At 63.4% G+C, this 57,671-nt stretch carries 52 protein-coding genes, 1 tRNA gene and 5 pseudogenes (1 of these 58 running past the window's edge); 30 read left to right on the forward strand and 28 right to left on the reverse strand.

The window, feature by feature from the left end; translation table 11 throughout:
- The coding region (gene dhaL, locus QM685_RS23265) for a dihydroxyacetone kinase subunit DhaL (protein ID WP_415119778.1) at window positions 1-671 on the forward strand (671 nt) is incomplete at its 5' end.
- A 55-nt stretch (window positions 672-726) separates the two neighbouring features.
- On the opposite strand, the gene QM685_RS23270 is transcribed toward dhaL, so the two are convergent.
- From QM685_RS23270 to selD, 4 genes are all read right to left on the reverse strand, one after another.
- Entirely contained in the window at window positions 727-861 is a 135-nt protein-coding gene (locus QM685_RS23270) for a hypothetical protein (RefSeq protein WP_415119780.1), read from the reverse strand.
- Window positions 862-921: 60 nt separating this feature from the next.
- The gene (locus QM685_RS23275; protein WP_415119782.1) at window positions 922-1,977 is read right to left on the reverse strand and encodes a permease; all 1,056 of its coding nucleotides are present in this window, start codon (window positions 1,975-1,977) and stop codon (window positions 922-924) included.
- A 22-nt stretch (window positions 1,978-1,999) separates the two neighbouring features.
- A complete protein-coding gene (mnmH, locus tag QM685_RS23280; RefSeq protein ID WP_415119784.1) occupies window positions 2,000-3,067 on the reverse strand; it encodes a tRNA 2-selenouridine(34) synthase MnmH in 1,068 nt (355 codons plus the stop codon).
- 201 nt (window positions 3,068-3,268) lie between these two features.
- Window positions 3,269-4,327 (reverse strand): selenide, water dikinase SelD, encoded by a 1,059-nt coding sequence (gene selD / locus QM685_RS23285; protein WP_415119786.1) that lies wholly within the window; start codon window positions 4,325-4,327, stop codon window positions 3,269-3,271.
- A gap of 440 nt (window positions 4,328-4,767) precedes the next feature.
- Here selD and fdnG point away from each other — a divergent pair, with 440 nt between their 5' ends.
- The 7 genes from fdnG (at window position 4,768) to QM685_RS23320 (ending at window position 14,102) form a co-directional block, all read left to right on the forward strand.
- On the forward strand, window positions 4,768-7,836 hold the full coding sequence (fdnG, locus tag QM685_RS23290) for a formate dehydrogenase-N subunit alpha (protein ID WP_415119788.1): 3,069 nt from the start codon (window positions 4,768-4,770) through the stop codon (window positions 7,834-7,836).
- Between the two features lie 9 nt (window positions 7,837-7,845).
- Window positions 7,846-8,766: a formate dehydrogenase subunit beta gene (fdxH, locus tag QM685_RS23295; RefSeq protein WP_415119790.1), complete on the forward strand. Its 921-nt coding sequence runs from the start codon at window positions 7,846-7,848 to the stop codon at window positions 8,764-8,766.
- Window positions 8,763-9,419, forward strand: a complete 657-nt coding sequence (locus QM685_RS23300; RefSeq protein ID WP_415119792.1) for a formate dehydrogenase subunit gamma — start codon at window positions 8,763-8,765, stop codon at window positions 9,417-9,419. Before fdxH ends, QM685_RS23300 begins: the two co-directional genes overlap by 4 nt.
- A 114-nt stretch (window positions 9,420-9,533) precedes the next feature.
- Window positions 9,534-10,529, forward strand: a complete 996-nt coding sequence (gene fdhE / locus QM685_RS23305) for a formate dehydrogenase accessory protein FdhE (protein WP_415119794.1) — start codon at window positions 9,534-9,536, stop codon at window positions 10,527-10,529.
- Between the two features lie 65 nt (window positions 10,530-10,594).
- Complete coding sequence (gene selA / locus QM685_RS23310) at window positions 10,595-12,037, forward strand: L-seryl-tRNA(Sec) selenium transferase (protein WP_415119796.1); 1,443 nt, start codon at window positions 10,595-10,597, stop codon at window positions 12,035-12,037.
- Window positions 12,034-13,947, forward strand: a complete 1,914-nt coding sequence (selB, locus tag QM685_RS23315; RefSeq protein WP_415119798.1) for a selenocysteine-specific translation elongation factor — start codon at window positions 12,034-12,036, stop codon at window positions 13,945-13,947. The genes selA and selB overlap by 4 nt, the downstream gene beginning before the upstream one ends.
- Before the next feature lie 59 nt (window positions 13,948-14,006).
- Window positions 14,007-14,102, forward strand: a tRNA-Sec gene (locus tag QM685_RS23320).
- 210 nt (window positions 14,103-14,312) lie between these two features.
- Here QM685_RS23320 and QM685_RS23325 read toward each other — a convergent pair.
- From QM685_RS23325 to QM685_RS23365, 9 genes are all read right to left on the reverse strand, one after another.
- A complete protein-coding gene (locus QM685_RS23325; protein WP_415119800.1) occupies window positions 14,313-14,666 on the reverse strand; it encodes a RidA family protein in 354 nt (117 codons plus the stop codon).
- A 60-nt stretch (window positions 14,667-14,726) separates the two neighbouring features.
- Window positions 14,727-15,908 carry an NAD(P)/FAD-dependent oxidoreductase gene (locus QM685_RS23330; RefSeq protein ID WP_415119802.1) on the reverse strand — a complete coding sequence of 394 codons (1,182 nt, stop codon included), beginning with the start codon at window positions 15,906-15,908 and terminating at the stop codon, window positions 14,727-14,729.
- Entirely contained in the window at window positions 15,901-17,331 is a 1,431-nt protein-coding gene (locus QM685_RS23335) for an FAD-dependent oxidoreductase (RefSeq protein ID WP_415119804.1), read from the reverse strand. Before QM685_RS23335 ends, QM685_RS23330 begins: the two co-directional genes overlap by 8 nt.
- Window positions 17,321-17,662 carry a (2Fe-2S)-binding protein gene (locus tag QM685_RS23340; RefSeq protein WP_415119806.1) on the reverse strand — a complete coding sequence of 114 codons (342 nt, stop codon included), beginning with the start codon at window positions 17,660-17,662 and terminating at the stop codon, window positions 17,321-17,323. The genes QM685_RS23335 and QM685_RS23340 overlap by 11 nt, the downstream gene beginning before the upstream one ends.
- Before the next feature lie 7 nt (window positions 17,663-17,669).
- Window positions 17,670-18,806, reverse strand: a complete 1,137-nt coding sequence (locus QM685_RS23345; protein ID WP_415119808.1) for an NAD(P)/FAD-dependent oxidoreductase — start codon at window positions 18,804-18,806, stop codon at window positions 17,670-17,672.
- Window positions 18,803-19,600 carry an ABC transporter permease gene (locus QM685_RS23350; protein ID WP_415119810.1) on the reverse strand — a complete coding sequence of 266 codons (798 nt, stop codon included), beginning with the start codon at window positions 19,598-19,600 and terminating at the stop codon, window positions 18,803-18,805. Before QM685_RS23350 ends, QM685_RS23345 begins: the two co-directional genes overlap by 4 nt.
- Window positions 19,601-19,604: 4 nt before the next feature.
- A complete protein-coding gene (locus QM685_RS23355; RefSeq protein WP_415119812.1) occupies window positions 19,605-20,477 on the reverse strand; it encodes an ABC transporter permease in 873 nt (290 codons plus the stop codon).
- Window positions 20,464-21,534 (reverse strand): ABC transporter ATP-binding protein, encoded by a 1,071-nt coding sequence (locus QM685_RS23360; RefSeq protein WP_415119814.1) that lies wholly within the window; start codon window positions 21,532-21,534, stop codon window positions 20,464-20,466. The genes QM685_RS23355 and QM685_RS23360 overlap by 14 nt, the downstream gene beginning before the upstream one ends.
- Before the next feature lie 64 nt (window positions 21,535-21,598).
- Window positions 21,599-22,663, reverse strand: a complete 1,065-nt coding sequence (locus QM685_RS23365) for an ABC transporter substrate-binding protein (RefSeq protein ID WP_415119816.1) — start codon at window positions 22,661-22,663, stop codon at window positions 21,599-21,601.
- A 135-nt stretch (window positions 22,664-22,798) separates the two neighbouring features.
- On the opposite strand from QM685_RS23365, the gene QM685_RS23370 reads away from it, so the two are divergent.
- The gene (locus QM685_RS23370) at window positions 22,799-23,761 is read left to right on the forward strand and encodes a LysR substrate-binding domain-containing protein (RefSeq protein ID WP_415119818.1); all 963 of its coding nucleotides are present in this window, start codon (window positions 22,799-22,801) and stop codon (window positions 23,759-23,761) included.
- A 49-nt stretch (window positions 23,762-23,810) separates the two neighbouring features.
- Here the strand turns inward: QM685_RS23370 and QM685_RS23375 are convergent.
- Both QM685_RS23375 and QM685_RS23380 read right to left on the reverse strand, forming a co-directional pair.
- A pseudogene (locus QM685_RS23375) lies at window positions 23,811-24,005 on the reverse strand (pyrimidine/purine nucleoside phosphorylase); the annotation flags it as partial.
- Between the two features lies 1 nt (window position 24,006).
- A pseudogene (locus tag QM685_RS23380) lies at window positions 24,007-24,131 on the reverse strand (IS5/IS1182 family transposase); the annotation flags it as partial.
- A 51-nt stretch (window positions 24,132-24,182) separates the two neighbouring features.
- Here QM685_RS23380 and QM685_RS23385 point away from each other — a divergent pair.
- Window positions 24,183-24,311, forward strand: coding sequence for a hypothetical protein (locus QM685_RS23385; RefSeq protein ID WP_415119820.1), 129 nt, complete (start codon window positions 24,183-24,185; stop codon window positions 24,309-24,311).
- 39 nt (window positions 24,312-24,350) lie between these two features.
- On the opposite strand, the gene hpxZ is transcribed toward QM685_RS23385, so the two are convergent.
- From hpxZ to QM685_RS23410, 5 genes are read right to left on the reverse strand one after another with little or no spacing between them, the layout of a single operon-like run.
- Entirely contained in the window at window positions 24,351-24,731 is a 381-nt protein-coding gene (gene hpxZ / locus QM685_RS23390) for an oxalurate catabolism protein HpxZ (protein WP_415119822.1), read from the reverse strand.
- Window positions 24,728-26,149, reverse strand: a complete 1,422-nt coding sequence (locus QM685_RS23395) for an AtzE family amidohydrolase (RefSeq protein WP_415119824.1) — start codon at window positions 26,147-26,149, stop codon at window positions 24,728-24,730. Before QM685_RS23395 ends, hpxZ begins: the two co-directional genes overlap by 4 nt.
- On the reverse strand, window positions 26,146-26,337 hold the full coding sequence (locus QM685_RS23400) for an AtzG-like protein (RefSeq protein ID WP_415119826.1): 192 nt from the start codon (window positions 26,335-26,337) through the stop codon (window positions 26,146-26,148). Before QM685_RS23400 ends, QM685_RS23395 begins: the two co-directional genes overlap by 4 nt.
- An 11-nt stretch (window positions 26,338-26,348) precedes the next feature.
- A complete protein-coding gene (locus tag QM685_RS23405; RefSeq protein WP_415119828.1) occupies window positions 26,349-27,500 on the reverse strand; it encodes an amidase in 1,152 nt (383 codons plus the stop codon).
- Entirely contained in the window at window positions 27,497-28,303 is an 807-nt protein-coding gene (locus tag QM685_RS23410) for a cysteine hydrolase family protein (protein ID WP_415119830.1), read from the reverse strand. Before QM685_RS23410 ends, QM685_RS23405 begins: the two co-directional genes overlap by 4 nt.
- 195 nt (window positions 28,304-28,498) lie before the next feature.
- Here QM685_RS23410 and QM685_RS23415 point away from each other — a divergent pair, with 195 nt between their 5' ends.
- The 5 genes from QM685_RS23415 to QM685_RS23435 all read left to right on the forward strand — a co-directional run bounded on the left by QM685_RS23415 (window position 28,499) and on the right by QM685_RS23435 (window position 33,922).
- Window positions 28,499-29,545 (forward strand): BMP family protein, encoded by a 1,047-nt coding sequence (locus QM685_RS23415; RefSeq protein ID WP_415119832.1) that lies wholly within the window; start codon window positions 28,499-28,501, stop codon window positions 29,543-29,545.
- The gene (locus QM685_RS23420) at window positions 29,542-31,113 is read left to right on the forward strand and encodes an ABC transporter ATP-binding protein (RefSeq protein ID WP_415119834.1); all 1,572 of its coding nucleotides are present in this window, start codon (window positions 29,542-29,544) and stop codon (window positions 31,111-31,113) included. Before QM685_RS23415 ends, QM685_RS23420 begins: the two co-directional genes overlap by 4 nt.
- Window positions 31,110-32,228: an ABC transporter permease gene (locus QM685_RS23425; protein ID WP_415119836.1), complete on the forward strand. Its 1,119-nt coding sequence runs from the start codon at window positions 31,110-31,112 to the stop codon at window positions 32,226-32,228. Before QM685_RS23420 ends, QM685_RS23425 begins: the two co-directional genes overlap by 4 nt.
- On the forward strand, window positions 32,225-33,142 hold the full coding sequence (locus tag QM685_RS23430) for an ABC transporter permease (protein ID WP_415119838.1): 918 nt from the start codon (window positions 32,225-32,227) through the stop codon (window positions 33,140-33,142). The genes QM685_RS23425 and QM685_RS23430 overlap by 4 nt, the downstream gene beginning before the upstream one ends.
- Window positions 33,143-33,232: 90 nt before the next feature.
- On the forward strand, window positions 33,233-33,922 hold the full coding sequence (locus QM685_RS23435) for a TetR family transcriptional regulator (RefSeq protein ID WP_415119840.1): 690 nt from the start codon (window positions 33,233-33,235) through the stop codon (window positions 33,920-33,922).
- A 1-nt stretch (window position 33,923) separates the two neighbouring features.
- Here QM685_RS23435 and QM685_RS23440 read toward each other — a convergent pair whose 3' ends face one another.
- The 4 genes from QM685_RS23440 to QM685_RS23455 are packed head-to-tail and all read right to left on the reverse strand — an operon-like array spanning window position 33,924 to window position 38,165.
- Window positions 33,924-34,820, reverse strand: coding sequence for an ABC transporter permease (locus QM685_RS23440; protein WP_415119842.1), 897 nt, complete (start codon window positions 34,818-34,820; stop codon window positions 33,924-33,926).
- Between the two features lies 1 nt (window position 34,821).
- Window positions 34,822-35,736, reverse strand: coding sequence for an ABC transporter permease (locus tag QM685_RS23445; protein ID WP_415119844.1), 915 nt, complete (start codon window positions 35,734-35,736; stop codon window positions 34,822-34,824).
- 46 nt (window positions 35,737-35,782) lie between these two features.
- Window positions 35,783-37,072, reverse strand: coding sequence for an ABC transporter substrate-binding protein (locus QM685_RS23450; RefSeq protein WP_415119846.1), 1,290 nt, complete (start codon window positions 37,070-37,072; stop codon window positions 35,783-35,785).
- Window positions 37,073-37,109: 37 nt separating this feature from the next.
- Entirely contained in the window at window positions 37,110-38,165 is a 1,056-nt protein-coding gene (locus QM685_RS23455) for an ABC transporter ATP-binding protein (RefSeq protein WP_415119848.1), read from the reverse strand.
- A gap of 259 nt (window positions 38,166-38,424) precedes the next feature.
- Between QM685_RS23455 and QM685_RS23460 the strand changes: the two genes are divergently transcribed.
- Genes QM685_RS23460 through QM685_RS23480 form a run of 5 tightly spaced genes read left to right on the forward strand, consistent with a single transcriptional unit; the run spans window position 38,425 to window position 43,209 of the window.
- Window positions 38,425-39,342 carry a polysaccharide deacetylase family protein gene (locus QM685_RS23460; protein WP_415119850.1) on the forward strand — a complete coding sequence of 306 codons (918 nt, stop codon included), beginning with the start codon at window positions 38,425-38,427 and terminating at the stop codon, window positions 39,340-39,342.
- Window positions 39,339-40,043: a GntR family transcriptional regulator gene (locus tag QM685_RS23465; RefSeq protein ID WP_415119852.1), complete on the forward strand. Its 705-nt coding sequence runs from the start codon at window positions 39,339-39,341 to the stop codon at window positions 40,041-40,043. Before QM685_RS23460 ends, QM685_RS23465 begins: the two co-directional genes overlap by 4 nt.
- Before the next feature lies 1 nt (window position 40,044).
- A complete protein-coding gene (locus QM685_RS23470; protein ID WP_415119854.1) occupies window positions 40,045-40,632 on the forward strand; it encodes a flavin reductase family protein in 588 nt (195 codons plus the stop codon).
- A 35-nt stretch (window positions 40,633-40,667) separates the two neighbouring features.
- On the forward strand, window positions 40,668-41,456 hold the full coding sequence (locus QM685_RS23475) for an ABC transporter ATP-binding protein (protein ID WP_415119856.1): 789 nt from the start codon (window positions 40,668-40,670) through the stop codon (window positions 41,454-41,456).
- 16 nt (window positions 41,457-41,472) lie between these two features.
- Complete coding sequence (locus QM685_RS23480; protein ID WP_415119858.1) at window positions 41,473-43,209, forward strand: cyclic peptide export ABC transporter; 1,737 nt, start codon at window positions 41,473-41,475, stop codon at window positions 43,207-43,209.
- Between the two features lie 503 nt (window positions 43,210-43,712).
- Here QM685_RS23480 and QM685_RS23485 read toward each other — a convergent pair.
- The gene (locus QM685_RS23485; RefSeq protein ID WP_415119860.1) at window positions 43,713-44,498 is read right to left on the reverse strand and encodes an AraC family transcriptional regulator; all 786 of its coding nucleotides are present in this window, start codon (window positions 44,496-44,498) and stop codon (window positions 43,713-43,715) included.
- Between the two features lie 261 nt (window positions 44,499-44,759).
- On the opposite strand from QM685_RS23485, the gene QM685_RS23490 reads away from it, so the two are divergent.
- The 9 genes and pseudogenes from QM685_RS23490 to QM685_RS23530 all read left to right on the forward strand — a co-directional run.
- Window positions 44,760-46,397, forward strand: coding sequence for a cyclic peptide export ABC transporter (locus QM685_RS23490; protein ID WP_415119862.1), 1,638 nt, complete (start codon window positions 44,760-44,762; stop codon window positions 46,395-46,397).
- The gene (locus tag QM685_RS23495) at window positions 46,394-47,230 is read left to right on the forward strand and encodes an ATP-binding cassette domain-containing protein (protein ID WP_415119864.1); all 837 of its coding nucleotides are present in this window, start codon (window positions 46,394-46,396) and stop codon (window positions 47,228-47,230) included. The genes QM685_RS23490 and QM685_RS23495 overlap by 4 nt, the downstream gene beginning before the upstream one ends.
- A gap of 152 nt (window positions 47,231-47,382) precedes the next feature.
- Window positions 47,383-48,207, forward strand: coding sequence for an ABC transporter substrate-binding protein (locus QM685_RS23500; RefSeq protein ID WP_415119866.1), 825 nt, complete (start codon window positions 47,383-47,385; stop codon window positions 48,205-48,207).
- On the forward strand, window positions 48,200-50,215 hold the full coding sequence (gene fhuB / locus QM685_RS23505) for a Fe(3+)-hydroxamate ABC transporter permease FhuB (RefSeq protein ID WP_415119868.1): 2,016 nt from the start codon (window positions 48,200-48,202) through the stop codon (window positions 50,213-50,215). The genes QM685_RS23500 and fhuB overlap by 8 nt, the downstream gene beginning before the upstream one ends.
- 181 nt (window positions 50,216-50,396) lie before the next feature.
- A complete protein-coding gene (locus QM685_RS23510; protein WP_415119870.1) occupies window positions 50,397-52,568 on the forward strand; it encodes a TonB-dependent siderophore receptor in 2,172 nt (723 codons plus the stop codon).
- Between the two features lie 111 nt (window positions 52,569-52,679).
- The gene (locus tag QM685_RS23515) at window positions 52,680-52,958 is read left to right on the forward strand and encodes a hypothetical protein (RefSeq protein ID WP_415119872.1); all 279 of its coding nucleotides are present in this window, start codon (window positions 52,680-52,682) and stop codon (window positions 52,956-52,958) included.
- Window positions 52,958-53,401, forward strand: coding sequence for an energy transducer TonB (locus QM685_RS23520; protein WP_415119874.1), 444 nt, complete (start codon window positions 52,958-52,960; stop codon window positions 53,399-53,401). The genes QM685_RS23515 and QM685_RS23520 overlap by 1 nt, the downstream gene beginning before the upstream one ends.
- Window positions 53,402-53,430: 29 nt before the next feature.
- Window positions 53,431-54,084, forward strand: a pseudogene (locus QM685_RS23525) (MotA/TolQ/ExbB proton channel family protein).
- Between the two features lie 53 nt (window positions 54,085-54,137).
- Window positions 54,138-54,487: pseudogene (locus tag QM685_RS23530) on the forward strand (alpha/beta hydrolase-fold protein); the annotation flags it as partial.
- Between the two features lie 76 nt (window positions 54,488-54,563).
- Here QM685_RS23530 and QM685_RS23535 read toward each other — a convergent pair.
- Window positions 54,564-55,466 carry an NAD(P)-dependent oxidoreductase gene (locus tag QM685_RS23535; protein ID WP_415119875.1) on the reverse strand — a complete coding sequence of 301 codons (903 nt, stop codon included), beginning with the start codon at window positions 55,464-55,466 and terminating at the stop codon, window positions 54,564-54,566.
- A gap of 104 nt (window positions 55,467-55,570) precedes the next feature.
- Window positions 55,571-56,338: pseudogene (locus tag QM685_RS23540) on the reverse strand (mandelate racemase/muconate lactonizing enzyme family protein); the annotation flags it as partial.
- 148 nt (window positions 56,339-56,486) lie between these two features.
- Between QM685_RS23540 and QM685_RS23545 the strand changes: the two are divergent.
- Window positions 56,487-56,852, forward strand: a complete 366-nt coding sequence (locus QM685_RS23545; RefSeq protein WP_415120103.1) for an enolase C-terminal domain-like protein — start codon at window positions 56,487-56,489, stop codon at window positions 56,850-56,852.
- A gap of 162 nt (window positions 56,853-57,014) precedes the next feature.
- Here the strand turns inward: QM685_RS23545 and QM685_RS23550 are convergent, their stop codons facing one another.
- Window positions 57,015-57,671: the 3' portion of an ATP-binding protein gene (locus tag QM685_RS23550; protein ID WP_415119877.1), read on the reverse strand. It continues 639 nt past the right edge of the window; only the last 657 of its 1,296 coding nucleotides appear in the window; its start codon lies off the right edge, out of view — the gene reads right to left on this strand; its stop codon occupies window positions 57,015-57,017.

Raw genomic sequence — 57,671 nt, forward strand, 5'->3', positions numbered from 1 at the left:
CCGCGCCCGCCGCGCCGCCGCGCGCGAGCCGCGCGACGCTCGCGCGTGAAGCGACGCTGCGGCGCGTGATCGAAGCCGTGTGCGCGTGTCTGCTGGAAGCGGAACCGACGCTGACCGCGATGGACCAGCGCGTCGGCGATGGCGATCTCGGCATCAGTCTGGCGCGCGGCGCGCGCGCCGTGTTGCACGAACTCGATACGTATGCAAGCGAGACGACGCCGGGTGCGGTCTTGCGCGGCATCTCGGCGACGCTGCGGCGCGTCGTGGGCGGCACCTCGGGGCCGTTGTACGCGGTGATGCTGCTGCGCGCGGGGGTCACGCTCGAACAATCGGGCGGCATCACCGCGCGGCAATGGGCGGCGGCATTCAGCGCGGGCGTCGATGCGTTGATGGAGCTCGGTGGCGCAAGGCCCGGCGATCGCACGATGGTCGATGCGCTGAAGCCGGCCGCCGACGCGTTGCAGGACGCGCTCGCTCAATCGGCGACGCCGGCTGCCGCGTTGCAAGCAGCCGTCGATGCGGCGAGCGAAGGCGCGTCGCGTACCGCGTCGATGCATCCGCGCCGCGGACGCTCGAGCTATGTGGGCGACCGCGCGCTCGGTCACGCGGACCCGGGCGCGCACGCGGTGGCATTGTGGCTCGCGGCGATTCGCGAGGCGCTGGCAGGTTAGAGCCTGGGGGGCAGACCATCGTCGGTCCGCAACGCCAGCGCCGGCACTGCCGCCTTCAAGGCCGGAACAGATCGAAACCGGCGAGCGCGACGACTCCGCTCAACGCGATCAGCGCAACCGAGTGCTGGCCGACATACAGCAACCCGGCAGCGGACCAGCACGTCACGGCGAATGCGGCGATACGTTTCATGCTTCTTCTACAACTCGAACTCAAAAACCGATCAGAACCCGGAAACGCGGCGATCCGGTTTCAGAACCCCAGCGCAACCGCGAGCAAACCACTGACGACACCGCATACCGCCACGGCCAGCGCCACCATCGTCAGCACGCGCCGCGGGAACGAGCGCGCGAGCATCGCGAGCGACGGCACGCTGACGAGCGGCAGCGTCATCAGCAGCGCGCCGGCGGGGCCCGCTGCCATGCCGAACGACAGCATCGCCTGGATAATCGGCACTTCGCCCGCGGTCGGAATCACGAACAGCGTGCCTGCAATCGACAACGCGATGATCCACAGCAGGCTGTTGTCGATGTCCGGACCGATGTGCGGAAACAGCCACGCGCGCGCCGCGCCGAGAATCAGCACGAGCACGATGTATTCCGGCACAAGCCGCAGCGTCATGCGGCCGAGAATCTTGACCCAGCGCGAGAACGCGGTGCCCGGATCGTCGGCGCTGATCAGCTGCGCGACGGCCGCGCGCGACGCTTCGGCTTCCTTCGGCGTGACCATGCGGTTCACCAGATAGCCGAGGCCGAACACCATCACGATGCCGAGCGCGAGCCGCAGGCCCATCCACTGCCAGCCGAGCACGAAGCCCATAAAGATCAGCGTGGCCGGATTCAGCGCGGTGTTACCCAGCCAGAAAGCAATCGCCGCGCCCGGCGCCGCCTCGCGTGCCCGCAGACCGGCGACGACCGGCGCCGCGCAGCAGGTGCACATCATGCCCGGCAGCGACATCAGGCCGCCCTTCACGACGCTGCTGAAATCGCTCTTGCCGAGCGCGCGCGCGACCCACTGCGGCGGAATCAGCGCCTGTACCGCGGAGCCGAGCAGCAAGCCGAGCACCATCGCCTGCCAGATCGCCTTGCCGTAGGCGATGGCGTAATCGACGGCGGCTTGCCAGGAGGCCGCCGGCGCGCTCGCGGACGTGCCCATCAGGATCGACTTGCCGATCGAATGCTGGCTCGCGGCGACGAACGCGCGGTTGTAATACGGAAACCACTTCACATAGAAAAGGCCGACGACGGCGATCAGCAAAAAGACAATCCAGCCAAGCGTGACGCGGGGTTGCCGAAGGGTTGATTGCATGATGGTCCTGAAGTTGTTTTTGTTAGCCGGCGACGAGCATCCGGCTGTCGAGCCGCGCGAGCAGCATCTTCGCCTGTTCGACGACATCGGCGTCGTTCGGGCGGAAATCGAGTTGCAGCGCGCCCGGCAACTGCTCGAAATGCTGGCCGCTGCTGCGCGCGTAGGCGGGGTCGTAATGCCGTTCGATCAGCTCGCCCGCGAGTTCGGCGCGCCGGTTTTCATCGACGAGCCGTTGCCAGCCCGTGACCCGCTCGCGGCTATGCAGGCCGATCAGCTTCTGCAGTTGCCCCTTCAGGTATTCGGGATGGTCGAACAGATGCGTGTAATCCTGCAGCAGGAAGGCCGCGCGATCCTCGCGGGTCGAGCGCACCTCGACGCAGGCACCGCGATGGAACGTTTCCAGCAGCGCGAGCGGCAGCGAGATCGAGCCGATGCGCCGGCTTTCCGCCTCGATGAATACCGGCCGTTGCCGGTCGAAGCCGCGCAGCGCGCTCACGAGCAGCGTGTCGAAACGCTTCTGCGACGGCTGTGGCACGCCTGCCCATGCACCGAGCAGCGAGCCGCGATGCGCGGCGAGCGCTTCGAGGTCGAGCGTCTGCGCGCCGGCCTCGTTCAGCGCCGACAGCAGGCGCGTCTTGCCGCTGCCGGTCGGACCGATGAGCACGATGTAGTTGAATATGCGCGGCAGGGTTTCGAGCGTATCGAGCGTCGCGCGCCGGTAGCTCTTGTAGCCGCCGTCCAGTTGCCGCGCCGGCCAGCCGATCATGTTGAACAGCGTCGTGACCGAGCCCGAGCGTTTGCCGCCGCGCCAGCAGTAGATCAGCGGGCGCCAGTTGCGCGGCCGGTCAGCAAACGTGGTTTCCAGGTGATGCGCGATGTTGCGCGCGACGAACGCCGCGCCGATCCGCGTGCCCTCGAACGGCGACACCTGCTTGTAGGTCGTGCCGACCAGCGCGCGCTCCTCGTTGCTCAGCACGGGAGCGTTGATCGCGCCTGGAATATGGTCTTCCGCAAACTCGAGCGGTGTGCGTACATCGACGATTTCATCGAAATCGCCGGCTTTGTCGAGGCTGACCAGAAGACTTTTCAAGGAAGTAAGGACGAAAAGAACGGCGGAAGGGTGAAATTATCGCATGGGCGGCCGGCACGGGCCGGTTGCGCGGTCCGGGTCCTTATGGGCGCGCGTCGGTGGCGGCCCATCCCGCGCGCGGCTACCGCCGCCTCGGCCTTCGCGCGAGCTTTTCTGCCGCGGTTCGGGTCAGGCTTCGCGCCGGCTTCTCTCGCCGCCGCCTCAGACCACCTCGAGGCGCGCGTCCCCGCTAACCATTTCCCCGATCACACACGCATCGTCGAACCCGTCGGCACGGAATAGCGCGAGCACGTCATCGACCGCTTCCGGCGCGCACGACACCAGCAGCCCGCCGGACGTCTGCGGATCGGTCAGCAGCGTGCGAGCGACCCGCGGCAGCGTCGCGGGCAGCACGACGTCGTGCCCGTACGCATCCCAGTTACGGCCCGATGCGCCGGTAAAGATGCCGGCTTCCGCAAGGCTCGCGACGTTCGGCAGCCACGGCAGATCCGCATAGCGCACGCGCGCGGTCAGCTTAGAGCCGCGCGCCAGCTCGAGCGTATGGCCGAGCAGGCCGAAGCCGGTGATATCGGTGAGCGCATGTACCCCGTCGAGCCGCGCGAGCCCGGTGCCCGGACTGTTCAGTCGGGTGGTCGCGCCGATCATCGCGGCGTAGCCGGCGGCGTCGAGGCGGTCTTTCTTCAGCGCCGCGGACAGAATGCCGACGCCGAGCGGCTTGCCGAGAATCAGCACGTCGCCGGCCCGGCCGCCCGCATTGCGCTTCACGTGCCTCGGGTCGACGACGCCGAGCGCGACGAGACCGTAGATCGGCTCGACCGAATCGATCGAATGGCCGCCCGCGATCGGAATGCCGGCTTCGGCGCAGATCGATTCGCCGCCCTTGAGCACCGCCGCGATCACGTCGTGCGGCAGCACGTTGATCGGCATGCCGACAAGCGCGAGCGCCATGATCGGCTTGCCGCCCATCGCGTAGACGTCCGACAGCGCGTTGGTCGCGGCGATGCGGCCGAAGTCGAACGGATCGTCGACGATCGGCATGAAGAAATCGGTGGTCGCGACGATCGCCTGCTCGTCGTTGAGCCTGTAGACGGCGGCATCGTCGGCGGTATCGTTGCCGACCAGCAGATCGGGGAAGAACGGCAGCGGCGCGCTGCGCTCGAGCAGGTCGGCGAGCAGGCCGGGTGCGATCTTGCAGCCGCAGCCCCCGCCGTGCGACAGGCTCGTGAGGCGGGGCGGCTGGCTTGCTTGGGCTTGGGTCATGAGAGCGGGAGGTCTGGTTCGTCGAATGACCGCATTATGAAGCTTGTTGTCATACCGCGCAGGGTCGGCGCACGGGGAATGCCGCGGGAAGTCTCGTCTGAGCAAAGAGCGCCTTACGCCCGGAGCGGATGCAAATCGGCTTTATCCGAAAATTACCGACTTCGAAAATAGCGGTAAAAAATGAGATGACGAATGAATGCATTCGCCCGATAAAACGCAGTCCGGCGTGATCGGAAATTCACATGCGTCAACGTTTATTCCGCACTATTTAGTGCTGCGCCAGCTTCAGAAACAAGCAGGCGATTACGCCGCCGTTTTTTTCCAGATCGGTTGTCGCATTTCATATTTACGTGTGCAGTCGATGTACTACGATCTCGCTGCATGCCGCGAAATCGGCATCTATAATCAATTGTGTCCCCCAATACAGCCGAGGCCATTCAATGACCCAAATGTCCCGGCGACAATTCCTGAAGGTCTCCGCCACCACGCTCGCCGGATCGAGTCTTGCCCTGATGGGCTTCTCACCGACACCCGCGCTGGCCGAAGTCCGTCAGTACAAGTTGTCGCGCACAACCGAAACCCGCAACACCTGTCCGTACTGCTCGGTCGGTTGCGGCATCCTCATGTACGGGCTTGGCGACGGCGCCAAGAACGCGAAAGCGAGCATCATCCACATCGAAGGCGACCCCGACCATCCGGTCAATCGCGGCACGTTGTGCCCGAAGGGGGCGAGCCTGATCGACTTCATTCATAGCGAAAGCCGTCTGAAGTATCCCGAATATCGCGCCGCCGGGTCGAACGAATGGAAGCGCATTTCGTGGGACGACGCGCTCGACCGTATCGCGAAGCTGATGAAGGAAGACCGCGACGCGAACTTCGTCGAGACCACCGCGGACGGCAAGAAGGTCAACCGCTGGCTGACCACCGGCATGCTCGCGGCGTCGGCCGGCAGCAACGAAGTCGGTTATCTGACGCACAAGGCTGTCCGCAGCCTTGGGATGCTCGCATTCGACAATCAGGCGCGTGTCTGACATGGCCCGACGGTGGCAGGTCTTGCCCCGACGTTTGGCCGTGGAGCGATGACGAACCATTGGGTCGACATCAGAAACGCGGACGTGATTCTCGTGATGGGCGGCAATGCGGCCGAGGCGCACCCATGCGGTTTCAAGTGGGTCACCGAAGCCAAGGCGCACCGCAAGGCGCGCCTGATCGTGGTCGACCCGCGCTTTACGCGCACGGCCTCGGTCGCGGACTACTACGCGCAGATCCGCACCGGCTCGGACATTGCCTTCCTCGGCGGGGTGATCAATTACCTGCTGACGAACGACAAGATCCAGCACGAGTACGTGAAGAACTACACGGACATGTCGTTCATCGTCCGGGAGGACTTTGCATTCAACGACGGCCTCTATTCCGGCTACAACCCTGATAAGCGCAGCTACGACAAGACCTCGTGGGACTACGAACGCGGCGACGACGGCTTCGTCAAGGTCGACCCGACGCTGCAGAACCCGCGCTGCGTCTATCAACTGCTGAAACTGCACTACTCGCGCTACACGCCCGAGCAGGTCGAGAAAATCTGCGGCACGCCGAAGGAGAAGTTCCTGCACGTGTGCGAGATGCTCGCGTCGACGGCGGTGCCCGGACGCGCGGGCACGATCATGTACGCGCTCGGCTGGACCCATCACTCGATCGGCTCGCAGATCATCCGCACCGGCGCGATGGTGCAATTGCTGCTGGGCAACATCGGCATCGCGGGCGGCGGCATGAACGCGCTGCGCGGGCACTCGAACATCCAGGGGCTGACGGACCTCGGCCTGATGTCGAACCTGCTGCCGGGCTACATGACGCTGCCGATGGAAGCGGAGCAGGACTTCGACGCCTACATCGCGAAGCGCGCAACGCAGCCGCTGCGGCCGAACCAGTTGAGCTACTGGCGCAACTACCGCGCGTTCCACGTGAGCTTCATGAAGTCGTGGTGGGGCGACAACGCGAATGCCGGGAACAACTTCGGTTTCGACTATCTGCCGAAGCTCGACAAGTCGTACGACATGCTGCAGGTCTTCGAGCTGATGAACCAGGGCAAGATGACCGGCTATATCGCGCAGGGCTTCAACCCGCTCGCCGCGGCGCCGTTCAAGGCGAAGATCGGCGCGAGCCTCGCCAGGCTGAAGTGGCTCGTCATCATGGATCCGCTCGCGACCGAAACGTCCGAGTTCTGGAAGAACCACGGCCCGTTCAACGACGTCGATCCAGCTTCGATCCAGACCGAGGTGTTCCGTCTGCCGACCACCTGCTTCGCGGAAGAGCGTGGTTCGCTGGTCAGCTCGAGCCGGGTGCTGCAGTGGCACTGGCAGGGCGCGGACGGCCCGGGCGAAGCGAGGAGCGACCTCGAGATCATGTCGGCACTGTGGCTGCGTATCCGCGCGGCGTATCGCAAGGACGGCGGCAAGTATCCCGATCCGATCCTGAACATGAGCTGGCCGTACGCGAACCCGGAAAGCCCGACGCCCGAAGAGATCGCGATGGAGTTCAACGGCAAGGCGCTCGCCGACGTCACCGATCCGAAAGACTCGACCAAGGTGCTCGCGAAGAAGGGCGAGCAGCTCGCGGGCTTCGCGCTGCTGCGCGACGACGGCAGTACCGCGAGCGGCTGCTGGATCTTCTGCGGCTCGTGGACCCAGGCGGGCAACCAGATGGGCCGCCGCGACAACTCCGACCCGACCGGCATCGGCAATACGCTGAACTGGGCGTGGGCGTGGCCCGCGAACCGGCGCGTGCTGTACAACCGCGCGTCGTGCGACGTGAGCGGCAAGCCGTTCGATCCGACCCGCAAGCTGATCGCATGGAACGGCAGCACGTGGTCGGGCGCCGACGTGCCGGACTTCAAGATCGACGAGCCGCCTGAAAACGGCATGAATCCGTTCATCATGAATCCGGAAGGCGTCGCGCGGTTCTTCGCGCGCGACGGGTTGGTCGAAGGGCCGTTCCCCGAGCACTACGAGCCGTTCGAAACGCCGCTCGGCTACAACCCGCTGCATCCGGACAACAAGGCGGTCGTCAGCAATCCGGCGGCGCGCGTGTTCCTGGACGACAAGGCCGCGTTCGGCACGCACGAGAACTTCCCGCATACGGCGACCACCTATCGTCTGACCGAGCATTTCCACTACTGGACCAAGCACGCGCGTCTGAACGCGATCATCCAGCCGGAGCAGTTCGTGGAAATCGGCGAGGACCTCGCGAAGGAAGTCGGCGTGGTGGCCGGCGACCGCATCAAGGTGAGCTCCAACCGCGGGCATGTGATTGCGGTGGCGCTCGTCACGAAGCGGATCAAACCGTTGATGATCGAGGGGAAAAAGGTACAGACAGTCGGGCTGCCGCTGCATTGGGGCTTCAAGGGGCTCACCAGGCCGGGCTATCTCGTCAATACGCTGACGCCCTCCGTGGGCGACGGGAATTCGCAGACACCGGAATTCAAGTCGTTCCTCGTCAAGGTCGAAAAGGCATAAGGAATAGAGATGGCACTGCAATCACTGGACATCAGACGTATCTCGGCCACGACCGTGCCCGCGCCGCAGGTGCGCGAGCCGGTCACGGGCTCGGTCGCCAAGCTCATCGACGTGTCGAAGTGCATCGGCTGCAAGGCGTGTCAGACGGCCTGCATGGAGTGGAACGACCTGCGCGACGAAATCGGCCACAACACCGGCGTCTACGACAATCCGCACGACCTGACCGAGCATTCGTGGACCGTCATGCGCTTTTCTGAGTACGAGAATTCCGCCGGCGATCTCGAATGGCTGATCCGCAAGGACGGCTGCATGCACTGCGAGGATCCGGGCTGTCTGAAGGCCTGCCCGTCGCCGGGCGCGATCGTGCAGTACACGAACGGCATCGTGGATTTCCACGAGGAAAACTGCATCGGCTGCGGGTATTGCATCACCGGCTGTCCGTTCAACGTGCCGCGTCTGTCGCAGAAGGATCACCGCGTGTACAAGTGCACGCTGTGCTCGGATCGCGTGGCGGTCGGCCAGGAGCCGGCCTGCGTGAAGACCTGCCCGACCGGCGCGATCATGTTCGGCACCAAGGAGGACATGAAGCAGCAGGCCGAGGACCGCATCGTCGATCTGAAGGACCGCGGGTTCCAGAACGCCGGTTTGTACAACCCGGAAGGCGTCGGCGGCACGCATGTGATGTACGTGCTGCACCATGCCGACCGGCCGTCGCTGTATCACGGTCTGCCGGACAATCCGCGTATCAGTCCGCTGGTTGCGCTGTGGAAGGGGGTGGCCAAGCCGCTTGCGCTGGCGGGTATGGCGCTCGCGGCCGTGGCCGGTTTCTTCCACTACACGCGCGTGGGCCCGAACGAGGTGACCGAGGCCGACGAGGCCGCGGCCCTGCAGGAAGCCGAGGAAGCACGCCGCTCGCGGGAGGCATCATGAATCACACTGAGCATACCGGCCTCACCGACGTGAAGGGCAACCGCCTGATCGTGCGCTATACGGCGAATGAGCGCACGAATCACTGGATTACCGCGATCAGCTTCGTGCTGCTCGCGCTGTCCGGTCTCGCGATGTTTCATCCGGCGATGGCGTTCCTGTACTTCGTGCTCGGCGGCGGCCAGTGGACGCGGATCCTGCATCCGTTCATCGGCTGCGTGATGTTCATTTCGTTTTTGATACTTGCGCTGCGCTTCTGGCATCACAACTATCTGGACCGCGCCGACATCCAGTGGATGAGGCAGATCGACGACGTGCTGAACAATCGCGAGGAAAAGCTCCCCGCGATCGGCAAGTACAACGCCGGCCAGAAGCTGCTGTTCTTCACGATGGTGATCTGTCTGCTGCTGTTGCTGTTGAGCGGCATCGTGATCTGGCGGCGCTACTTCTCGTTCTATTTCCCGATCGGAGTGATCCGGCTCGCGGCGGTCGTGCATGCGGCGGCCGCGTTCGTGCTGATCGTCGGTATCATCGTGCATATCTATGCGGCGCTGTGGATCAAGGGCTCGATCGGCGCGATGACGCGCGGCACCGTGACGTATGGCTGGGCGCGCAAGCATCATCCGAACTGGTTCAGGGAAATCATCGGCAAGTAGAGTACGCTTTGCTGGCGCGGTTTCATCGCGTCATTCGCCGCGCGCACCGCGCACCGGGCCGCCGCTCCCCGTCGATGACGGGCGGCGGCTCTTCAGTTTTCAGAGGTCGATACCTTGATTCAACGCATTCTCGACGCCGCCGACATCGAATCGCTCGATCCCTCGGCGATCCCCCGCATCCGCACGCCGGAACGGCTCGCGGTGTTCGCGCCGCGCGCCGCGCGTCTGCGCCAACTGGCGTCCCTCAACAATCCGATCGCCGGCTATCTGCGTTTGATGGCGGCGCTCGCCGACGCGCAGCAGGCGGTGATCGCGAACTTCAAAGCGCAGCCGCCGAGCCCCGAGCTGATCGCGAGCGCGCAGCAATATTCGATGCCGCTGATTCCGGCGCTCTCCGGCGCGCGCGATCCGGCATGGCACGACGTGCTGCTGCAACTGCTCGACAAGGTCGCGGCCGCGGGGCCGCTTTCGCCGCCGCTCGCGGCGCTGTTCACGCGTCTGCGCGCGTTCGATATCGCTACGCTCGAAGCTCAGGCCGACGCGATCTTCGCGCAGCGTTTCGACGAAGTCGATCCGGCGAGCGCGCCGTTCATCATGGCCGCGCTGCAAGTCGTGTGGACCGACCTCGCCGCCGATGTCGACAAGCGCGATGTGCCGTATCTCGACACACCCGGCCTGTGCCCGGTGTGCGGTTCGCATCCGGTCGCGAGCATCGTGCGGGTGGGCGGCGCGTACGACAATTACCGCTATCTGCAATGCGGGCTGTGCGCGACCGAGTGGCATATGGTCCGCAGCAAATGCTCGAACTGCGATTCGACGAAGGGCATCGCGTATCACGTGGCCGGCTCGCCGGATGCCGACGCGGCCGCGCGCGAAGCCGAATCGAAAAATGCCGCGCTGAAGGCGGAGTCGTGCGACGAATGCCATACTTACCGCAAGATCGGCATTCAGGCGAAAGACTTCGACTTCGAGCCGTTCGCGGACGACCTCGCGAGCCTCACGCTCGACCTGCTGATGGGCGAGGAAGGTTACCGGCGCGCGTCGCCGCATCCGTGGCTGTGGCCGGAGCAGACGAGCGGCGCGGCGCAAGCGGACGACGAACCCGCATAACGGCGGCCGGACGCGGGTTCGAAACAGGGTTGGCCTGACAGGAATAGCCCCAGGGGGATGCTTTCGTGAGCGATGTGAGCGGCTCGGAATTGCGCGCGTTGATGACGCGCGTGCCGTCGGTGGAAAAGGTCATGGCGTCGGCGGAGTTCGCGGCGCTCGTGAACGACTACGGACGCACCCAGGTGCTGAACGCGGTGCGCGAGGCGCTCGACGCGTGGCGAGTCAGCGCGCAATCGGGCGATGCGTCGGTCAGCGCGCTCGACAACGCGCGGCTGCGCGCGACGGTCGAAGCAGCGCTGCACAAACGCAACGAGTCGCGCCTGCGCAGCGTCTTCAATCTGACCGGCACCGTGCTGCATACGAACCTCGGCCGCGCGTTGTTGCCCGACGAGGCGGTGCGGGCCGTGATGACGGCGCTGAAGCAACCGGCGAACCTCGAGTTCGATCTCGCTACCGGCAAGCGCGGCGACCGCGACGATCTGATCGACGATCTGATTTGCGAACTGACCGGCGCGGAAGCCGCGACCGTCGTCAACAACAATGCCGCCGCGGTGCTGCTCACGCTGTCGGCGCTGGCGGCGAAAAAGGAAGTCGTGGTGTCGCGCGGCGAACTCGTCGAAATCGGCGGCGCGTTTCGCATTCCGGACATCATGAGCCGCGCGGGCGCCAAACTGCGCGAAGTCGGCACGACGAACCGCACGCATTTGAAGGATTACGACGAAGCGATCAACGCGCGCACCGCGCTGCTGATGAAGGTCCACGCGAGCAACTACGCGATCAACGGCTTCACGAAGGAAATCGGCATCGGTGAGATCGCGCCGCTCGCGCATGCGCGTGGGCTCGCGGTCGCCGTCGATCTCGGCAGCGGCACGCTCGTCGATCTGAGCCAATGGGGCTTGCCGCGCGAGCCGACCGTGCGCGAGACCGTCGAGGCCGGCGCCGATCTCGTCACTTTCAGCGGCGACAAGCTGCTCGGCGGCCCGCAGGCGGGCTTGATCGTCGGGCGGCGCGACCTGATCGCGAAGATCAAGAAGCATCCGTTGAAGCGCGCGCTGCGCGTCGGCAAGCTGACGCTCGCGGCGCTCGAGCCGGTGTTGCAGTTGTATCGCGCGCCGGAAAAGCTGACGGAACGGCTAACCACGCTGCGTCTGTTGACGCGGGGCGCCGATGAGATTCACGGCGCCGCACAGCGCGTGCAGCCGGTGCTGCAGCAGGCGATCGGCGAGCGTTACACGGTCGCGGCGGAGCCGATGTTCAGCCAGATCGGCAGCGGCGCATTGCCGGTCGACGTGCTGCCGAGCTACGGTCTCGCCGTCAGGATGGCCGACGGCAAGCGCGGCGGCCGTCATCTGCTCGCGCTCGAAAAGCGGTTGCGCGAGATGGCGCGGCCGGTGATCGGCCGGATCGCGGACGACGCGCTGCGCCTCGACCTGCGCTGCCTCGAAGCCGCCGACGAAGCGCAGCTGATCGCGCAGTTGACGGCGCAAGTGAAGGACACGCGCGCATGATCGTCGGTACAGCCGGGCATATCGACCACGGCAAAACGAGCCTGGTGAAAGCGCTGACCGGCGTCGACACGGACCGGCTCAAGGAAGAGAAAGCGCGCGGCATTTCGATCGAACTCGGCTACGCGTACGTGCCCCTCGAGAACGGCGACGTGCTCGGCCTGATCGACGTGCCGGGCCACGAAAAGCTCGTGCACACGATGACCGCGGGCGCGAGCGGCATCGACTTCGCGTTGCTCGTGATTGCCGCCGACGACGGCGTGATGCCGCAAACGCGCGAGCATCTGGCGATTGTCGAACTGCTCGGCATCCGGCGCGGCGCGATTGCATTGACGAAGATCGATCGCGTCGATGCGCAGCGTCTGCGCGAGGTGCGCGACGAAGTGGCCGCACTCGTCGCCGACGGCGTGCTGCGCGATGCACCGGTGTTCGACACCTGCGCGACGCGCGCCGACGATCCGGGCGTTGCCGCGTTGAACGCGCATCTGCGCGAGCAGGCCGGGGCGTGGCGAATGAGGCGCGACGACGGCCTGTTTCGTCTCGCGGTCGACCGCGTTTTCACGCTCGCCGGGCAGGGCACGATCGTCACAGGGACCGTGGTCGCGGGCAGCGTGAGTGTCGGCGACACGATGCTGCTCGCGCCGAAAAATCAGTCCGTGCGCGTGCGCAGCATCCATGCGCAGAACCGTCCCGTCGAAACCGGCCGTGCTGGTCAGCGTTGCGCGCTGAATCTGGCCGGTATCGAGAAGGACGCGATCGAGCGCGGCGACTGGATCGTCGATCCGCGTCTATCCCAAGCGAGCGAGCGGATCGACGTAGAGCTGACGCTGCTTGCCGACGCGCCGCATGCGATCGAGCATTGGACGCCGCTGCACGTGCATCTCGGCACGCAGCATCAGGTCGCGCACGTCGCATTGCTCGAAGGCGATACGCTCGGGCCGGGTCAGTGCGCGCGCGTGCAGCTCGTCTTCGAACGGCCGCTGTGCGCGGTGCCGGGCGACCGCTTCGTCGTGCGCAACGCGCAGGCCACGCGCACGGTCGGCGGTGGCCATGTGCTCGATCCGTTTGCGCCCGCGCGCAGGCGTCGCTCGCCGGAACGGCTCGCGTGGCTCGACGCGATTCAAACGATGCTCGATAGCGGTGCGCTCGACGCGATGTTCGCGCGCGCGCCGCACGGTTTGTCGCGCGCGTTGCTGGAGCGGCTGACGGGCTTGCCGGCGACCGCGCTCACGTTGCCGCCGGATACGCGCGTAATCGAGTTGTCGCGCCACGATGCGCTGCTGGTTGCGGGCGCAGCATGGCAGGCGCTTGCCGAACGGTTGATGACTGCGCTCGCGCAATATCACGAGCGCTCGCCGGATGAGCTCGGCCCCGATGTCTCGCGCTTGCGGCGGATCGCGGCGCCGCTCGTCGACGATGCGCTGTGGCGTGCGTTGGTCGACGATGCCGCCGCGCGCGGCGAGATCGTCAGGCGCGGCCCGTGGCTGCATCTGCCCGGCCACAGCGTGACGCTCGACGCCGCCGACCAGGCGCTAGCCGCGACGCTGCTGCCGGAGATCGAAGCGAGGCGTTTCGATCCGCCGTGGGTTCGCGATCTCGCGAACGCGCACGGTGTGGCCGAGGAGCGGGTGCGTCAATTGCTGCGCAAACTCGCGCGCCGGGGTGAGTTGTTTCAGGTCGTGCACGATCTCTTCTATCACCCGCGCGCGATTCGCGAACTCGCGTCGATCGCGGCGGTGGAAGCGCAGAAAAACGCCGGCACCGTGGCGGCCGCGCCGTTTCGCGATGCCACCGGACTCGGCAGAAAACGCGCGATCCAGCTTTTGGAGTTCTTCGACCGGGTTGGGTATACTCGCTTCCACCGTGGCCTGCACCTCGTGCGCACGGATAGCCGTTGGCTCGATCTGCTTTGATCTGCTGTCAGTCCGTTTTGATCGGACTCGCGTTATTCAATCGTCATTCAATCACCGTAGGAAGGCATTCGTATCCGGTGGTGCGGCTGGGCTTCAAACCCAGTTGAGGGCGTCAGACGCTCTCAGGTAGGTTCGACTCCTGCTGCCTTCCGCCACATGGGGCTTCCGGCCTGTTCCGACCTCTTCCGCTGACGTCCCCCAGATCGCTGATTTCAAAGTGGTTTGTGGGTAGGGAGGGCGACATGGCGGGACGACAGTTGCATCGACTCAGCGCGCTGCGGGTCGCGAAAGAGGTGACGGGCCGCGGCACGTACCGCGTGGTGAACGCGTAAGCGCAGCGGCTTCTGCCTGCCGCGAAGCTGCCGTTACGCCAGCGCGACGACGGCAATCTCGACCAGCAGTTCCGGCGCGGCGAGCTTCGCCTCGACGGTCGCGCGAGTGGGCGCGCAGCCCGGCGCAAGCCACGCGTCCCACACGCTGTTCATGCCCGCAAAATCGCGCTCGATATTCGCGAGCCACACCTGGGCCGACACGAGACGCGTCTTGTCGATGCCCGCCTTTTCCAGAAAGCCGTCGATCTTCGCCAGCACGCTCGCGGTCTGGGTTTTCACATCGGGCGCACGATCATTCGACGTCTGGCCGCCGATGAACACGAGTCCCGCTGCCTTCACGACGCGGCTCATACGCTGGTTCGTTTCGATTCTCACAATGTCGGACATACCTTGTTTTGCTCCTTGGTTTGAGTACAGGAAAGCGCGCCGGGCGGCGCGCGGGCGTGATCAGTGCGCGGCGGCGCTGGCCATCTGCTGCGGCGCGGGCTGGCGCGTGAAGCGGTCGATTGCGAAGTCGTCGAGCGGCAGCGAAGCGTTGCCGTCGAGCACGAGTTCGGACACGAGCCGCCCGCAGGCCGGTCCGAGCTGGAAACCGCTGCCGCAATAGCCGAACGAATAGACGAGATTCGACGCGCGGCGGCTTGGCGAGATCACGGGCAGTGCATCGTCGGTGAACGCTTCGACGCCCGCCCACGCGCGGTTCACGCCGAGATGCCGCAAATGCGGGAAGAGATCGACGACGGTATTGGCGCTGCGCACGAGCCGCGCGAAATCGACCTCGCCATGCCGGCCGTGCAGATCGGCGATACCGATCAGCTTGCCGCCGATCACGACGGTGCCGTTGTCGAACTGCTTGAACGACAACGGACGCCCCGTTGCACCCAGCGTCGCGCGGCAGAACGGCGCGACGCGATGCGTGACCATCAGCATCAGCCCTTCGGGATGCACGGGCACGCGTTCGCCCGCCTGTTCGGCCAGTTGTCCCGCCCACGCGCCCGCCGTGACGACGAGTTTTTCCGCGCTGAATTCGCCGCGCGGCGTCTGCGCGAACCAGCGCGCGCCGCGCTGCTCGATGCGGGTGACGGGCGTGTCTTCGAAAAACGCCGCACCATGCCGCTGCGCGGCGAGCCGGAAGGCGGTGGTGGTCCGGAACGGCAGCGCATAGCCGTCGCGCTCGGCCCAGATGCCGCCCGTCACGTGTCGCGCGAGCGCCGGCTCGAGTTCGAGCACGCTCGCGCGGTCGATCAGTTTTTCGTGCGTGAAGCCGTGCGCTTCGAGTTGCGCGACGCGGGCGCGGCACTCATCGAGTTCGGCGTTCGTCTCCGCGATCTTCAGTTGGCCGGACGGCACGAAGCCGCCGTCGTCGCCGATCGTTTCGCTCAGGCTGTGCCAGATTTCGCGCGACATCAGCGCGAGCGGAATCTCGGGCAGCGGCCGGCCGAGCGTGCGCACGCCGCCCGCATTGACGCCCGACGAATGTCGCGCGACGTAGTCGGCTTCGAGCACGATCACGCTCGCGCCGCGCGCGGCCAGATGGAACGCGCTGCTCGATCCGTGCAGCCCGCCGCCGATCACGAGCACGTCGGCTTCGCGCACGGCGCTGGAAGAGGACAGGGCAGCGTCATTCACCGGCGAGTTCTCCGAGCGTCAGCGGCTTGATGGGCGGACGGATGCGGTAATAGCCGACTTCGCACGGCGGCACCTTGCGCGCGTCGGCGATGATTTCGGTGACGGTCAGCCCGCACATGCGCCCCTGACACGGCCCCATCCCGCAGCGTCCGAACGACTTCGCCTGGTTCGGGCCGAGGCAGCCCAGTTCGACGAACCCGCGCACGTCGCCCGCCGTCACTTCCTCGCAGCGGCACACGACCACGTCGTCGCGCGGAATGCGGTTCGCGTCGCGCGGGCGGTACAGGCTGTCCAGAAACGGACGGATGCGCATCACGTTCTCCAGCGCGCGGCGGTGCGGGGCGGCTTCGCGCTCGCAGGTGGCAGCATCGATTGCACCGAGTTGACTGGCCGCCTGCAGCGCGGCGAGCGCGCCCTGTTCGGCCGCCGCCAGCGCACCGCCGATACCGCCGCCGTCGCCTGCGACGAAGATGCCCGGCACGTCGAGTTCGCCCCATGCGTCAGTGGTGGGTGCGAAGCATAGCTGCGCGGCGTCCCAATGGTGTTGCGCGCGCAACGACAGCGAGAACTGCGTATTCGGCACGACGCCCTGATGCAGCAGGATCACGTTCGCGTCGATCCGGTGCGCATGGCCTTGCGTCGTGAAGCTCAGCGCGGCGGCGCGCTCGACGCCTTGCGCGTCTTGCTTCGACTCGACGCGCAGATCGTCGGCGGCTTCGTAGATGGGCACGCCCGCGGCGCGCAGCGTGCGGATCAGTTGCAGGCCCTTGCTCAGGAACGGCCAGGCGCGCAACGCCGACAGCAGATGTTTCTTCGCGCGCCAGCGGTCTTCGTGACGCGTAGTGTCGACCAGTGCGCGGATCGGCACGCCGGCACGCACGTATTGCCAACCGAGCAGATAGAGCAGTGGGCCGCAGCCCGCCAGCACGGGCGGCTCGGCGGGTACCTCGCCCGCGCTTTTCAGCAGGATCTGCGCGGCGCCCGCGGTCAGTACGCCGGGCAGCGTCCAGCCGGGAATGGGGAACGGCCTTTCCAGCGCGCCGGTGGCCAGAATGACGCGGCGTGCGTCGAAGCTGCCGACCTTGCCGTCCTTCAGATAGTGCACGGCATGCTCGCGCGTCACCTGCCACACGGACGCATGCGCGACATGCCGTGCGCCGGAGCGCGCGAAGCCGTCGGCGAGCGATGCGCCCGCTGCATAGTCGAGGCCGAGAATCTCCTTGCGGCGCGCGTCGGCGCGGCTGATCGCGCGATAGATCTGCCCGCCGACGGCGTCCTGTTCGTCCAGCAGCACCACGGACAGACCCGCGCGCGCGGCGCGCGTCGCCGCGCTCATGCCGGCGGGACCAGCACCGACCACGACGACATCGACGGCTACCGAAGGGAAACTCGACACGGTTTCTGCTGCGTAATCAGCGGGCATGAGCATCCTCCAGTGAAACATCGACGGGCGGCAGATCGCGCGCGCCTTCCTGCGAGCGGATGCGCATGCCGGCGCGCACCGTCACCATGCAGCTTTGTCGGCTCGGCACGCCGTCGATCTCGACGAGACACTCGAAGCACGCGCCCATCATGCAATACGGCGCGCGCGGCGCCCCCGAGACAGGTGTCGCACGAAACCGTGCGATGCCGGCAGCGAGGAGCGCCGCCGCCACCGACCGGCCGCTCGGCACGCGCAGCGGCTGATCGTTGAACCAGATGTCGACCGGTGCATCGGCGCCGGGCAAGGCCTTGAAGAGCGGTGTGGAGGTCATGTCGGAATCAGTGAGCGGGGGTGAGTGCAGGGGATTCGAGAAAGCGCGTGCCGGATAACGCGGGGATTTCTTCGGGCATCGCGCCGCCTGCGATCCACGGCGCGATACGCAGCGCGTGCGCGGCTGCGAGCGTCACGCCGCTGTGGCAGGTGACGACGAACGCGCCTGGATGGCGTGCGGATTCGTCGTAGATCGGAAAACCATCGGGGCTGTAGACGCGCAACGCGGCCCACGTGCGCACCAGCCGCACGTTCTTCAGCAGCGGAAAGGCGCGCACGCCGCGCCGCGCAATCTCGGACAACACGGGCGTCGTCGTGAAATCGTCGAAACCGACTTCTTCCATCGAATCGCCGAATTGGAGCGTGCCTTCGTCGGTTTGGCGCACGTTGAGGGTCGGGTAAGGCAGGAACGGCGCGACGCGTTCGCTGATCAGCACCTGGCCACGGTTCGGCGCGACGGGCGCATGCAGCCCGACGTGCGGCGCGAGCACGCGATTGCCGAGCCCGGCGGCGAGCACGACGCGCGCCGCGCGATAGATGCCGCGCCTGCCTTGCACCGCGAAGCCGTCGTTTTCCGGTGTGATGCGCAGCGCTTCCTCGTTGTTCACGAGCTTCACGCCGCGCCGCTGCATGCCCGCGTGGAGTGCGCGCAGCAGCTTGAGCGGATTGACGTGACCGTCCATCGGCGTGTAGCTCGCGCCGATCACGTCCGGGCCGATTTCGGGAATACGCTCGCGCACTTCGCGCGCATCGAGCAACTGATACGGGTAGTCGCCCAGTTCACGCTGCAAGGCGCCGAGACGCTTCGCGCGTTCGGCGATTTCATCTTCGGAGAAAAAGAAGTGGAAGCCGCCCGGCTGGCGCAGCGCGACATCGATACCGGTTTCGTCGAGCAGCGCCGCAGCGAGCGACGGCCAGCGCGAAGCCGAACTGCGCGACCAGCGTGCATACGGCGACAAGCCATAGCCCTTGCCCTGAATCCAGACCAGCCCGAAGTTGCCGCGCGACGCGCGGAACGCGCCGTCGTCCTGGTCGAGCACGGTTACGTTCGCGCCTCCGCGCGCGAGGCCCCAGGCAACGGCGGAACCGACCAGTCCGCCGCCCAGCACGAGCACGTCGGGTGTGGCGCAAGCATTGCGAATCATCGAGCTTCTCCAATCAGGATGCGGTCGAGTCCGACCATGCGGTCGAGCAGCGCCATCAGCAGAACCGTACCGACGATCAGAACCGCCGACACGGAAGCGACGAGGGGATCGATGGTCTGCGCGATCTGGTTGTACATGGCGACGGGCAGTGTGGTCGTGCCGGGTGTCGCGACGAAAATGGTCATCGTCAGTTCGTCGAAGCTCTGGATGAATGACAGCACCCAGCCCCCCGCGACGCCCGTGCGGATCATCGGCAGTACGACGCGGCGGAACGCGGTGAAGCGGCTCGCGCCGCACGACAGCGCCGCGCGCTCGGCATCGCGATCGAGCCCGACGGCCGACGACAGCGCGAGGCGCAGCGCATACGGCAGCACGATGATCACGTGCGTCGCCACCAGCGCCCAGAACGAACCGCTCAGATGCAGCAGCGACAGAAAGCGCAGGAACGCGATGCCGAGCACGACGGCGGGAATCATCATCGGCGAGAGAAAGAAGCTTGTCAGCGCGGCGCGGCCCGTGAAGCGGTACCGCGCAATCGCCAGCGCGGCGGGCACGGCGAGCGCGACGCCGATGGTCGCCGCGGCGAACGCCAGCCGCACGGAAAGCCAGAACGCCGACACGATGTCGTCGTTCTCGAGAATCGCGCGAAACCAGCGCAGCGACGCGCCGTCGAAGGGCATCGAAATGAAGCCCTTGTCGGTGAACGCGACCAGCATCACGACGACGAGCGGCGCGAGAATGAAAGTGAGAAACAGCGCGTTGAACAGCAGGCCCCAGAATCCGTTCTGTTTCATGGCGTCACTCGAAAATATGCTTGAAACGGCGTTCGGCGAGACGGCTGCAACCCATCACGATCGCGACGTTCGCGATCAGCAGCAGCACGGCGATGCTCGCGCCGAGCGGCCAGTTGAGCGTGCCGAGAAATTCGTCGTAGGCGGCGGTGGCGACCACCTTCAGACGGCGCCCGCCGATCAGCGCCGGCGTCGCGAAAGCCGAGGCGGATAGCGCGAACACGATGATCGAACCCGACAGCACACCGGGCATGATCTGCGGGAGCACCACGCGGCGGAACACGCGCAGCGGCGAACCGCCCATCGACAGCCCCGCCCATTCGACCTGCGGATCGAGCTTTTGCAGCGTCGCCCACACCGACATCACCATGAACGGCACCAGCACATGCGTGAGCGCGATGATCATGCCTGTCATCGTGAAGACGAGGCGGATCGGCTCGGATGTAATGTGGAAGGCTTGCAGGGTGTCGTTCAGCACGCCGTTGTTGCCGAGCAGAATTTGCCAGCCGAGCGTGCGCACGACCACCGATATCAGCAGCGGGCCGAGCACGATCAACAGACACAACGACTGCCAGGGCCGTTTCATGCGCGCGAGCACGATCGTCTCGGGCACACCGAGCAGCACGCTCAGCAATGTCACGGCCAGCGCGAGGCCCGCCGTGCGCAGGAAGATTTCGCCGTAGTACCGATCGCTCAGCACTTCGGCGTAGTTCTTCAGCGTATATGCGGCCTCGACGCCCGCCACGTCGCTGAATACGCGGAACGACAGCAGCAGCGTCAGCACGAGCGGCACGAACAGCAGGGCGCCGAACAGCAGCAGCGCGGGCGACGACAGCAACCACGGCGCGGCGCCTGCGCGCGAGTCGTCAAGCGTTGCCATGGGTGCTCTCCCGCGTCAATACGCGAAGATCGTCGTCGGTGAACGAGAGGCCGACTTCGTGGCCTTCGTCGGGCGGCGGCGCGCCGTAATTCGGCTGTGCGATATGCAGCTTGCCAAGCGCCGTATCGACTTCGAGCAGCCACTGGTTGCCGATGAACACGCGGTTCGCCACGCGTCCTTGCATGCGTGCATCGCCATTGGCGAGCCGCACTTTCTCGGGCCGAATATAGACGTGCACCGCGCCGTCCACATCGCGGCCTTCGTGCGGCACATGCAGCGTGGTGCCCGCTACATCGACCACCGCGCAACGCGGATTGCGCGCGCGCACTTCGCCCGGCAACGTATTGGTGCGGCCGAGGAAGGTCGACGCGAACGGCGTGGCAGGGCGCTCATACGCATCGAACGGCGTGCTCAGCTGCGCGATGCGACCCTTGTGCAGCACGGCGATGCGGTCGCTCATCGTCATCGCTTCGACCTGGTCGTGCGTGACGAGGATCGTCGTGATGCCGAGGCGCTTCTGGATCGAGCGCAGTTCAATATGCATTTCCTCGCGCAGCTTCGCGTCGAGATTCGACATCGGTTCGTCGAGCAGCAGCAGGTCGGGGCGCATCGCCAGCGCCCGCGCGATCGCGACGCGCTGGCGCTGGCCGCCCGACAGTTCCTTCGGATAACGCGCGTCCAAGCCGTTGAGCCGCACGAGATCGAGCGCTTCGGCGATGCGCACCGCGCGCTCGTCGCGCTTCATGTTGCGCATTTCGAGGCCGAAGCCGACGTTGCCCGCCACCGTCATATGCGGAAACAGCGCGTAGCTCTGGAACACGACACCCATGCCGCGCTTTTCGGGGCGCTCGTGCGTGATGTCGCGTCCGCCGAGCGTGATGCGGCCCGCGCTCGGCGTGACGAAGCCGGCGATCATCTGCAGCGTGGTCGTCTTGCCGCATCCGGACGGCCCGAGCAGCGACAGAAACTCGCCGCGCTCGACGGACAGATCGAGATGCTCGACGGCAGTGAAATCGCCGTAGCGCTTCGAGATGCCTTGCAGGGTGAGAAAGGTCATGGCGTCGGTCCTGTGCGGAGTCGGGCGTAGGGACTGTGGAGCGGCTATGAAGCGGCTGCGCCGCTCAGCGTTCGACCGAGCGGTTCCAGCGCTCCGTCCATTCCGTGCGATGCTGGTTGATCGTGGTCCAGTCCATCGCCGTGAGCTTGCTCACCTGTTCCGGACCATACGGCACGCGCGCCGCGACCTCGGGCGTCAGCTTGACGGTCTTGTTGACGGGGCCAAGTCCGATTGCTTGCGCCTGCATCGCCTGCACTTCGGGGCTCAGCAGATACTGGATGAACTCCTGCGAGAGCTTGGGCTGTGCGTTCTCGGCGAGCGCGCAGGCCGCTACCTGCAGCGCGACGCCCCCTTCCTTCGGATACACGAACTTGAGCGGAAAGCCCGTGTTTTGCAACGCGACGGCGCGGCCGCTGCCATACGGCGCCATGATTACGTCGCCCGCCTGCATCAGGCCGTCCATTTCGCCGGGCGTCGGCGCCCACGACAGCACGTCGGGTGCGACCTGCTTCATCATCGCGTTGAAGCCGGGATCGATATTCTTTTCACCGCCGCCGTTCAGACGCGCGAGCATCACGAGGGTATGCAGTCCATACGTGTTGGTGATGGGCGGCACGCCGAGTTTGCCCTTCAGGCGCTTGTCGGTGAGCGCCTGCCACGAATCGGGCGCGGGCAGGCCGAGCTTCCTGAACGCCTCTTCGTTGTAGCCGATGCCCGTTGCCACCATACCGACCCCGACGGCCGTCGGGCCGAGCCGCGCCAGCGGGTAGAGGTCTTTCATCACGGGCGCGTCGTCGACCTTCGCGCATAGGCCTAGCTGCATCGCCTGATACATCGGGCCGTCGTCCATTACCGCGACGTTGATCTGCTGATGCCCTTTCTGCGCCTGCAGCTTCGCGAGCGTATCGCTCGAATTGCCCGCCACATAGACGATCTTCACGTCATGCGCTTTTTCGAACGGCGGAATGACTTTCTGGCGATACAGCTGCTCGTTCGAGCCGCCGACGTTCGCGACATATAGCGTGGTTTCGGCGTGGGCGTGCAAGGGAGCGGCCAGACAGACGACGGACAGTGCGGAGGCGAGAGCGTGGAGCGTAGAACGGCAACGGCGGCGCAGCGATTCTTGCATGACGGCGATCTCCAGTCAGTGTGGGAATGGACGCTCTGGTGGCGTGTCCATACATCACAGTCTGTGCCGCAATGGTCATATGGTCCAATACGAATAAAATAGCAATCCATACATGGTTGATATGGGTGGAAACCGATGAACCTGAAACATGTCGAGGCATTTCGTGCGGTGATGATGGCCGGGTCGATGACGGCGGCGGCCAAGGCGCTCTTCACGTCGCAACCGAACGTGAGCCGTCTGATCTCGCAGCTCGAACGCGAGACGGGCTTGCTGCTGTTTCAGCGCAGCGGCGTGAGGCTGATCCCGACCAGCGAGGGCACGGCGTTTTTCCGCGAGGTGGAGCGCGCGTATGTCGGCTTGCAGGGGCTCACGAACGCCGCCGCGCAGATCCGCAATCTGGGCAGCGGGCGTCTGCGCATCGCGGCGATGCCTTCAGCGGGCCTCACGCTCGTGCCGCATGCGATCAAGCGTTTTCAGGCGCTGCATCCCGATGTAACCGTGTCGCTGCACGTCAACACGTCGGGCACGGTGAATCACTGGACGGCGTCGCAGTTCTGTGATCTGGGTGTGGCGGTGTACATCAGCGAGGCGTCGAATTGCGAAGTTGAGATGCTGTCCAAAGTGGCCGCTGTGTGCGTGATGCCGGCGGTGCACCGGCTTGCTTCAAAGGCTGTCATCAAGCCCGCTGATCTCGAAGGCGAGTCGTTTATCTCGCTGTGTCACGGCGACGGCACGCGCGCGCAGATGGACGAGGTGTTCCTGCGTGCGGGCGTCGAACGCAAGCTGGCGATCGAGGCGCAATACACGGCGATCTGTTGCGAGCTGGTGCGCTGCGGCATGGGCGTGACACTCGCGCATCCGGGCGTGGCGCTGGACTTCGCAGGGCTGGACATCGCGATCCGGCCGTTCTCACCGGCGGTCATGTTCCCGATGTATCTGCTGTTTCCGCCGCACCGGCCGCGCGAGCGGCTGGCGTCGGCGTTCATCGAAGTGCTGCGCGAGGAGCACGACGAGTTGATGGAGAAGATGGCGCGGATCGTGCCGGACTCGGCGCCGAAGAAAACCCGCAAGCGAAGCGGGAAACGCGCTGTTCAATAACGTTGCCGCGGACCCGTCGGGGTATCGCGGCAACGCGGCGTTCAAGCCGTTACAGGTAGCTGCACACGTAATCGAGCGTTTCGATCACGTCGATGTCGAAGCGGCTCTTGCCGGCCACCGAGAAGGGTTCGCCCGCGCCATACGTCTTCCATTCGTCGCTGCGTTCGAGGCGGATGCGGCATGGGCCTGCCTGCACTTTCATCAGATCGGGAGCGTCGGTGCCGAAGTTCAGCGTGCCGGGCAGGCCAGCAAGCCGTGCCTGAACCGTATCCCATTTCTTGCGGAGCAGATTCCATGCAATGCCCGAGCGCAGCACGAACACAATGCCCGTCGGCACCGCGCGCGCGGGCGTCGGTTTGCGGCCGGCATACCGTTCGTCTGCGCGTCGCCGAAGCCGACTATCGCCGATATCGCATGCTTCGTGCCGGTTGCGCTGCTCGACGAAGCGCGGATAGAATCGATCGACTACCCGGCGCTTGCGCGCTGGATGCTTCGACTCAAACGTCTGGAAGGTTTCACGACGATGACCGGTGTGTACGCGGCGCTCTGAATGAACGCGTATACACCGTGACCGTTTTGCCGCGTTATCTCATGCAGCCATCCAGCTCACGTGCGCGCTTACCACCCGCCATCCGTCGGCCATCTTCACCCATGTCTGGCTCTGTCTGCCGACGCGCGGCTCGCCTTCGCGCCGGAACTCGATGTTCGTGACCGCGCATGCGGCGCCATAGGTCGTGACGACGCGCGCCGTCACCGTGCGCGCGAGCCCCTTGCCTGGACGCGCCGCACGGAACGCGCGAATCGCTTCGTAGCCGTAGAGGTTTTCCGTCGCGCCGTAGCGCAGCGTGTGCGGGGAATCGAAGAAAAGCGTATCGAGCACGGCGACGTCGTTGGTGACGAGCGCCTGCTCGTATGCATCGAAGAGCGCTTCCACTTCGGCGAGCACGTCGGGTCGGTTGATCTCGCTCATGCATCCGCTCCCGATGAGGCCAGCGCCGTATCGAACGACGGCGGCGGACAATACGCGACCTGCGCCGCCTCGAGCCGGCGCGCCGCTTCGAACGCGAGGTCCTCGCGCCAAGGCGGCGCGATCAGCTGCACGGCGATCGGCAAGCCGCTTTTCGTGCGCATCGGCACGGCGACGACCGGCAGGCCGAGACACGACACCGGCTGCGTCAGCAAGCCGAGGTTGGGCCGCACCGCAAGCTGCTCGCCGTTGATCTCCATGAACTCCTCGCCCAGCGTCGGCGCAACCATCGGTGTCGCGGGCGCGATCAGCACGTCGTAGTGCTCGAACAGCTCGCCTACGCGTTTGCGCAACGCCGCGCGCACACGCTGCGCCTGCACGATCCACGCGGCGGGCAACAGCGCGCCTGCGATCAGCCGGTCGCGCGACAAAGGCTCGCGGTCGTCATAACGCGAACGCAGATTCTCCATATGCAATTGCCCGCCTTCGGCCGCCGTGATCAGAAACGCCGCGCCGCGTGCCGCGTCGGCATCCGGATACTCCACGGTCTGCGAAGCGCCCAGCGCGTCGGCCGCAGCTTGCGATGCAGCGCGCGCTTCCTCGTTAGCGTGTTCGTCGAAATATCCGCCCAGCCGCGCGACGCGCAGTGCGCCATGCGCCGTATTCGCGGATTCGAAGGGGCGCTGCGCGCACGCGTGATCGAGCGGATCGGCGCATTGCAGCGCGTCGTAGATCGCCGCGAGGTCGCCGACGTTTCGCGCGAACGCACCCATGTGATCCAGACTCGCGACGAACGGATACGTGCCGTGTCGCGACAGACGTCCGAACGTCGGCTTCACCCCAAACACACCGCACAGTGACGCCGGTACGCGCACCGAGCCGTTCGTGTCGGTGCCGAGCGTGACGGGCACGAATCCCGCCGCGACCGCCGCCGCGCTGCCGCCCGAAGAGCCGCCAGCCGAGCGCGTCGGGTCGTGCGGATTGCGGCACGGTCCGGCGTGATGGTTCTCGGTCGTGAAGCCGTACGCGAACTCGTCCATATTGAGCGCGCCGACGAGAATCGCGCCCTGGTCCACGAGGCAATTCACGAGCGTCGCGTCGCGCATGGCGGGCGCTGCGTCGGCAAGCACGCGCGAACCGGCGATCGTCGGGATGCCCTCGATATCGAACAGATTCTTCGCGGCGAACGGGACGCCCGCGAGCGGCGGCAATGACTCGCCGCGCGCGCGCCGCGCATCGAGCGCTTCCGCTTCGGCGAATGCGCGTTCGCGAGTGATTGCGGTGAAGGCGTTGACCTGCGGGTTGAAGGCATCGATACGCGCGAGCGTCGCACCGATCAGCTCGCGCGCGCTGAAGCTGCCTTCGGCATAAGCGCGTGCGATCGCGAGCGCCTCGATGGGGAAGTCGCAATGTGTCGTCATGGGCGATATACCGGCGCGGGTTCGTCGTTCGCATCGACGGGATAGGCGAGCACCGGCGTGGCGAGTTGCGCGATGCGCGCGAACTGCGCTTTCACGCGCGTCGCGGCTTCGGCGCGCAGCGCGGGGAAATGCAGCGCGAGCGCGGCATCGGCGTAGGCATCGAGCGCTTCGTTGGCACGGGTAGACATAGGTTGCATGCTCACGAGAGATGAGGAAAGAGTTCGCGCACCCGTGCGATCAACGCACGGTCGCTGTGGCGTGGCCCGACGAACGACAGCGCGAGCGGCCGCGACGTCTCGCTCAGCACGGGGACCGTGACTTGCGGCAACCCCGCTATGGCGGCGACGCTGTTCATCGTGAGCGCATCGCGATAGAACGCACTGATGCGCTCGGGGATTTCGTCTTTGGGTAGCAGCGCGCGCGGCGTGGTCGGCAGAACGATCAGCGCCTGATTCACGACGCTTTCTACGCGCCTGGCCAAGGTCTCGCGTCGCTCGCGGCAACGCGTTGCTTCCGCCGCGTCGAGCGACTTCAGTCGCGCGAAACGCGCCGCGATGTCGTCGCCGAAGCGCGGCGAAGCCGCATCGATCCACGCGCCGAGGGTGGCGCGGATATCGTCGTCCTGCAATTGCTGGTACACATGCAGCCAGCCTGGAGCATCGCCCGTGAAGATCTCGACTTCATTCTCCACGCGCGAAAGTTCACGAAGACGCTGCGCGTCGTCCGGCTCGGCGGCGGCGCGCGCGTCGAACGCTTCCTTGAAAAGCACGAGCGATGCGGGCACGTCGGCGGCGGGCGAGTCATCCAGCAGCACATCCGCGATGCGCGCGAGCATCTCGCCCGAACGCGCGAACCAGCCGACCGTATCGAAGCAGGGCGCGAAGCGCAGCACGCCGTCGAGCGCGGCGTCTTCGTGCGTCGGGCGGATGCCCCATAGTCCGCAAAACGCGGCGGGCACGCGCACCGAGCCGCCCGTGTCGGTGCCGAGCGCGAAGTCCACGTCACCGCTTGCCACCGCCGACGCCGATCCGCTCGACGAACCGCCCGGCAGCGCATGCGGCCAGCGCGGGTTGAGCGGCGTGCCGTAGTGCGCGTTCACACCTTCGAGGCTATAGGCGAGTTCGTCGGTGATCGTCTTGCCGTCCACGCTCGCGCCCGTGGCAAGCAGCTTCGCGACACAGGGCGCGTGGTGCTCGGCGCTTGCGTGCGTGGCCAGCCAGTCCGGATTGCCGCCGCCCGTCGTGACGCCGGCCACGTCGATCAGATCCTTCACCGCGAAGCGCAAACCGTCGAGCGTCCCACTGCCCGTCGCGGCGACATGCAGACGCGGACCCGGAACGAAGGCGCTCATTTCGCGGCTCCATTCAACGCGGTGGCGAATTGCAGCGAGTTCGCGACGAAGCCATAGCATTTCTTCACGTTCCAGATGCTCGCTTCCGTGCAGAACGCGGGCGACGACGTCGCGCAGCAGTCGGTCAGCATCACGCAGCCGTAGCCGAGAAAGTTGGCGTCGGTCAGCGTGTGCATCACGCATTGATCGGTGTTCACGCCCGCGAAGAAGAGCGTGCGCGCGCCGAGGTTGCGCAAGATGCTGTCGAGCGGCGTGTCCCAGAAGCCGCTGATGCGGTATTTGTCCACGCAAATATCCTGCGGCTCGATCTTTAGTTCATCGACCACCGCCGCAGCCCACGAGTCTTTCTCCAGCACGTGCGCACCATGCCCCGGCAACGCTTCGCCGAGACCGATGCCAGTGCCCTTCGGCTTATACAGGTGAAGCTGGTTCGGCGGCATGTTCGCAAGATCGGGACGGTTGCCCCAATTCACCCAGATGACCGGCACGCCGTTTTGCCGCGCGATCGGCAGCAGGCGCTGCAGTGGTGCAATCGGCGCGCGGTCCGCACCGTAATCGCCCCCGAGGTGGTCAACCCACCCGCCCTTGGTGCAGAAGTCGTTCTGCATGTCGATGATCACGAGCGCCGATTTTTCGATGTCGAAGCGCACTTTCTGCGGCTCCGAATCGAGCGTCGCGATACGCGGCGCGGGCGTCTGAACGGCCATATCGACGAGCGATTCCGTCGCATGCCAGCGGCTTTGCGCGAAGGCGCCCAGCATGCCGCCAGGCGTTGTCCGGCTTGGGTTTGAGGCGTGGTCCATCGAGTTCTCCGAAGCGTTGGATCAGTGAGGTTCGAGCGGGCCGCACGCGCATCGGAACGGCGCGTTGCACCGGCCTTCTTCAAGTCATGCGTCAGCGGCTTGTCATCGACCGAACGCGGATTGGCATCGAAGTTGCAAAGTGCGTTTCAGTCATGAATAACCTACTTACCGAAAGCCAACGCAAAAGGAGTGCCAGTGATGGTCAGCAAACAACAAGCTTCACGCGAAGAAGTGCGCAGCGGTGCCGTGTCCCGCCGCGTCTCCCGTCGCGTCTCCCGAGTCGTCTTGATGGCGGGCATCGTCGCGCTCGCCGCTCCCGCGTTCTTTTTCGACGCGCACGCCGCCGATGACGCGATGCGGGTCGGCGTGCTGATTCCCGGCTCGAAGACGGACAAAGGCTGGATGGAGTCGGGCTACGACGGCGTCGTGGCCGCGGAGAAGGAGTTCGGGCCGAAGCTCAAGACGCAGATCATCGAGAACATCAACTACGCGGACATGGAGCAGGCGCTCACCAATCTCGCGACCAAAAACCAACTGGTGATCGGCATCGGCGGACAGACGCAGGCTGCCGTTCTGAAGATCGCAAAGCGCTTTCCGAACGTGAAGTTCTCGATCGTGGGCGGCAACAAGGGCGAGAGCATGCCGCCGAACGTCGCGGGCTATGACGTGAAGCAGGCCGAGATCGCGTTCGTCGCGGGCGCGGCGGCCGCGATGCTGTCGAAGAACGGCGCGGTGAGCTATGTCGGCGGGATGGAGATTCCGTCCATCGTGAACGCGGGCAAGGAATTCGGCAACGGCGCGCGCTACATCAATCCGAAGATCAAGTACTTCGAAAGTTACACAGGCGACTTCGACGACGTCGCCAAGTCGCGCGAAGCGACGGCGGCCGCGATCGCGCAGGGCGCCGACGTCCACTATCACATCCTGAACCTCGGCCTGCGCGGACTCGAACAGGCGGCGAAGGAAAAGAACACGCACATCATCGGCAGCTATACGGACCGATGCGGCAGCAATCCGCTCTATATCGCGTACAGCATCACGGGCGTCGGCTATCAGGCGCAATACGCGATCGAGCAGCTTGAAAAAGGCCAATGGCAGCCGGGTTATAAAGCGTTCGGTCTCGCAATGGGACCGAGCGCTTCCGGCATGGTGATCTGCAAGTCCACGCCCGCGATGGACGCGAAGCTCAAGCAGATCGAAGACGACATTCTGAGCGGCAAGATCAAGGTATCCGAAGGATGAGCACGCTGCCCTCACCATCGCCCGATGCCGCACCGATTCTCTCGCTGGACGGCATCGGCAAGCGCTTCGGCACGTTCACCGCGCTCGAAAGCGTGTCGCTCGATCTGATGCCAGGCGACGTGCACTGCCTGCTTGGTGAAAACGGCGCCGGCAAGTCGACGCTGTGTAACGTGATCTTCGGCGTGCATCAGCCCGACGCCGGCGCGATGCGCGTGCACGGCGCGCCATATCGTCCGCGCAATCCACGCGAGGCGCTCGCGCACGGTATCGCGATGGTGCATCAGCATTTCAGTCTCGTCGATGACGCCAACGTGCTCGACAATCTGCTGCTCGGGCAGGCACGCGGCTGGCTCGATCGCGAGCGTGAAGCACAGCGGGTGCGCGATGTGCTCGCGAGCGTCGGCCTCGAATTGCCGCTCGGCGCGAAGGTCGCGGATCTGTCGGTCGGCGAGCGGCAACGCGTGGAGATCGTGAAGTGTCTGATGCGCGAGCCGAGTCTGCTGCTGCTCGACGAACCGACAGCCGTGCTGCTGCCCGCCGAAATCGACGCGTTGCTCGATACGTGCGAGCGCGTCGCGCAGCGGGGTTGCGCGGTGGTGCTGGTCACGCACAAGCTGAAGGAGATCAGCCGCATCGCCACTCACGCGACGGTGCTGCAATCGGGACGTGTGGTGGCGCGTTCGGCGTCGCCCGCGACGGAGATCGACCGGCTCGTGCACGCGATGATCCATCGCGACGGCGACGACACACACGACGATCTGGCCGAGCGTCTGTCGCTCACGAAGGGCGCGTCGCCTTACTCGCGGCCGCTGCATGATGAAGTGCTGCAGATCGACGGTTTGAGCGCGTGCGACGCCGAGGGCGTTACGCGCCTGCAGGACTGCACACTCGTCGTGAATCGCGGCGAGATCGTCGGTATCGCGGGCGTCGAGGGCAACGGTCAGAGCGAACTCGGCGCGGTGCTCGCGGGCATGCTGGGCGCGTCGGCGGGGCGCTTCTTTATCGCGGGACGCGACATGACCAACGCGAGCCCGCGCGAACTGACGCAGGCGGGCGTGGGCATCGTGCCGGAAGACCGTCACGCGGTGGGTTGCGTAACCGGCATGAGTCTCACCGACAACCTCCTGATCAATCGTCTTGACCGCTATACGCGTGGCGGTTTTCTAAAGCGCCGCGCGATGCGCGCCACCGCGCTTGAACTGATGCAACGCTTCGACGTGCGCGCGAGCGGTCCCGATGCGCTGTTCGGCGGTCTTTCCGGGGGCAATCAGCAGAAGGCGGTGCTCGCGCGCGAACTCACGCTCGATCCGCTGCTGTTCCTGTTAGCCGCACAGCCGACGCGCGGTCTCGATGTCGGCGCGGTCGCCTCGGTGTACTCGCATATCCGCGCGGCGCGCGACCGCGGTGTGAGCGTGCTTTTGATTTCCTCCGAACTCGACGAACTGATGAGCGTCGCCGATCGTATCGTCGTGCTGTATCGCGGCCGCATCATGGGCACATGCACGCCGGGTGCGAGCAACCGCGACCGTATCGGCGCGTGGATGGCTGGCGCGGGAGACTCCGAATGAATCCGCATATGAAGCTGCGAGGCACGCTCGCGCCCGCGTATGGCGCGCCAGGCTGGCGCACCCGTCTGCCGCAATTGCGCGTGGCGGGCGTGATCGTGGCGGCCGTCGCGTTCGCGATGCTCGCCGCGCTCGCGTTGATCGCGCTGATGCATGTGTCGATCGCCGATGCGCTCGCCGCGTTCGCCGACGGCGCGTGGGGTTCGCCGTATTCGATCGGTGCGTCGATCAACCGGAGCCTCGCGTTCGCGCTGGTCGGCACCGGCTTCGTGATCGCGAATCGCGCGAAGCTGACGAACGTGGGTGGGGAAGGGCAGCTTGTGATCGGTGGCATCGTCGCGACCGCAATGAGCCTCTACGGCGGCTGCGCGCATCTACCGTTCGGCCTGTCCTTCGTCGTGCCGATGCTGTGCGCTGCTGCCGCGGGCGCGGTGTGGGGTGGGGTGCCGGGCATGCTGAAAGCGAAGGCGGGCACGAACGAGGTGATCAGCACGCTGCTGCTGTCGTTCATCGCGGTGTGGCTGCTGTACTGGTGCGTGCAAAGCGAGGCGTTACTACGCCAGCCGATGACGAGCGGCGCGACGCTACCCGAATCGCTGGAAATTCCCGATCTCACGAAGCTGCCCGCGATTTTCGCGGCGAGCGGCATGAACCTGAATATCGGCCTGCCGGTGACGATCGTGCTCGCGATCGCGTCCGCGATACTGCTCACGCGCACGCGCTTCGGGCTCGCGCTGCGCGCGGCGGGACTGAACGCGGTGGCCGCGAAACGCGCGGGCTTGCCGATCACCTCGTCGCTCGTCGGCGCGCTCGCCCTGGCGGGTGCGTTCAGCGGACTGGCGGGCGCGCTGATGCTGCAAGGCGATCAATACTCGCTGAAGGCGGGCTTCTCTTCGGGCTACGGTTTCGACGGACTCGTCGTCGGCCTGCTCGCGCGCGGCTCGATCACCGGCGTGTTCGCCGCGGCGTTGCTGTTCGGCTTTCTGCGCTCGGGCGGCATCAATATGGAGATGGTCGCGCAGGTGCCGTCGGCGCTCGTTCTGATCGTGCAGGGCATCGTCACGATCGCGCTGGCGGGCGGCGCGTTGTGGCTCGACAAAGGAGACGTACGGCGATGAATCTCGAACTACTCGCGGTATTTGCCGGCGCATCCATTCGTCTTTCGGCGCCGCTGATGCTTGCCGCCAGCGGTGAACTCGTCAGCGAGCGCGCGGGCGTGCTCAACATGAGCGTCGAAGGCATGATGCTCACGGGCGCGTTTCTCGGCGCGACGTTTTCGTGGCTCACCGGCAATCCGTCGATCGGTCTGCTGTGCGGGATGCTCGGCGTGATTCCGCTCGCGCTGCTACAGGCATTCTTGAGCGTGACGCTGCGCGCGAATCAGATCGTGACGGGCATCGGCATCAACATTCTCGCGCTTGGCGGTACCACGCTCGCATATCGCGAGATCTTCGGCGAACGGTCGAGCGCGGTCATTCCGGGACTCGCGCATTGGTCGCCGCCCGTGCTCGGCAAGCTGCCGCTGATCGGCGAGCCGGTATTCGGCCAGGTGTGGCTGCTGTATGCGGGGCTTGCCGTGCTGATCGCGACTTCCGTGGTGATGCGGCGCACGTCGCTCGGCATCGCGCTGCATGCAACAGGCGTCGCGCCGCGCGCGGTCGATCAGTCGGGCCTGCCCGTCGCGCGTCTTCGCTACGGCGCGGTGTTGTTCTCGGGCGTGATGTCGGCGGCGGCGGGCTGCTTCATTTCGATTGGCGACATTCATACCTTCACCGAAGGCATGACCAACGGCTCGGGTTATCTCGCGATCGCGGCGATCATCTTCGGCAACTGGAAGATCGGCCGCACGGTGCTTGCGTGCCTGCTATTCGGCGCGGCCACCGCCATGCAGTTTCAGTTGCCGATGTTCGGGTTGCACGTGCCGACCGCGCTGCTCATCATGCTGCCGTATCTGCTCGCGCTGGTCGCGGTGGCCGGACTGATCGGCCGGCAGACCGCGCCGCCCGCGCTCACGCAGCCGTTCAAGCGCTAAAGACACCGGCGCGACCGAGTACCATTGCGTTTCGTCGCGCCGCGTTCAATCATGGTTTTCAACCGTTGTATCCAGGCTTCGATCGAATTCATGCCACGTACTGCCGCATCCATAAAAGCCGGAAAGGGCGAGCCCACTCGCCGTCAACAACTCGCCGAGAAAACGCGCGAGCGCATCTTCAGGATCGCGATCAAGGAGTTCGCGGACAAGGGCTTCAGCGGCGCGCGTGTCGAGACCATCACGACCCGGGCGAAAGTCAACATACGGATGATCTACCACTACTTCGGCGGCAAGGAAGCGCTATATGTCGAAGTGCTGGAACATGTGCTCGCGCGGCTGCGTGAAGCGGAACTGGCGGTGACGCTCGACGAGCGCAGCATCGATCCCGCAGACGGCATCCTGCAACTGTACGACTTCACCGAAGGCCATTTCGCCGCGCATCCGGAGCTGCTGTGCCTGCTGTCGTGGGAGAACCTGAACCGCGCGCGTTATCTGAAGCGCTCGAAGGTGATTCAGGCGATGTCATCGCCGGTGCTCGACAAGCTGCGCACGCTGATCCAGCGTGGCGAAGCGGCGGGCAGTCTACGCGGGGGGATCGATCCGCTGCATCTGTACGTGACTTTGGTGAGCCTTGCTTACTTTCACAAGTCGAACGCCTACACGATTTCGCAAATGTTCGACACCGACATGCTCGCGCCGTCGTGGCAGGCCGATCACAAGGCCCAGGCGCACAAGCTCGTGCGCGCGTTTCTCGAAGGCGAACTGCTGGAGACGAGCTAGCTCAGGGCGCGCTCTTGCGCTTGCGCGCGATGGCTCGCACGATCAGCAAGCCGCCGATCATCACCGCGAGCGACATCAGCGTGGTCATCGTGCCGAGTGCGTAGATCACGGGCGTCGTGACCGATGTCGTCAGGCCCTGCAATTCGAGCGGCAGCGTGTTCTGGTCGCCGATCGCTTGCGACGTGCGCGCGATTTCGTCCCACGACAGCGTGAAGCCGAACATGCCGACGCCGATCACCGATGGCCCGATGATAGGCAGCACGACGTGCTTGAACGACTGCCACGGCGATGCGCCGAGATCGCGCGCGGCTTCTTCGTAGGCCGGATTGAAACGGTTGAACACGGCGAACATGACGAGCAGGCCGAACGGCAGCGTCCACGTGAGATGCGCGCCGAGCGCCGACGTGTACAGTCCCATCGACGTGGTCCAGCTATCCGCGAACGACTCGAAACCCCATGCGTTCGCGAGATATTTGACGAGCGTATCGAGCAGGCGGAACGTCAGGCCGATGCCGAGCGAAACGATGATCGACGGCATGATGAGACTCGCGACCGACACATAGAACACCGCTGTATCCCCGCGAAAACGACGCCTGAACGCGAGGCCGGCCGTGACGGAGAACAGCACGGTCAGCAAGGTCACGGCGAGCGCGAGCTTCACCGAGCGGCCGAACGCGGCCCAGATATCGACATCGCCGACGCTATCGCGCAATGCCGCGAACCAGTGCAGCGAAACGCCGCGCATCGGAAAAGTGAGGCCGCCTTCGGGACCCTGGAAGGACAAAACGAAGATCGTGATGACGGGGCCGTACAGAAAGAGCACGAATAGCCCGAAGACGAGCGCGAGCCAGTAAAAGCTCGCGGGCCGATGCTCGCGATGCGTGATTGCGCGGGGCATGTCACAGTTCCTTTCTGATATCGACGACGCGCGTCAGCGCCCAGACGATCGTCAGCACGACGGCGAGGAGGATGATCGCGTTGGCCGCGGCGGCGGGGAATTGCAGGTAGCCGGTCTGCACCTGGATGATCTTGCCGACCGAGGCGATCTGCTGCCCGCCCATCACGCCGACGGTCAGAAAATCGCCCATCACGATGGTGACGACGAAAATTGAGCCGATCACGATGCCGGTTCTCGACAGCGGCAGCACCACGTCGCGGGTCACCTGCCAGCCGCTCGCGCCGCCGTCTCGCGCGGCTTCGAGCAGCGACCGGTCGATGCGCATCATCGCGTTGAAGATCGGCACGATCATGAAGAACGTGTACAGATGCACGAATGCGAGCACCACGGAGAAGTTCGAATACAGCAGCCATTCGACCGGATGCTCGACGAGATGCGTCGACATCAGCGCCTGATTCACGAGCCCGTTGCGGCCGAGCAGCGGAATCCACGAGATCATACGGATCACGTTCGAGGTCCAGAACGGAATCGTGCAGACGAGGAACAGCACTGTCTGCATCGCGGTGGTTCGCACATGAAAGGCGAGGAAGTACGCGATCGTGAAGCCGATCACGAGCGTCACAGCCCAGACGATCGCGCAGAACTTCAGCGTCGACCAGTACGTCTTGAAGGTCACGCAGACATCGGTGACGGAGCCGCATCCGTCGAATATCGCCACATAGTTCTTCAGCGTGAACGCCGGGATGATCTGGTATTCGTTGAAATCCCAGAAGCTCACGATCAGCGTGATCACGAGCGGCACGATGAAAAACAGCACGAAGGTCAGCGTAAGCGGCGTCGCCTGAAGCCCCGCGCTCACACGCCGGTGACGCACCGGCGTTTCCTTGGCCTGTTGCAGATATTCGACGGAAGCCATCGTCGGGCACGCTCCTTCAGATTACCGCGGGTGGGTTCAGGCCTCATCAGGCGGCGATGAACTCGTTCCACTTCTGGACCATGTAGATGTTCTCGTCCATCACCGCGTTCCAGCACGCAATGGCGCCCATGCGCTGATTGTACGAGCCGCCGTCGCGCACGGTGCCGGCCTTTTCGAGCAACTGCCCGTCGGGCGCCTTGATGTCCTGCGCGGCGGGCTTGCCTTCCATCCAGTAGTCCCACTCGTAGGCCTGCATATGCGACCGCGCGGTTTCCGTGACGCCGGGGTAGTAACCCTGACGCATCAGATACGCGCCCGCCCAACCGTCCTGGAACCAGTTGACGAACTCATATCCCGCATCGAGCTTCTTGCCTTGCAGCGAACGAGGAAAGCCGAAGCCGGACGCCCACGAGCGGTAGCCTTCCTTGAGCGGCTGAAACTTGCACGCGATACCCATCGTGCGGACCTTCGTGACGGCGGGCGACCACATGGACTGAATGACGACTTCGCCCGACGCCATCAGGTTCACGCTTTCGTTGAAGTCGCGCCAGAACGCGCGGAATTGCCCGGCGCGTTTCGCGTCGATCAGAATCTTGATGGTCTGGTCGATCTCGGCCTTCGTCATGTTGCCCTTGTCGCCGTATTTCACGTGGCCCATCGCTTCGATCGCCATTGCCGCATCCATGATGCCGATCGCCGGAATGTTCAACAGCGCGGCCTTGCCCTTGAATTGCGGATTCAGCAGATCAGCCCATGTGTCGACCGGGCGTGAGATCAGATCGGGACGGATGCCGAGCGTATCCGCGTTGTAAGTGGTCGGGATCAGCGTCATCCATTCGGTGGGCGCCGCGCTGAATTCGGTCGAGCGCGCGCCTTTGAGGAACATTACCTTCTTCGGCGCAGTGCCTTGATCGCCGATCTTCTTGCCGTCCACCTCGCCCTTGGTCAGCACGGGCGTGATCTTGTCGGCGAGCTTGATGCGCTTCACGTCCATGCCCGCGAGCGTGCCCGCCGGAATCAGCTTCTTGAGCGAGAAATACTCGGTATCGACGATATCGAACGAATTCGGCTGCGTGATGATCCGCTTGGTGACGTCATCAGTCGTGACGGGAATGTATTGAATCTCGATGCCCGTGTCTTCCTTGAACTTCTTCGCGATGTCGGCGCTCTGGTTGACCGCGGTGCCCAGATAGCGCAACGTGATCTTCTCCTGTGCATGGACATAGGGAAATCCGGCGATGCCGGCTGCCGCCACCGCGCCCTTGATGAAGGTGCGGCGTGAAAGGCCCTTGTCTACCGATGCTTCGTCGCGTGCGTTGTCGTTTTCGTCGTTCACTGGACTCTCCTCGAATTTGAAGTGGTGAATGCCTGGTTCACGCGGCGAGCGGATGCGCGTTCTTTTCGTCCCACCATACCGCGACGCGTGCGCCTGGGCCTGCGCGTTGGGGGTCGTAGTCGGCGTCGCTTATCACGGAGACGAGTGCCGGCGAGCCGTCCAGCGGATCGAGCGTCATCCGCAGATGCGTGCCCTGGTATTCGGCTTCGCGCACCGTGCATGCGACTCCGCCAATGCGCGAAAGACCGCCGTCGCCTCCGCTCGTTCCGGGCGTGACACCTTGTGGGGCGACGCGCAGATGATCCGCGCGCACCGTGAAGAGCCGGTCGCTCGCGCCGAGCACGTTGTGGCCGCCGAGAAAGCGCGCGACGAACTCCGTGCGCGGACGGTTGAAGATTTCGAATGGCGTGCCGCTTTGCTCGATCCGGCCGTGACTCATTACCACGACGAGATCGGCGAGCGCCATCGCTTCTTCCTGCGAGTGCGTGACGTGCACGAAGGTGATGCCGAGTTCCTTCTGCCAGCGCTTGAGTTCGGCGCGCATCTGCACGCGCAGGAAAGGATCGAGCGCGGACAGCGGTTCGTCGAGAAGCAGGCAACGCGGCTCGTTGAGCAGCGCACGCGCGAGCGCGACGCGCTGCTGCTGGCCGCCGGAAAGTTGCGCGGGCTTGCGCTCCGCGTAGGCCGACATCGCGACGAGTTCGAGCAGTTCGCCCGCGCGCTTGCGGCGTGCGTCCTTGGCGACGCCGCGTACCTTGAGGCTGAACGCGACGTTGTCGAGCGCGGAGAGATGCGGGAAGAGCGCGTAGCTCTGGAACACCATCGCGGTGCCGCGCGCGACCGGCTGCTCGCGCGTGACGTTGCGTCCGCCGATCAGCACGTCGCCTTCGGAGACCCATTCGTGACCTGCGATCATGCGCAGTGTCGAAGTCTTGCCGCAGCCGGACGGCCCGAGCAGACAGCAGTACGCACCGCCGGGAATGCGCAGGTCGATCGCATCGACGGCGAGCGCCTCGCCATACCGCTTCGAAACATGCACCAGCTCGATGTCGGCTGGGCGCGCGTGAACCACCGTGGATGCCGGCTGAACCATGAAGGACTGTCCTGTGTTGGCGCGGATGGAATGCAGCGGGCGAAGCCATTGCAAGACATATGCCATTCACGTTCACAGACCCGGCATAGCGTGCGCCAAATCAACCTGCACGCGCATGTCGACGACTTGGCGCACATATTGCACACGATCTCGCGGCCCGATCGTCAGCGCTTGCGCAGGCGTAACGTGCGCGATCCAGGTGCGGATAACGTCCGCGTTGGGGCATGACCTGATCAAACCAGTTCATCCACACTCGACAATGAACAACTTCGATCCGTTGAAGACGCATGGACGCTTCGCCTACCGGTCAATACACTGTGGCGATGGATACCGCTGGCCCAACGGCGCTGGCCTCGCGGTTTATCTGGGCTTCAATCTGGAGCACTTCGCTTTCGGCGAGGGACTCGGCGCGGCGCTCGGGCCGCTGTCGCCGCAGCCCGACGTGCTCAACTACAGTTGGCGCGAATACGGCAATCGCGTGGGTGCGTGGCGCTGCATCGAGTTGTTCGACGCGCTCGATATGTCCGCGGCCACGCTGACCAATACGTCGCTTTACGACCATTGCCCGGAACTGATCGAAGCTTGCGCGGCGCGCGGCGACGAACTGATCGCGCATGGCCACACCAACGCGGCGCGTCAGAGCGATCTCGACGAAGCAGCCGAACGCGCGCTGCTCGCGCATTGCCGCGCGCGGATAACGGAGTGCTCCGGCGCGGCGCCTTCGGGGTGGCTGTCGCCGTGGATCTCGGAGTCGCATCACACGCCGGACCTGCTTGCCGAAACCGGATATCGCTACACGCTCAATTGGTGTCACGACGACCGTCCCGTGCGCATGAACACGCGCGGCGGACCGCTCTGGTCGATCCCGTATCCGCAGGAGTTGAACGATCTGCCGATGATCATGGGCCGTCAGATGGATATGCGCGACTTTGCCGACATGATCATCGACCAGTTCGACGAGATGCTCGAGCAGATACAACGCACGCGCGAACCGCAGGCGCTCGTGATGGGCATCGCGCTGCATCCGTATATCGTCGGACAGCCTTATCGGTTGCGGCATCTTCGGCGCGCGCTCGGGCATATCGCCGCGGCCCGCGAGAACATCTGGCTCACGACACCTGGAGCAATCGTGCGGCATGTCGACGAGGCCGTGCCGCTTCCGGCTGATGCCGCATGAAGCAGGAACAGGAAAGCGCGGACGCGCGCATCTATCGATCGATCTTTGAAGGCGTGCTGAGCCGCAAGCTCACACCCGGCACGAAGCTGCCGGAGCCTGAACTGTGCGCGCTGTTCGGCGCGAGCCGCGCGGTGGTGCGGCGCGCGCTCGAAAAGCTCGCGTACGATGGTATCGTCGTGCTGCGTCCGAACAAAGGCGCGATGATCGCGCAGCCGACGCGCGAGGAAACGCGCATGATCTTCGAAGCGCGGCGCGCGGTCGAACGCTCGCTGGTCGAACTCGCCGCACAGCGCGCGAGCCGCACCGACATCGCCGCGCTGCGCGAACAGCTCGCCAAGGAGCACGAGGCGATGCACCGTTTCGATCAGCCGTCGTGGGCGCGGCTCGCAAGCGCGTTTCATCTGCGCATCGCGGCGTTGGCGGGCAATGCGATCCTCGAACAGTATCTGACCGAACTGATATCGCGCTGCTCGCTGATCGTCGGCGCGTATGAGCCGGAGGGCAACGCCCCATGCGAGCATGACGAACACACGGCCATTCTCGATTGCCTCGAAGCGCGCGATGCCGAAGGCGCAAACGCGCACATGAGCGCGCATTTGCGCGAACTGGAGGCGCGCATAGAGACATCGCGGATGCCGGGCGCGAAGGGGCTCGCGCAACTGCTCGGTATCGAACCTGTCCAACGAACCCTGGTGGACTGATATGGAAATCGACTTCGAAGCGATCACCGAGTATCAGCGCTACAAGCTGATGGCGAGCCTGATCGTACCGCGTCCGATCGCGCTCGTGACGACGCTCGGCGCGGATGGGACCGTCAACGCAGCGCCGTTCTCGATGTTCAACATGCTGGGCGAAGAGCCGCCCATCGTGATGATCAGCATCAACCGGCTGGCGGACGGCACGCTCAAGGACACCGCGGTGAACATTCCGCGCGAGAAAGAGTTTGTCGTGCATCTCGCCGACGAAGCAATTGCTCAGCAGATGCATCGTTGCGGAGAACGTTTCTCCGCCGATGTCTCCGAACTCGATGAGGTCGGGTTCACCGCGCTGGCGTCGTCGCGCGTGAAGCCGCCGCGTATCGCTGAAGCGCCGGTCGCGTTCGAATGCGTGCTGTGGGAGACGCTGGAGACCACGAGCCGGCACATCTTCATCGGCAAGGTGCTGATGCTGCACGCGCGCGATGAGCTCATCGATCTCGATGCATGGCGCGTGCGTTTGCAGCACTACTTTCCCGTAGGGCGGTTTGGCGCAAGTGACTACATTTCGACGCGCGAGCGCTTCGAGTTGTGACGCGCGTTTGAATTTCTCCATCCAGAAGCGAGGTATTGTTCGAGCTGCGGGGCCTCGGTTTTTCCGTTCCTGGTAGAACATTGCTCGATGATGTTTCAGTGGTGTTGCGCTCGCATCAAGTGACAGGTTTGATCGGGCATAACGGCTCCGGTAAATCCACGCTCATCAAACTCCTTGCCCGGCAGTTGCGACCATCGCACGGAACGGTCGAATTTCGCCGACGCGCGATCAAGGATTGGCCGATTCGGGAATTTGCCCGCAATCTCGCGTACCTTCCGCAGACACCACCGTCGGCAGCCGGATTGCTGGTGTGTGAACTGGTGGCATTTGGCCGATACCCCTGGCGCGGCGCGCTTGGTCGGCTCGGTCCCGCCGACCACCGGGCGATTGAGCAAGCGATGGCGTCGACCGACGTGATCCGATTTGCTGACCAGCAGGTGGAGACTTTATCGGGCGGTGAGCGTCAGCGCGTCTGGATCGCGATGCTCATTGCTCAGGATGCCGACTGCCTCTTGCTCGACGAGCCGATCTCGGCGCTCGACGTCTCGCATCAGGTTGAGGTGCTGTCCCTCGTCCGGCAACTGGCGACGGAGCGAGGGCTGGGCGTGGTCGTCGTGCTTCACGACATCAACATGGCCGCGCGCTACTGCGACGAACTTGTGGCATTGCGTGGCGGACGGCTAGTGGCACAAGGCTCGCCCCAACAGATCGTCACGCCGGAGCAGCTTCAGGAAATCTACGGTGTGACGATGGGCGTAATGCCGCATCCGGATACGGGCGAGCCATTGAGCTTCGTTCGCCAGGAACAACACATCAACGACTGAATTGGCAGGAATCTGGATGAAACAGGATCAGGCTTCATCGCCCGAACCCCGGTTTGCGGGCGAGATGTTTCGGCTGTTGCGCCCCTTCTGGCCGGTCATGCTGCTGGCGACCGCGTTAGGCGTGGTCGGCGGCCTTTGTACCGCTTGGCTGCTCGCCGTCATCAACGAGGGATTGCATGCGGTGGGCGGTATTACGGCAACGATGATCGCTATATACGCTGCCTTGTGCTTCGTGACACTCGCGTGCAACGCGATTACCGGGATCGGAAACAGCGTCATCGGGCAAAAGATCATTGCCGCGTTGCGCAAGGACATCTCCGCGCGGATAGTTTGTGCACCAATGAACGCGATCGAGCGCTATCGCATCCATCGGCTGTTGTCGACGTTGAACAGTGACGTCGATACCGTGAGTGCCTTTACATTCAGCTTCCCGAGCTATGCCGTCGCCTTTGCAGTGACGGCGGGGTGCGTCGTGTATATGGTCGTGCTGTCGCCGCTGCTGTTTATTGTTGCCGCCGTTGCAATCGTTCTTGGTGTCCTGATCAACCAGTACGCCTTGTTGCAGTGGCAGCGACATTACAAAGGGGTGCGTGGTGCGCAGGATGAGTTGCAAAAGCAATACCGCGCGATTACGGAGGGAGCAAAGGAACTGCGCATCAATCGCGAGCGGCGCTTCCGGGTATACCGGACGCATCTGTCCGGCGCGGCTGATCAGGTCGCCGACCTGAAGATCAGGGCCATGCGCCTGTTTTATGGCGCGGGCGCCGCGGGCACCACATTGTTTTTCATTGTGATTGGCCTGATTCTTTTATTTCAGCAACGCCTGGGCGTGCGTGGCGAGGTCGTTAGCGGCTTCGTAATCGTGTTGTTGTATGTCAGAGGACCAGTCGAAACGCTGGCGGGCGGCCTGCCGGCCTGGACTCAGGCCAGGATTTCATTTCAGCGTATAGCGGAATTGTCCGCACAGTTTACTAATCGCGAGACGCGCCTGCTTGAGGATGAGGCGTCGAACCGACTGCCTGATGTACGCAGCATCGAGCTGAGGTCAGCCGTGTGGACGTTTCCGCGAGTGTGCGATCAGCCTCCGTTCCAGTTGGGGCCGCTAAATCTGCGCATTGAGAAGGGCGAGACCCTGTTCGTGATCGGCGAGAACGGCAGCGGCAAAACCACGCTCATCAAACTGCTTCTGGGCCTGTACATTCCCGATCGCGGCGAATTGCTCCTGAATGGCGATCGGGTGAACGCCGACGCGATGGACGACTACTGGCAGCTCTTCTCAGCCGTGTTTTCCGACTACTACCTGTTCGACGATCTGGTGGTACGGGATCCGGCATTGCTGGCGCGTGCCGGAACATATCTGGAACAGCTAGAGATTGCCCACAAGGTTCAGATTACCGACGGCACCTTCTCGACCATCGATCTTTCGACCGGACAGCGCAAGCGGCTCGCGCTGATCCACGCGATGCTGGAACAACGGCCAATCATGATGTTCGACGAATGGGCTGCCGATCAGGATCCGACCTTCCGGCGCGTGTTCTACCCGGAATTCCTGCCTGAGTTGAAACGGCAGGGCAAGACGTTGATCGTTGTGTCGCACGATGATCGGTATTTCGACGTGGCTGACAGGGTGATCCGCCTCGAGAACGGAAAGATCGTTCAGTCGTCGGCAGGGGCATCGTTTGCCTACGAGAACAGGCCGCAGCGTGCTGGGAACTGGGGGGCATCGGTCGCGGATATCAGGACTACGCGCTGATGTTCCGCTGGCTGATTGAATGGCAGGTAAGGAAATGAAATGGTCAGCGAAACGCTGCTTTGCCGATGCGCAACATTTCTTGTGTAGCCAAAGATGAGGCAGTCCGACTGCTTCTGGTTGCCTGCATCGACGGAGTTGGTCAACAAACCGGGTGCTCCGAACGAGGAAAGTGTTTCTTGACGATGAGCGCATGACGGTAGCCACCGGACGAGTGTCACCACATTGCTCGGGACTGGGTACGTAACTGACCTCAGCTTGGACAATGATCTCGGCGATGACAGTAGTGGGACCGGCTAAGACGTGATTGCGTGGATTGAGGTGGCTGTCGCGCTGAGTCGCTTCGTTCCGCCGAGAATTACGGCGCATTCAGCGAATCCAGCCGCGGTAAGCGGATGCGCGCCGGTATCAAGGCAATCGATCGACTTCGAGAAAGTTCTGTTCTGGGCCATCTCCTTCGTCGATAGCGTCTGTGTGACGGTTCCAGTACATTCAGGCCGGCAGATTCATTTCGATGCGAGATAGCGTTGAGGTGACTCCCCGGTGATCTGCCGGAACATGGCAATGAACGCACTGGCTCTACCGTAACCAAGATCCGCAGAAACACGTGTAACTGATTGGCCCTGCGCAAGCCGGGTGATGGCCTCGATCACCCTCGACTGTTGACGCCACGCTCTGAACGTCATACCAGTTTCTTCCTTGAAATGGCGCGCCAGAGTTCGTCCACTCGCTCCGAGTTTTTCCCCCCAGATATCGAGAGAATCTTCGCAGGTCGGGTCATTCAGCAGATGCTCGCATATCCTGACAAGCCGTCCATCACGCGGCACTGGCAGACTGCCCTGATGCATAGGCTCTGCACGCGGGAGCACCTTTAGCAGCAAAGCCGCCGATAACGCGGCATCACTGTCGGGTTCGTATGTTAGGCCACCTTCGGCCAAATTTATGACCAGCTCACGTGCGAATGTCGAAATGGCAATCAGCGTGGGATCGCGCCAGGACCAGGGAAGCCTGTCCGGCTCGATATGGACCCCGACCACATCGGTTTCGCCAACAGCGATGACTGCGTGTTCGACATGGGGGGGTAACCATACCGCACGGCTCGGCGGAATTATCCAGGTGAGTGACGGCGTTAGCACTCGCAGGACGCCGGAGACCGCGAAAGAAAGCTGGCCAAAATGATGGACGTGCCATCCAAATCCTTCGCCGTGCTGGTGGTGAGTGATTGACGCCGAAATGGGACGGGCAAGTCTCCTTTCCTTGATCCCATAACGTCTGAATATCTGGTTCTTCATGGGCTGACGGCAGGTGTTGTCATAAAGTCGGTATTGTACCGCGTAAGCGTACAGAGAATGTCCAAAACTCAGTATATGCTGTCTCCCATTCGGAAGTCGAAGCAGATATTCTCATCTGGAACAAAGAGTTGAGAATTTTCCATGTTTCATTATTAATGATTCTCATTATTTAACTTGCTCCATTTTTTGTGTGGTCAGTCGGTTTCCGGCCACCCAGCCAAACCTCCTTACTGCCTTGAATAAGCCTTTCTGGAACCGGTCATGCGTCTGATCGTGACACTCGTACGCAGCGCACGCTGGCTGCTGCCTATAGCCATACTGACCAGCCTCGTTAGTGGCTTCGGCAATGCTGCTCTCGTTGCGCTGATCAATCAGGCTCTCGGTGCACCTGCTGCCCGGCTGGCAGATCTCGGTATGCGCTTCGTCCTGCTTGGACTGCTGGTTCTTGTTACGCGAGTGTCCTCACAGACGCTTTTCATGTATCTGGGACAGCGTACAAAGGCAACACTGCGCATGCAGATAATCCGGCGCATCGTCGCAACGTCCTATCCCGATATAGAGCGATGTGGCGCTGCGCGGCCGCTTGGCGTGCTGACACAGGACCTGGATACGATCGTCGTGTTCTTCGTCAGCCTTCCATCGATTGCCACGCAGGGCGCAGTCATTGCCGGTTGCCTGATTTATCTCGGTATGCTGTCGTGGCCGGTCCTCTTGTCGGCGCTGGTTGCGATCGGAATTGGGGCGCTAGGTTTTCGTATGGCCAACGGACCTGCACTCCTCCATCTGCGGGGGTCGCGTCGTCGCGAAGACGATCTGGTCCGGCAATTCCGCGCACTCTTTGATGGTGCCAAGGAACTGAAACTGCACCGTGCCCGGCGCGAGGCATTCGTTGACGAAGAACTGGCCCCGCACGTCGAGGCAGTCCGCATGCAGCGCACGCGCGGCTATGTGCTGAACGCGGCAGCGGCAAGCTGGGGCAATCTAGTTCTGTTTGCCTTTGTGGGGCTGACGATCTTCGTGCTGGCCCGCCGCTTCGGCGCAGATACGCATGTCATGTCGGGCTTCACGCTTGTCTTGCTCTACCTGATCATGCCAGTGGAGGCGCTGCTTTCCGCGTTGCCGACGATCAGTTCGGTACGCGTCGCACTTGAGCGCATCGGGCAACTGCATGACGCATTGCCCCCGGATGTTCCGTCTCAAGCTGCAGCGGGTCGGACATTTTTGAGCATCGTGCTTGGGGGTGTCACGCACCGTTATTTCCGCGAAAAAGAAAACGGCGTCTTCCTGCTCGGCCCAGTCAATTTCGAGTTCCGTCCGGGGGAGATCGTGTACCTGATTGGTGGAAACGGCAGCGGGAAGACGACGTTTGCCAAGCTGCTGGTTGGGCTGTATGTGCCCGAAGATGGCCGCGTATTGCTCGACGGCAGGCCGGTCGATGCAGGTACGCGGGATACGTACCGACATCTATTTTCCGTCGTGTTCAGCGATTTCTATCTGTTCGAGTCATTGTTCGGCCTGTCGGCAGACAGCGAACGCATGGCACGGACACTCCTGGCCGAACTCCAGCTCGACCACAAGGTGCGTGTCGAAAACGGAAATTTCTCTACCCTGGATCTTTCTCAAGGGCAGCGCAAGCGTCTCGCGCTGCTGGTCGCCTATCTGGAAGACCGGCCATTCTATGTTTTCGACGAATGGGCCGCTGATCAGGACGCGGTGTTCAAGGACGTGTTCTACCGGAAGATGCTGCCGGCGCTGAAGTCCCGGGGCAAGGCCGTGCTGGTCATCACGCATGACGACCGCTATTTCGATCTCGCGGATCGCACAATCAAGCTGGAGAGCGGACAACTGGTCGACGACACGGCGCGGGCAGTACATCCATACCAGGTGGCGGCGCGATGAATACGCCAGACGTCACGACATCCCGGTCGGATTCGACATCCCGATCCGGCATCCCCTTGTCAGCGGCATACGACCTGGAGCAGGTGAGCTTTGCTGTAGCCGGCCGGGAACTGCTACGCGCTATCGACCTGAGGTTCAATGCCGGATTGGTAACGGGGCTTGTAGGCCATAACGGCTCCGGCAAAACGTCGCTCATCAAGCTGCTTGCGCGTATTCACCGCCCCACCAGTGGAAGCATCACGTTCGGCGAGCGCCCGCTTGCCGACTGGCCGCACCGGACCTTTGCGCAGCAGGTGGCGCATCTGCCCCAGTACACGCCCGCGACTGATGGACTGCTGGTTCGCGAACTGGTTGCGCTTGGCCGGTATCCCTGGCACGGCGCGCTGGGCCGCTTCTCGGCCGAGGATCGTGACCGAGTGAATGACGCGATGCACGTGACGGACGTAATGCGCTACGCGGACCGGGCCGTGGATAGCCTGTCCGGTGGTGAGCGTCAGCGCGTCTGGGTGGCAATGCTGATCGCCCAGGGCAGCCGTTGCTTACTGCTTGACGAGCCCACCTCTGCCCTCGACGTCGGGCACCAGCTTGAGATCCTGGGGCTGATCCGGAAACTCGCCGACGAACGCGGCGTGACGGCCATCGTCGTGCTGCATGACATAAACATGGCTGCACGGTTCTGCAATGAACTGGTGGCATTGCGCGGCGGCCAGGTGCTGATGAAGTCATCGCCTGACGCGGTGATGAGGCCGGACTGTCTCAGGAGTATCTACGGGGTTCCCATGGGCGTATTCAGGAAACCGGACAGCGGCGACGTGATCGGGTTTCCAAAATGAACGGCGCGGGACGCAGCATGGGGCAGGTAATCGACAGGGTACGCCGCCTTTTCCTGGGACGGGCTGGCCAGATGGCGCTGTGGGCGTCGAGCGTGGGGGTGTCTGTGGGCCGGGCGATGGCATCTCCGGAGATCCCGCGTCGGATAGTGGTGATGAACTGGCCGTTGACTGAGACGTTGCTGGACGTCGGCGTTGTGCCTGTCGGCGTATCCGCGCCTGAGTGGTATCGGCGCAATGTGGTGGAGCCGACATTGCCATCCAGGGTGGTCGATGTGGGGTTGTTGTATTCGCCGAACTACGAGGTTCTGGAAGAACTGGCCCCCGACCTGCTGATCATCACGCCAGGACATGCCCCTGCGCGTCCCATGCTTGAACGACTGGCACCGACATTGACGTTGGGGCGGTACACGTCGAATGCGCAGCCATACCCCGCATTGCGCGCCGAGACATTGCAGATGGCACAGGCTGTGGGACGGAACAGCGAGGGTCACAGGCTCCTGGAGAGAACGGACAGCGTACTGGACGGGGTAGGGGCGCGTCTGGCGCAGCGCCCGGAGTTGCTTCATCGCCCGGTGGTCGTCGCGGAACTTGTCGATGACAGGCATGTGCGTGTCTATGGGGCGGGCAGCCTGTTTGATGCGATGACGTCCAGGATCGGGGTGACCAATGCAGTGAATCAGGGAGGGCGGCAACCCACCTGGTCAACCGGCCAGGGTGGTTTTACCGTGGTCCCTATGCAGCGTCTTTTCGACTTGCCACAGGCAACCCTGCTGCTGACGGGAGAACTCCGATCATCTCAGCGTACCGCGCTTGAGAAGGATGTGATGTGGCAGGCGCTTCCGTCATTGAAGTCACGGCATGTCGCGGTCCTCCCGGTCATCGCCTCGGACGGAGGGCTTTTCTCGATGCAGCGTTTTGCTCTGGCTGTAGAGCAGGCCCTTGCTGATATCGCCGGAGGGAGAGGTGGCCTTGGCTGAGTTCATTTCATCCGGCCACGTCCGTCCAATGCGCAATTACTGTGTGCCGATGCTGTGCCTGCTTGCGATCGCCGCGGCAGCCTTGACGGCGATGCGCGTCCACGACGAACTGCATGGTGCAAGGCTCTTGGCGGCAATCGGTTCCGTGGAAACCGGGGATTTTCATCTGCTGATTGTGCGCAACGATATCCTGCCCCGTGTTGCCGTCGCGCTGCTCTGCGGCGCGGCCTTAGGGCTGGCGGGGACACTGGCCCAGCAGGTCCTGCGTAATCCTCTTGCCGAGCCCATGACGCTGGGCGTGCTGCCCGGCGCATATCTCGCTGTCTCGGCAGCGGCGATCTGGGCGCCCGCATTACTGGACATGCAAAAAGAACTGGTCGCGCTTGCCGGAGGCGGGGTCGCGATGCTCGCTGTATTCCTGCTCGCCTCGTCACAGCGCATGTCCTCACTGGCGGTCATCCTCGCCGGGATGGTGGTCAATCTGCTGTGCGGCGCGATTAGCATGGCGATCGCCTGGACTCACTACGAGATCCTGCACGGCGTCATGATCTGGGGTGGCGGTGCGCTTGATCAGAGCGGTTGGGGGACCTGCACATGGTTGGCGCTCCGGCTCGGGCTCGCGCTGCTTCCCGTCTGGTGGTTGCGTCACCCGTTGGCCGCGTTCTCGGCTGGAGACTCGACTGTCCACAGCCTCGGTATCGGTGTGCAGCATCTGCGCCTTGTTGCATTGCTGGTGACGGTGGCGCTTGCCGCTTGCGTTGTAGCTTCAGTGGGCGTCATCGGGTTCGTCGGCCTTGCCGCACCTGTCATCGCTCGGCTCGCGGGCGCACGGCGCATCGGTCAGCGGCTCGTGTGCGCGCCATTACTGGGCGCCCTACTGCTATGGGCGACCGACGAAGTTATCCAGACGATCTCGTACAGCGGGTTTCTTTCTGGCCATCTGATCCCGACCGGCACAGTGACTTCGTTGCTGGGCGTGCCGCTTCTGATCGCACTGCTTCCACGACTGCGTGCCATACCAGACGTCGAATCAGCCGACGCCGTACATATGCCGAAGCACCTGTCGCGATGGTATATCCCATTCGGCACCTTCATGGTACTGGGGACGTTTGGCACATCGTTGCTCGTGACGCGTAGCCTGCATGGGTGGCGGATTCAGACGTATTCCCCTGCTGGGCTGCTCGTCGCGTGGTGGCTTCCGCATACCGTCGCGGTGATGACGGCGGGCGCGCTGCTCGGACTGTCCGGGACGCTGTTTCAACGCATGACCGCAAATCCGATGGCCAGCCCCGATCTGCTTGGTGTCAGTTCTGGTGGTGCGCTGGGCATGGCCGTTGCCCTCTTTGCGGCTAAACAGATTTTTCCGATGGCGCTACTTGCTGGATGCCTTGGAGGTGCCTTCGTGACTCTTATGGCACTCCTGTGGATGGGTAGGCGGACGGGTTTTGCCCCCGAACGGATGCTGCTGGTCGGAATAGCGCTCAGTGCCCTTTTCCAGTCGTTTGTTGGAGCAGTAACGGCGAGTGGAGACTCGCGGGCAGCGCTATTGCTTAACCTGATGTTCGGCAATACCTATTACGTGCAGCCCGTGACGGCCTACGTGGCGGCAGCGATTACGCTCCTGGCGGTGAGTCTTGTCCCGCTCTTCGCCCGCTGGCTGCAGACGCTGGGGCTGGGTGCGCAATTCGCGAGCGGTGTCGGCGTGCATGTCGTTCCGGCGCGCGGTTGCGTCCTGCTGTTCGCTTCGATTCTGACTGCGGTGTCCACAGTGGTCGCCGGTCCGTTGACATTCGTGGGGTTGATCGCTCCGCATCTGGCCAGGTTTTCGGGTGCGCGCCGGCCGTCCGCTCAAGCGTGGATTGCAGCGCTGTTCGGCAGCGCACTCATGGGTTTCTCGGAATGGCTTGGTCGTCAGGTCATGTTTCCAGAAACGATGCCGACTGGCCTTATTGCCACGCTAGTGGGCGGTAGCTATCTGGCGGTCATGTTCATCCGCCGACGAGGATAGGGCGAGCGGTCTAGCCATCTGTGCTACGGGACATGGAACGATACTGGCAGCATAAATGTAAATAAGACGCATTTGTATTGATCTGTGATCGATGGTGATCATGGCCGGGCGAGGAGGCCAGAACCCGGATGCGTCGAGTTCAGATTTTGATTTCTCAGACTCCTGATGAGAGGAAAAGCATATGAAAAAGAAACACGCTACATATTCAATTAGTATTGCAAATAGTTTCAGATTGAATGTATTCGCATTGGCCGCTATTGTTGCGTGGGCAGGAAGTGCTTACGCCCAGGATGTACCGACTGCCGGTTCGACGGATAACAGTTCCGCAACGGCGAATGTCCTGCCGGCAGTGACGGTCAGCGCGACGCGCGAAGTCGATGCAACAACGGAGGGTTCGGGATCGTACGGCGCGCAGGCGGCAACGATCGCCGGGAAGGTGCCGCGGAAACTTCAGGAGATCCCGAATTCGGTTTCGGTTATCACGCGTCAGCGCATGGACGATCAGAATATGACGACGCTGGAAGATGCGTTGCGGTACACCACTGGTATTCAAGCGGTGTCTTATGGTGACACCGCTTACTATTCGGCGCGCGGCTACCTGCTCGGCATTGAGTTCGATGGTGTATCGCTCATGAGCGGCGTCCAGTATGAGCCGCAACTGGATCTCGCTTTTTATGACCGCATCGAGGTTTTTCGGGGGCCGGCCGGGGTGATGGATGGAACGGGCAACCCGGGTGGCACGGTGAACATGGTGCGCAAGCGCCCGCTGGATACGTTCCACGTCACGACGGAAACGCAGGTGTCGTCCTTCGGCGGTGCGCGGCAGATGGTCGATGTGACTGGGCCGCTGAACAAGGAGGGCACACTGCGGGGACGGGCTGTTATCGTAGGGTCCGACGAACATCAGTCCATCGATCGCTACCGGCAAAAGGAGGCAGGCTTTTACGGCATCCTTGAATACGACATCACTCCGCGTACCACCGTTGCCCTATCAACTGCCCACCAGGTTAATGCGGATACCGGATTTGACTTCGGCGTTGGTGGGATTAACAACGGACAGCGCCTACCCACTTCATGGTCGCAGAACTTCGGTGCGAGCTGGAACTACCAGCGTAATACGCTGGATGAGGCAAACGTTAACTTGACGCACCGGTTCGATAACGGCTGGAACTCGTCGACGACGGTGCTCTATCGCCGGTACAGCTTCAGCAGTACTTATGCTTACCCGTTTGGGGCCACTGGTACTAATCCGTATGACCAGACGTATTATGCTCAAAAGCAAAGCGGAACCTATAACTGGTTTGCGATGGATACGAATGTATCCGGGCCGGTGCGTCTCTTTGGCCGTAATCATACGCTGACGTTTGGGGCGACCTATAGCCAGCTCTCTGAAACCAACCCTTTCGTTAGTCAAAATATCGGGACATTCAATGTTCTCGATGCGGCGAGTATTCCGAAACCAGATTTTGCCTCCGGCTCCAATACCAACTTCCGTTTCCAACAGGGCGGAGTGTATGGACAGGCCCGCATCAGGATTACGGATCCTCTTTCCGTGACCTTGGGCGCTCGAGAAATCTGGTATCAGTCAGAAACGCAGACAACGGGGGACTGGAAAGTCACTTCCCGTATGAATGGAAAATTTGTTCCATATGCTGCGATCGTTTACAACATCGTGCCGAATATCTCAGCCTATGTGAGCTACTCGGCGGTCTTCGCGCCACAGACAGGAACGAGTTTTGGCGGGCAAGGGCTGGCGCCCGCTTCCGGCAAGCAGTACGAGGCGGGTTTGAAGGGAACATTCATAAACGGGCGACTCAATGCTAATGTCGCCGCGTTCCGGATCGACAACGATCACTATCAAGTCGGTGATCCGATCCACACGGGATTTTATCTTGACGCTGGCAAGGTACGTAGCCAGGGATGGGAATTTGAGGTCAGTGGTGAACCGCTGAGCGGCTGGAATATCTACGCTGGATATACATTGCTTAATGCCGACTTTGAGTCAGGATTGACTGCTACGAGTCTCGGCAATGGAGCTGGCCTTGAGTCACCGCGAAATCTCTTCAAGCTCTATACGACATATCGATTCCAGCAAGGGATACTGCATGGGTGGATGGTGGGTGTCGGTATGTATGCGCAAAGCGCGACTAGCCGGTTAAACTCAAAATATGAGCAGGGCGGTTACGCCATATTTAATGCCCAGGTTGGATATCAGTTCAACAAGCATGTAACTGCATCTCTGGCGCTGAATAATATCTTCAACAGAGGATATTATGCGCGAACGCCGGGCACCTTCTATGGTCAGTTTGGTGATCTGCGGAATGCAGTATTGACGGTGCGGACTAATTTCTGACGAATTGTTTTTGAAGCGCGACAGAAGAACACCATATCGCTGACCTCTCGCGCACATATCTCACCGATGTGACTACGCAAAGAAAGTTTGTCAGTGGATATGAGTGTTCAAATGGACGCATTACCCAATCGCGTGTCCGAAACATCCGCGCGCCGCATCGCCGTGGTTGCCGGATTCGTTCTCGCTGCCCGCGTCGGTCTGCTTGCACCGGAGCTGAGCATGCAGGACAAGCTGGTTGAGAAGCCCCTCGAGTCGCAGACGATCACCGCCGAGCTGATCAGCGCGGCACCTGCGCCCGTGTCGATGTCTGCGGCGCTTCAGTCGTCGGCACCCCGCAGCCGGTTCCGCCCAAGCCTCACCCGAAGCAGCGTCCCGTCGAGCACCACGTAGTGACGGCAAAGCCCGCGTCGGTTCTGACCAGACCGGGCGACGAGCCATCGCCGATCCCCGCGGCAGCGGCAGAACCCACGCCGGCCCCGGCCACGCAAGTCACTCCAGCTGCGGTGGCGCCGGCGGCCACCGCAATCGGTCGGGAAACGCTGGCTGTCAGCACGCCGAAGGACGTGGCGCACCTGGACTGCAATATCGCGAAGCCGGAGTACCCGTGTCTGTCGAAGCGCATGAACGAGACCGGTACCGCAGTGGTCCGGTTCGTCATGGGACTGATCGGCGCCATCGAGGACATCCGGCTTCAGAAAAGTAGCGGCTACCCGAGGCTCGACAGCGCGGCGCTCGATGCGATGCACGCCAGCGCCTGCCGCCCGTATCTCGAAAACATCAAGCCGATCCGAGCCGCCTATTCGCAACCGTTCACCTTCAGTCTGGACGACTGAGCCAACCCACCTGAAGAAAGGGAATCAGCATGGAGCACTATGGCCTCGCCAACGTCTGGCAGCAAGGCGATTTCGTGACACGGGGCATCCTGATCGCCCTGACCCTGATGTCGCTGGCGTCGTGGACCGTCATTATCCTGAAGCTCTGGAACGTCGTGCGCCTGCGACGTGTCGTGCGCAATACCGAGCGTTCATTCTGGCATTCGGACGATTTCGAAGCCGGCCTTCACAAGCTCGGTGACAGCGGTTCGTCGTACGCCAGCAATCCGCTGCTCGCACTCGCGCTGTCGGGCAGGGAAGCCACCGAGCACCATCGCCAGACGCAGCCTCAACTGCACGACCGCATGGACATTTCCGACTGGGTGACGCGCCGTCTGAAGGACACGATGGAAGACATCGTTGCGCGACTGTAGTCCGGCCTCGCGATCCTCGCGTCGATCGGCAGCACGGCGCCGTTCGTTGGTCTGTTCGGCACGGTATGGGGCATCTACCACGCACCGGTCATGATCGGTACGACCGGCGAGACGACCATCGATAACGTGGCCGGGCCGGTCGGAGAGTCGCTGATCATGACGGCCTTTGGCCTGTTCGTCGCGATTCCGGCCGTGCTCGGCTATAACGCGCTCACACGGACCAACAAGGGCACCGTAACGAGGCTGAACCGCTTTGCTTCGACCTGGTAAAGAATGGCGAGTCGATCCGCTTGGTCGTGCTGTACTAAGAAAGGAGCGCCGCGATGCTCGAACTACTATCGTCGCACGCCTGCCACGGCGGCGAGTGGCGCATCTACAGGCACGGGTCGCGCACGATCGGTCTGCCGATGCGCTTCTCGATGTTCCTGAAGACGCATCGCACAGGAAGGTCCCAGCTCTGTTCTACCTCGCCGGGCTGACCTTCCTCGAAGAGACGTTTCCAATCAAGGCGCTCGCAGCGCCTTGCCACGCAACACGACATCGCGCTGATTGAACCGGACATGAGCCCACGCTGCACGGGCATTTCTTGCGAAAACGATACGTGTGTGACTTCGACGTCGGCACGGTTTTCTCTCTCGAAGCTATACAGGAGCTGCGGCCGAAACACCAGCGGAAACATCGCTCGAATACATCAGTGCGTTTGAAGACTGGTTCGATAACGATCTCGTCGCGACGGGCACCGTAGGACTTTACTCCGAGCGAATTTCGACCCTTGTCATCTGTTCGATGATGCGGATGACTGCCATGTGGTCTTCCTCACCGCAGCCTTGAGCGAGCGTACTCTTGTAGAACTCGTGCACAACACTGGCGATGGGCATCGGTGCGTTGATGCTGTGACTTAGTTCCATCGCGAGGTCCAAGTCCTTGTACTGCAGCTTGCTCTTGAATCCGGGCTGGAAGTTGCCTTTCAACACTTCAGGTGCACGAACCTCGAGTGCCCAGCAGCGTGCGGCGCCCTTGGGCAGTACTTCGACAATCTTTTGCGAATTCACTCCGGCCTTGGTACCCAGCGCGAGCGCCTTGCCCATGGCAAGCACGGTGGCTGCGGCGAGCATCTGATTGCACGACTTGACGAACTGGCCTGCTGAATTGCCACCGACGTGCGTCACGCGCTGGCCTAGCAAACGCAGCACCGACATGCAGCGTTCGAACACCTTCTTGTCCCCGCCAACCATGATGGACAACATGCCCTCGATCGCTCCTTTCTCTCCGCCGCTGACGGGCGCGTCGAGCATACGGGCTCCCGAAGCGCGTACTGCTTCGGTAAGCTCCCGCGTGGCGATGGTGGAGATGGTGCTCATGTCGATCAACACCTTCTCCTCATGAAGCGAGTGGATTACGCCGTTGTCGCCGAGCACCACTTCGCGCACATGAGGCGTATCCGGAACCATCGTGATGATGATTTCGGCTTCGCGCGCCACGGCTGCCGGACTATCTTGCCCATGTGCACCGTCCCGCACGAGTTCCTCGATGTCGGCACGCTGATTCGAATACACATGAGCAGCGTGACCTCCTTCGATCAGATTGCGCACCATCGGCTTTCCCATGATGCCCAAGCCGATAAACCCTAGAACGGGTCGTTTTTTGCTCATATCGAACCCCTCTCAAAGTCAGTCGACATCCGGCCGATCCGCTGGCTGCACGCTTTCGCCTCCATGCTTGAATCGATGCACGGAACGGTCGGAGGCAGCAGGTTTTATCGATGCTTGCCGAACTCTTCGTTGCCCGTCGTGCATGCGATAGCTTGCTCGCTCAGACTGAAGCCGAGTCCCGGACGGTTAGGGACGTGCATTCGTCCGCCACGCAGCTCGAGCCGTTCGTTGAACAGCGACTCCAGCCATTCGAAGTGCTCGAGCCACGGTTCGCTTTCGAACGCGGCGGCGAGATGTAGATGGATCTCCATCGCGAAATGCGGCGCGAGCTTCAGACCCCGCAAGTTGGCGAACTGCATGATCTGAAGAAACGGCGTGATGCCGCCGACTCGCGGTGCATCCGGTTGAACGAAGTCCGCTCCCCGTGCTTCGATCAGCGAAGCATGTTCGCCGAAGCTGGTCAGCATTTCACCGGTGGCGATCGCGGTGTCGAGCGATGCCACAAGCGCGGCGTGGCCCTCGAAATCATAGGCGTCCAGTGGTTCTTCGATCCACGTCAGGTCGACTTCTTCAAGCCCGCGGCAGGCTCGCTGCGCCTTCAGTCGGTCCCATTGCTGATTGGCATCGACCATCAGCGGAAAATCTGGACCGAGCAGCTCGCGCACGGCGGAAACCCGTCGGAAGTCTTCACGCATGTCGGGCTGGCCGACCTTCAGCTTGATGCTGCCAATGCCGTTCTTGCGCGAGCGCTCGACGTTTTCGAGCACGCGCTCGAGCGGCATCGACAGATAGCCACCTGAGGCGTTGTAACACTGCACCGAATCGCGATGAGCACCCAGCAACTTGGCGAGCGGCATTGAACGGCCTTGCGCGACGTGTCTTTCACTCGTACGGGCAGAGCGGCGCATTCATCTATGCGTTGTCCGCGATGGACATCGCGTTCTGGGACCTGGCGGCGCAAGCTGCAGGGCAGCCACTGTATCGACTTCCAGGTGGAAAGGGTGATGGTCTGGTCGACGCATACGCGAGCCTCGTCAGCTATGGCAACGATGCGCAACGTGTCGCGCAGGAGGTGCAAAAGCCCACAGCGAAGGTTTCGGGGCTATCAAGCTGCACGAGACGGACGACGACGCGGTAGCCGCCGCACGCGCTGCGCTGCCAGTCAATGTGCCGCTGATGGTCGACGTGAATTGCGCGTGGACGGAAGATGAGGCGCAAGACGTCCTTGCGCGATGGGAAGAGCTCGACGTGGTGTTCGTCGAGGAAGCGCTTTGGCCCGTCGACGACTACCCGGTACTCGCGCGGCTGAAGCGATCCGGCGTGCCGATTGCCGCAGGAGAGAACGTGTCGGGGGCTTCCCACGGCAAGAGGCCGACTGGGCGGTAGGCATCATCGCGACCGGCCAGCCGCTGGGAGCGGTTCTTGTTCTTGCCGCTCCGGTGATTGGATTTTATGCGGCGATCTGGGGGCTGGCGGATCGCTTTCGTCGCAACGGCCATGCTCGGGATGATCTGGCTCGTGGCCTGGCTGGCGCTCTTTCATGGTTTGCTACGAAAAACTGACTCGTGCTGTCAGTCCAGACGGGTGTCGGTTGATCAGTCGAAGTGTCCCGTTATGGGCCTGCACAATTTCCTTGACGATCGACAGACCCAGTCCCATGCTGCCGGGCCGGTCATTGCGTGCGTGATCGAGTCGTACGAACGGTTCAATCACGTCGCGCAGGCGGTCTTCGGGAATGCCTGGACCATCATCGCTTACGTCAACCTGGATCGCGCCGTCCAGCACCTTTGCGCTGACCGTGACTGTCCGGCCGAAATGGAGTGCGTTGTCGACGAGATTTGTCAGGACCCGTCGAATTGCCTCCGGCCTGCAAAAAAAGCGTATCTGTTCCGGACCGTCGTAGCGGATGGCGGCTCCCCCTTCCGCATATTCGTCGCACAGCGTGGAAATCAGTGCGCCGAGATCGAGCCATTCCCGTGTTTCACGGTCTGTGTCGCTGGCGAGGAACGCCAGCGCTGACGTGATCATCGACTGCATGATGTCGATGTTCTGGATCAGCTTGTCGGGCACGATGTCTGTGCGGTGGGTTTCGATATGCAAACGCATGCGGGTGAGGGGCGTGCGCAGGTCGTGGCTGATGGCCGCGAGCATGCGGGTCCGGTTCTGGACCGAATGCATGATGCGCTCCTGCATCAGGTTGAACGC

It is taken from the genome of Paraburkholderia sp. (assembly GCF_047605525.1).
Classification (GTDB): Bacteria; Pseudomonadota; Gammaproteobacteria; order Burkholderiales; family Burkholderiaceae; genus Paraburkholderia.

Coding starts and splice junctions, on each gene's coding strand:
- QM685_RS23270 (WP_415119780.1), bottom strand. CDS start 861: ATGAAACGTATCGCCGCATTCGCCGTGACGTGCTGGTCCGCTGCCGGG.
- QM685_RS23275 (WP_415119782.1), bottom strand. CDS start 1,977: ATGCAATCAACCCTTCGGCAACCCCGCGTCACGCTTGGCTGGATTGTC.
- selD (WP_415119786.1), bottom strand. CDS start 4,327: ATGACCCAAGCCCAAGCAAGCCAGCCGCCCCGCCTCACGAGCCTGTCG.
- fdxH (WP_415119790.1), top strand. CDS start 7,846: ATGGCACTGCAATCACTGGACATCAGACGTATCTCGGCCACGACCGTG.
- QM685_RS23300 (WP_415119792.1), top strand. CDS start 8,763: ATGAATCACACTGAGCATACCGGCCTCACCGACGTGAAGGGCAACCGC.
- selB (WP_415119798.1), top strand. CDS start 12,034: ATGATCGTCGGTACAGCCGGGCATATCGACCACGGCAAAACGAGCCTG.
- QM685_RS23325 (WP_415119800.1), bottom strand. CDS start 14,666: ATGTCCGACATTGTGAGAATCGAAACGAACCAGCGTATGAGCCGCGTC.
- QM685_RS23335 (WP_415119804.1), bottom strand. CDS start 17,331: ATGCCCGCTGATTACGCAGCAGAAACCGTGTCGAGTTTCCCTTCGGTA.
- QM685_RS23340 (WP_415119806.1), bottom strand. CDS start 17,662: ATGACCTCCACACCGCTCTTCAAGGCCTTGCCCGGCGCCGATGCACCG.
- QM685_RS23345 (WP_415119808.1), bottom strand. CDS start 18,806: ATGATTCGCAATGCTTGCGCCACACCCGACGTGCTCGTGCTGGGCGGC.
- QM685_RS23350 (WP_415119810.1), bottom strand. CDS start 19,600: ATGAAACAGAACGGATTCTGGGGCCTGCTGTTCAACGCGCTGTTTCTC.
- QM685_RS23355 (WP_415119812.1), bottom strand. CDS start 20,477: ATGGCAACGCTTGACGACTCGCGCGCAGGCGCCGCGCCGTGGTTGCTG.
- QM685_RS23360 (WP_415119814.1), bottom strand. CDS start 21,534: ATGACCTTTCTCACCCTGCAAGGCATCTCGAAGCGCTACGGCGATTTC.
- QM685_RS23365 (WP_415119816.1), bottom strand. CDS start 22,663: ATGCAAGAATCGCTGCGCCGCCGTTGCCGTTCTACGCTCCACGCTCTC.
- QM685_RS23370 (WP_415119818.1), top strand. CDS start 22,799: ATGAACCTGAAACATGTCGAGGCATTTCGTGCGGTGATGATGGCCGGG.
- hpxZ (WP_415119822.1), bottom strand. CDS start 24,731: ATGAGCGAGATCAACCGACCCGACGTGCTCGCCGAAGTGGAAGCGCTC.
- QM685_RS23395 (WP_415119824.1), bottom strand. CDS start 26,149: ATGACGACACATTGCGACTTCCCCATCGAGGCGCTCGCGATCGCACGC.
- QM685_RS23400 (WP_415119826.1), bottom strand. CDS start 26,337: ATGTCTACCCGTGCCAACGAAGCGCTCGATGCCTACGCCGATGCCGCG.
- QM685_RS23405 (WP_415119828.1), bottom strand. CDS start 27,500: ATGAGCGCCTTCGTTCCGGGTCCGCGTCTGCATGTCGCCGCGACGGGC.
- QM685_RS23410 (WP_415119830.1), bottom strand. CDS start 28,303: ATGGACCACGCCTCAAACCCAAGCCGGACAACGCCTGGCGGCATGCTG.
- QM685_RS23420 (WP_415119834.1), top strand. CDS start 29,542: ATGAGCACGCTGCCCTCACCATCGCCCGATGCCGCACCGATTCTCTCG.
- QM685_RS23425 (WP_415119836.1), top strand. CDS start 31,110: ATGAATCCGCATATGAAGCTGCGAGGCACGCTCGCGCCCGCGTATGGC.
- QM685_RS23430 (WP_415119838.1), top strand. CDS start 32,225: ATGAATCTCGAACTACTCGCGGTATTTGCCGGCGCATCCATTCGTCTT.
- QM685_RS23435 (WP_415119840.1), top strand. CDS start 33,233: ATGCCACGTACTGCCGCATCCATAAAAGCCGGAAAGGGCGAGCCCACT.
- QM685_RS23440 (WP_415119842.1), bottom strand. CDS start 34,820: ATGCCCCGCGCAATCACGCATCGCGAGCATCGGCCCGCGAGCTTTTAC.
- QM685_RS23445 (WP_415119844.1), bottom strand. CDS start 35,736: ATGGCTTCCGTCGAATATCTGCAACAGGCCAAGGAAACGCCGGTGCGT.
- QM685_RS23455 (WP_415119848.1), bottom strand. CDS start 38,165: ATGGTTCAGCCGGCATCCACGGTGGTTCACGCGCGCCCAGCCGACATC.
- QM685_RS23460 (WP_415119850.1), top strand. CDS start 38,425: ATGAACAACTTCGATCCGTTGAAGACGCATGGACGCTTCGCCTACCGG.
- QM685_RS23465 (WP_415119852.1), top strand. CDS start 39,339: ATGAAGCAGGAACAGGAAAGCGCGGACGCGCGCATCTATCGATCGATC.
- QM685_RS23470 (WP_415119854.1), top strand. CDS start 40,045: ATGGAAATCGACTTCGAAGCGATCACCGAGTATCAGCGCTACAAGCTG.
- QM685_RS23480 (WP_415119858.1), top strand. CDS start 41,473: ATGAAACAGGATCAGGCTTCATCGCCCGAACCCCGGTTTGCGGGCGAG.
- QM685_RS23485 (WP_415119860.1), bottom strand. CDS start 44,498: ATGAAGAACCAGATATTCAGACGTTATGGGATCAAGGAAAGGAGACTT.
- QM685_RS23490 (WP_415119862.1), top strand. CDS start 44,760: ATGCGTCTGATCGTGACACTCGTACGCAGCGCACGCTGGCTGCTGCCT.
- QM685_RS23495 (WP_415119864.1), top strand. CDS start 46,394: ATGAATACGCCAGACGTCACGACATCCCGGTCGGATTCGACATCCCGA.
- QM685_RS23500 (WP_415119866.1), top strand. CDS start 47,383: ATGAACTGGCCGTTGACTGAGACGTTGCTGGACGTCGGCGTTGTGCCT.
- QM685_RS23510 (WP_415119870.1), top strand. CDS start 50,397: ATGAAAAAGAAACACGCTACATATTCAATTAGTATTGCAAATAGTTTC.
- QM685_RS23515 (WP_415119872.1), top strand. CDS start 52,680: ATGGACGCATTACCCAATCGCGTGTCCGAAACATCCGCGCGCCGCATC.
- QM685_RS23535 (WP_415119875.1), bottom strand. CDS start 55,466: ATGAGCAAAAAACGACCCGTTCTAGGGTTTATCGGCTTGGGCATCATG.